Origin of the sequence: Plantactinospora sp. WMMB782 (assembly GCF_049179135.1) — a bacterium.
Taxonomy (GTDB): domain Bacteria; phylum Actinomycetota; class Actinomycetes; order Mycobacteriales; family Micromonosporaceae; genus Plantactinospora.
This window is the reverse complement of the sequence record NZ_JBMHMC010000007.1, coordinates 1990422-2048092: the sequence shown is the minus strand read 5'-3', so window position 1 is coordinate 2048092 and position 57671 is coordinate 1990422. Positions and strand designations below refer to the sequence as shown.

Below are 57671 nucleotides of genomic sequence, written 5' to 3'. Positions count from 1 at the left end.
GGTCAGGCGGTAGCGGCGCGGGCCCGGCGGTGCCGGCCGTACCAGGCGATGCCGATGGCGACGCCGACGCCGACCCCGATGGCCGCCGCCGCGACCGGCACGGCGGGACGCTCCCGGAGCCGGCGACCGAGCGGCACCGGGTGCCGGAACTCCAGCACCGGCCAGCCGTTCTCCATGGCGAGCTTGCGCAGCGCCCGGTCCGGGTTGACCACGCTCGGATGGCCGACACACTCCAGCAGCGGACGGTCGCTCACCGAGTCGGAGTAGGCGTACGAGGCGGAGAGGTCGTAGCCGCGCTCCTCGGCCAGCTCGCCGACGGCGTCGACCTTGCTCGGGCCGGCCGCGTAGAACTCCACCTCGCCGCTGTACCGCCCGTCCACCACCGTCATCCGGGTGGCGATCACGTCGGCGACGCCGAGAAGTTCGCCGATCGGCCGGACCATCTCCTCGCCGGAGGCGGAGACGAGTACGACGTCCCGGCCGGCCGCCTGGTGCTCCTCGATCAGGGCAGCCGCCTCGGCGTACACGTAGGGGTTGATCAGCTCGTGCAGCGTCTCGGCGACGATCTGCCGGACCTGCTCCACCGGCCAGCCCTTGCAGAGCGCCGCCAGGTAGTCCCGGGTACGCGCCATCGTCTGCTCGTCGGTCCCACCCAGCCGGAACATGAGCTGGGCGTACGCCGACTTGACCACGTCGCGGCGGGTGATCAGCCCGTCCCGGTAGAACGGACGACCGAACGCCAACGCACTCGACTTGGCGATGACGGTCTTGTCCAGATCGAAGAAAGCGGCGCTTCGGCCCACGGCGCGAAAGTCTAGCCGGATGGTCTATGGTCAGCGGGTGCCCGGGGTCGCCTTTGGCCCCTGCCGACCGGTTCTCCCCTGATCGGCCGATCAGCCCTAGGGTGATCACGGTCACACCTCATCGGCCGACTTTCGCAGGGAGTGGAAGTTAACGCCACTCGACGTATACGGGTCGACTCAGGCATGCTTGTAGTTACGACACACTTTCATATCCTCTGTGCTCGGTAGACCTCGGCGGTCGCACCCCCCGTGACCGCCGGGTGGGTTCGGCTCGACCCCCCCGGAGCCGAACCCCAGACGACCCCCGTCTCCCCCCGACGGGGGTCGTCGCTTTACCGGGTGAAGCGTATTCATGCTGTTCACAGGAGTATTGATGGCTGCCCAAGCTGGTCTTCCGGTGGCAGCGGGCTAGCCGAAATCGGCCGCGGTGATCCCGGCGGGATGCCCGGGAGGCCACTGCACCAGCTCGATCCGGTAGCCGTCCGGGTCAGTCAGCCAGGAGGTCTGCGGGCCGTACGGGCCGGCGGGCTGTTCCACCGGACCCGGCCAGAGCCCCGACTTGATCAGCCTGTCCACCGTCCCGGCGAGGTCGTCGACCTGTATCACGAGGTGGCTGAACCCGGTGCCGACGTCCACCGGCCCGTCGTCCGGCCGGTGCACAAGTTCCAGCGTGACGAACTCCTCCTCCGGGAACTTGAGGACGGTCAGACTGACGCCCTCCCCGACATCCACCCGGCCGACAACGGTGTACCCGAGCGTGGTGTAGAAGCGAAGCGAGGCGGCGACGTCCGAGACGCGGTACGCCGTGTGGAGGGTCTTCACCAGGTCACCATACGAGTGTGCCGCCCGTACGGCGCGCCGCTTCCCGTACCCGTTGATCCACGGCCCGGTGCCCGGCGGTGCGCGCGGCGGCGGATGGTCCCGTTTCGTTGCTACTCGTGGTGCAGGGCGCGGGCCAGGGTCGTCGCGGCCTGGGCGGTGACCGCCTGCGCGGCCTGGGTGGCGGCCAGTGTGTCGAGCATCGCCACGTCGTGGACGGTGCCCTGGTAGCGGACCTGGGTGACGGGTACGCCGGCCTGGCGCAGTTTCGCCGCGTACGCCTCGCCCTCGTCGCGCAGCACGTCCGCCTCGTTCGTGGTGACCAGGGTCGGCGGCATGTTCCGGAGCTGCTCCGGCCTGGCCCGCAGCGGCGAGGCCGTCGGGTCCGTGCGCTCGGCCCGGTCCGGCAGGTACTGGTCCCAGAACCACATCATCTGCTCCCTGCCCAGGTAGTAGCCGGTGCCGAACTCCCGATAGGACGCGGTGTCGAAGTCGGCGTCGGTCACCGGATAGAGCAGCACCTGCCGGGCGAACCGGGGGCCGTCGCGTTGCGCGGCCAGCATCGTCACGACCGTTGCCAGGTTGCCGCCGGACGAGTCGCCCGCGATGGCGAGCCGGGTCGGGTCGAGACCGTAGTCGTCGCCCTGGTCGAGCAGCCACTGCGCCACCGCGTAGCACTCCTCGACCGCGATCGGGAACCGCGCCTCCGGCGACCGGCTGTACTCCGGGAAGACGATCGCCGCGTTGGCCTGCACCGCGAGTTCGCGGATCAGCCGGTCGTGGGTGAGGGAGTCGCCGAAGACCCAGCCAGCGCCGTGGATGTAGAGCACCGCCGGCAGCATCCCGCCGATGCCGCGCGGCCGCATCATCTCCTGCGCGGCGGAGCGGAGTCGTTCCCCCAGCCCGGCGCCCGCGCCGCCGAACCGGCCGGCGCCGCGGGGTTTGACGATTCGGACCGGTACCTGTCCGGTCGGCCCGCCCGGCACCATGATGTCCTCGATGTCCACCTCCGGGCGGGGGATGCTGCCCGACTGCAGCTGGGCCAACTGCATCCGCCCCTGCTCCGGACCGAGCTGGAACGGGTACGGCGGAGTCGCCGTCTTGCGGGCCAGTTCCGCCGCGGCCGGTTCCAGCACCACCGAGGTCATCCGCACGGACTGCGCCATGACGGCTCCTTCCCCCGATCCTCTCCGATTTCGCCTCTCCGATTTTGGCCGCTGGGTGACGGTCGCGGCCTGCCCCGCTCGGGTACCCCTGTCGGTTCCGAATATTGCCTGGTCGGCGGCGTTCCCCCGGGAGGTCCGTCCCATCGCGTACCTACCAGATCAACTGACCTGACGGGCGTTATCCACAGCCGGTCCAGTTATCCACAGCGCGGACTTTCCGGGCTCGGGGCGAGGTTCGTCGACGCCAGGGTGTGCGGGTAGCCGGACCGCCCGTTGGAGCCGGATCTCAGCACAGGAGGACGTGATGCCACCGCGTACCCCGGTCCGTTCCGGACCGCGCCTGCCCCTGGTGGTCACCTCGGACAACGAGCTACTCGACGAACTGCTCCGGCTCGCGGCGGCGGGTGGCGGCGAGGTGGAGGTGGCCGCCGATCCGGCGTCGGCCCGGTCCCGCTGGGCCGCCGCGCCACTCGTGGTGGTCGGCACCGACCAGGCGCAGGCCTGCCTACGGGCGAGACTGCCCCGCCGGCCCCGGGTGGTGCTGGTCGGCCGCTCGGGAGAGGGTGACGGCGGCTGGGAGGTGGCCGAGCTGCTCGGCGCCGAACACGTCGCCGTGCTGCCGGCGGCCGAGCCCTGGCTGGTCGACCGGTTCGGCGAGAGCCTGACCGGGCGAGGGGCGGTGGGCGGACCGGCCCGGATCGTCGCGGTGATCGGCGGGCGAGGTGGGGCGGGCGCGAGCGTACTGGCCGGCGGGCTCGCCATCACCGCCGCCCGGTGCGGCCTGCGCACCCTGCTCGTCGACGCGGACCCGCTCGGCGGCGGCCTCGACCTGGTGCTCGGCTGGGAACAGTTGGAGGGCCTGCGCTGGCCCGCGCTGACCGAGGCGGACGGCCGGGTCGACGCTCCCGCACTGGTCCGGGCGCTGCCCAGCCGGGGCGACCTGGTGATGCTCTCCTGGGATCGCGGTGACCTGCTGGCGCTGCCCGCCGAGGCGATGGCGGCCACCATGGACGCCGGCCGGCGGGGCCGGGACATCGTCGTCGTCGACCTGCCCCGGCAACTCGACGACGCCGCGGTCATCGCCCTCCAGGCGGCCGACCAGACGTTCGTGCTGGTACCCGCCGAGTTGCGGGCCACCGCGGCGGCGGCCCGGGTGGTCGCGGCCGCCGGGCTGCACTGCGCCAACCTCTCGGTCATCGTGCGCGGCCCGGCACCGGGCCGGCTCAAGGCCCGGGAGGTCGCCAGGGCACTCGACCTGCCACTGGCCGGCACGCTGCGGCCCGAGCCGGCGCTCTGCCGGAACCTGGAACGCGGCGAGGCCCCGGCGGCGGCCGGACGAGGCCCACTGGCCGCGCTCTGCCAGCGCATCGTCACCGACCTGACCGGTGCGGCCGGTGTACCGGCCGAAGCACGATGACCGCCCGAGGCCACACGATGACCGTACGAGGCCGCACCGGGACGGTCGGGTCATGAGGCACGAACTCGCCGCCCGGGTCCGGCGCCGGTTCGCCGCCGAGGGCACGACGGTGACTCCGGCGGCCGTCGTCGCGGCGGTACGCGCCGAGCCCGATGCCGCCGTCCTCGGCGACACCACCGTGCTGCGGATGGCCACCCGGGTGCATCACGAGCTGGTCGGGGCCGGCCCGCTGACGCCACTGCTCGCCGACGACCGGGTCACCGACGTGTTGGTGAACGGCACCGAGGTCTGGGTCGACCGGGGCAACGGCCTGTCCCCGGTGTCCGTTCCGCTCGGCGGCCCCGAGGAGGTACGCCGACTCGCCCAGCGGCTCGCCGCCGCGTGTGGCCGACGGCTGGACGAGGGCAGCCCGTACGTCGACGCGCGACTGCCGGACGGCACCCGGCTGCACGCCGTACTGCCGCCGGTGGCGACCAGCGGGCCGTACCTGTCGTTGCGTACCTTCCGCCAGCACCCCTTCACCCTCGACGACCTGGTACGCCACGGCACCCTGTCCGGCAGCGCCGCCACGCTGCTGGCGGCGGTGGTCGCCGCCCGGCTCGCCTATCTGGTGGTCGGCGGCACGGGATCAGGCAAGACGACACTGCTGAACACGCTGCTCGGGCTGGTGCCGCCGACCGAACGGATCGTGCTGGTCGAGGACGCGGCCGAGCTTCGACCGGTGCATCCGCACGTCGTCGGCCTGCAGGCCAGGACGTCCAACGTGGAGGGTGCCGGCTCGGTCGGGCTGAGTGACCTGGTGCGGCAGGCCCTGCGGATGCGCCCCGACCGGCTGGTGGTTGGCGAGTGCCGGGGGGCCGAGGTGGTGGACCTGCTCTCCGCTCTGAACACCGGACACGACGGCGGGGCGGGCACCCTGCACGCCAACGCTCCGGCGGACGTACCGGCCCGGCTGGAGGCACTGGGTCTGCTCGGCGGGCTGCCCCGGCCGGCCCTGCACGCCCAGGTGGCCGCCGCGCTCCAGGTGCTGCTCCAGGTCCGCCGCGGCTCGACGGGACGCGTGCTGGAGGCGGTCTGCCTGTTGCTGCCGGCGGGACCGGAGCGACTGGTCACCGTCGTACCGGCCTGGCGTCGGGATCGCGGACTCGGGCCGGCCGCCCCGGCACTGGCGGCGCTTATCGCCGAGCGCGGGGTTCCGCTGCCACCCCTGCTGGAGGCCACATCCCGGCCCTGGCCGCACCCCTCGGCCGGCCAGCGGGAGCTGACCCGGGGTACGCCGTGACGACCTGGTGGTTGGTGCCTTTGTGCCTGGTCGGCGCCGTGATCCTGGTCGGCTGGCCGGCGCGGCGGATTCGCTCCCGCCGCCGAGCGGTGATCGGCGGACGCCATACCGCGACCCTTCGGCGCTCGATCTCGGCTGGCCAGCCGTGGCAGGCACCCGCGAACGGTACCGGGGTGTTCCGGCCGAGCACCCTGGATCGACTGCTGGGTGCCGTACCGCCGTGGGCAGCCGTCGTCGTCGGTGCTGTCCTGGGCGGTGCCGTCGGCGGCCTCGCCGGTGGTCCGGTCGCCGCGCTCGCCGTCGGCACCTACACCGGCCTGGCGGCACGCGGCCTGCTGCGCAGCCGGGCACTCCGGTCGGCTGAGCGACACCGTCGCCGCCAACTCGACGAACTCTGCGGACTCGCCGCCGACCTCCGCGCCGGCCTGCCGCCCTCGACCCTCACCGAACGGCCGCCCCGCACACCAACAGCCGCCGGGCCACCCGCTCGGACGATGGTGGCCCACGACTCCGGTCGGCTGTTCGATCTCGCCCGAGCGGCGGTACGCCTCGCCGAGCAGACCGGTGCACCCCTGGCCGATCTGTTGGATCGGATCGAGGCCGATGCGCGGGCGATGGATCGGGGACTGGCCGCAGCCGGGGCACAGGCGGCGGGCGCCCGGGCCACCGCGTGGTTGTTGGCCGGGCTGCCGGCCGGTGGGATCGCGTTGGGTTACGCCATCGGCGTCGACCCGCTGGCGGTCCTGCTGCACACACCGCTCGGCGCCGCCTGCGCGGTCGGCGCGATAGTCCTACAACTCGCCGGCCTGTCCTGGGCCGGCCGACTCAGCGGTGCCGGCCGCGCCGACCGGGTCGGCGGCGAGGTGGGGCAGCACGTTTCCGACCCGGCACACTGCCGGCATCCGGCGACGGCGCTCACCCGGCTCGTCGCCTCGGAGCGCTGACGATGGCGCGGATCCTGATCCCGGGAGTCCTGACCGGTCTCGCGCTGCTGCTGGCCCTTGCCGGGATGTCCGCCCGCGCCTCGGCCCGGCGGCGACTCGGCGCGATCGGCGCCGCTGGACCGCCCGTTCGGACAGCCGGGTGGGCGGGCGGCGAATCGCCGCGCGTCCGGATGCGCTGGACCGAGCCGGGCGGGAACGCACCGGGCTGGTCGGGCCGGATCGACCTCGTCCGGCTCGTGTCCGGACTGGCCGGTCTGGTGGTCGGCGTCCTGCTCGGCGGCTGGCTCGGCGTTCTACTCGGAGCCGCGACTGCTGTTGTCCTCGACCGGCTGCTCCGCCGGCTCGAACCAGCCACCGTCCGGCGCCGCCGGCTGCGCGAGTCGGCCGACCTGCCGCTCGCCGCCGACCTGCTGGCGGCGGCACTGCGGGCCGGCGCACCCGTCGACCGGGCCGTCTGTGCGGTCGCCGGAGCGCTCGGCGGACCGCTTGGCGAGCGCCTCGGCGAGGTGGGCCGGACGCTCCAACTCGGCGGTACGCCCGAGGAGGCGTGGACGCGACTCGGACCGGTGCCGGGTGCGGAGCGGCTCAGGTCGGCGGCGGTCCGTTCCTCGGCCAGCGGTGCGGCGCTGGCCGGGGCCCTGACCCGGCTCGCCGACGATCTCCGGGCCGACCGGGTGACCGGGGCCGAGGCAGCGGCCCGGCGCGCCGGTGTGCTGATCGTGCTGCCGCTCGGCCTGTGCTTCCTGCCCGCCTTCATCCTCGCCGGCCTGGTGCCGGTGATCGTCGCCGTGCTCGGCGACGTGCTGTGAACGATTCGAGAAGGGAAACCTGATGCTGCGCAAGTTGACCGCCCGGCTCCGTGGCGACGCCGGAATGAACACCGCCGAGTACGCCGTCGGCACCCTCGCCGCCGTCGCCTTCGCCGGAATCCTGTTGAAGGTACTCACCTCCGGGCGGGTGCAGGCTGCGCTGGCGAGCGTGATCGACCGGGCCCTGTCGTGAGGCGGCGCTGGCCGGTCGACCGCGATCGGGGCTCCTTCACCGCCGAACTGGCGGCCGGCCTGCCGGCGCTGCTGCTGTTGCTGCTTGCCGGGCTCACCGCAGTCAACGCGGTGACCACCAAAGGGCAGTGCGTGGACGCTGCGCGGGAGGCGGCCCTGGCGGCCTCCCGCGGTGCCGCTGGCGAACCGGCCGGGGTCCGGGCCGCACCGCCGGGTGCGACGGTGTCGGTGTCCGTGCGCGGTGATGAGGTGGTGGCCACCGTGCGGGCACCGGTGCGTGCGCTCGGGGCACGGTTGCCTCGGCTGACGGTGAGCGCGATCGCGGTGGCGGCGGTCGAGCCGGGTGCGGCGGAGCCGGCGCCATGACGACCCGGTTGGGTGCGTCGACGGGTCCCCGGGCGACCTGTCGGGGTGCCGGCCGGTCCGATCGGGGTAGCGCGACCGTGTGGCTGCTCGCCGTCGGGTTGGTCCTGGTGGCGTTCAGCCTCGCGGGTGCGGCGATCGGTGCTGCCCGGGTGGCCCGGCATCAGGCCCGGGTAGCGGCGGACCTCGGTGCGCTCGCCGGTGCGGCCCGCACGGTGGAAGGTCCCGACCGGGCATGTGCCAGGGCTGCGGCCGTCGCCGCCGCGAACAGCGCCCGGCTCACCCGCTGCATCGTGGACGGGTTCGACCTCCAGGTCACCGCCGAGGTGACGGTCGAACCGCTGCCCGGGATGACCAGAGTGGCCCGGGTGACGGCCCGAGCCGGCCCCATCCGAAACGAGGAAGCCCTCGTCCGGAACGAGGTGGCTTCTCCGAGCCCGGCTCGGCTATCGTCCGTCGACGTTCCAATGTGGCGGCAGTTCACCGTCGCAGCCGACGCAGGTGAAGTCGCCGTCGCGGACCACGTTGCGCAGGTCGCAGTCGGGGCAGCGGCGGAAGACCAACTCGGCGGTGAAGCCGCCCGGATGCGGCAGGCCGGCCCGGTCGAGCGCCGGGGCCACCGCCGCCCAGGAGTCGAGATCGGGGCAGTAGCCGGTCGACTGGTTGGAGACGTAACCGACGACCCACCGGCCGGAGGAGGCAGCGGACCGCCTGGTCGATTCGAGCTCGAAGGCAACCTCTCCGGCGGCGAGTACGTCCTGGCCCTCCGCACAGGAGACGTGCTCACTGCGCCGGGGCGCCAGCCGCAGCACGCCGGTCAGGTCCACCACGTAGGTGACCGGCTCCGCCCGCTCGGGTTCGGCCACCGACGATACCCAGCGCAGGAAGTCACCCGGGCAGGTGACCCGGTAACCGCCGGATTCCGGCCGGATCGCTGCCCGGATGTCGGCGGGGCCGACGTAGCGGTACCGGCGGGTGAGCGTGGCCATCCGCCGACGGTAGCCCGTCGACTACCACCACGCGAGCGCAGACCGGCGCGTCACAGCGACGTTGGCTCAGCCACGAAGCGGCATCCGACCACCGGTCGTCCGGCCGCCTCCAGTACGCCGGCCCTATCGGGTCACCGGGGGTGTGACAGGGGGCGTCGGGGGTGGGCCGAGAGGCACGCTGGCGCTGCTGCTGCTGTTCCACGAGGCGTCGTAGGCGACGATCCGGATCGTCTCGTAGCCGCCGCGTGGCATGAACACCGCGGAATTGGTGGTGACCTTGGCGGCGATCCGGACCTCGTCGATCGCGAACACGTGGTAGACGTGGTATTCGATCACCCCGATGTTGTCCGTCGCCGGTTCCCAGGTCACCTGGTATCCGTTCGGGGTGACGGCGGTGACCACAGGGTTTCCCGGCGGGCTGGGCGGGACGGTGTCGTTGCCGCTACGCGGGAAGCTCGGCGGCTGGGGGACGAGCGCCCGCGGCGAGAAGGCGGAAATGTTGCCGGCCGCGTCCCGGGCGGTGACCGAGAAATGCGTGGTCGCAGCCGTCGGGCCGAGTTGCAGGGTCAACGGCGTGTTGTCCGGTACGACCCGGGCCAGGTACTGCGAATAGAACTGGTCGCCCTGATAGACGTAGTACTGCGTCACCCCGACGTCGTCGGTCGACGCCGGCCAGGTGAGAGTGACCTGGCCTGGCTCCACCGAGAGCACCTGCGGCTGTCCGGGCGCACTCGGCGGCCGGATGTCCCGAGCCGACGGTTCGACGAGTACGTCGTCGAACCAACTGGTGGCGTAGCTGGTGGCAAGGCCGATCCGGCCCTGGCTGAGCTGGTTGTCGACGGCGGTGACCGAAGCGCTTCCGAGCTGCCCGACCAGCTGGTTGCCCCGGAGGGCGAGCCGCAGCGTCTGCCAGCCCCCGATCGCCGGTGTCGCCGGGGCGGTGCCGAGCACGGTGGTCCGGCCGGAGACGCGTTTGCCCAGTTCGAGCAGCCCGTTCCCACGGATGTTCAGGTAGTAGTGGGTGGTGGTGGACTGGACCCGGGCCAGCAGCCCGATCGAGGAGCGTGCGCTGTTCAACGCGATCGGCCTGACCTGGACGCTGAGCGTGTAGTCGGTCCAGCCGGAGTCGCCGGTCCGGGCGCTCGCGGCGGCGGTGCCGGAACTCTGCCGGTACACCCGTGTGGTGTCCGTGCCGACCGACCACCGTCCCCCGGTGGTCGACCAGCCGGCGGCGTCGCCGTCCTCGAAATCGTCAACGAAGAGTGGTGCTGCCTGTGCCACCACCGAGGGGGCCCGATCCGGCCGCGCGTCCAGGGCGCCGGCGCCCGGAACCTCGCTGCCGACAGCGGTCGACGGCAGGGCGACCGTGAGGGCGGCGCTGACGACCAGCGCCAGGCCGGCGGCGATCAGAGCACACCGGCGGCTGCCGGCTGCGCGTGCCTGGGCTGTGCTCTCGCCGGCTGCGCGGTGGCCGGGGCCGGGCCGACCGGCCACGGTGCTGACGGGGATGGACACGGCGACGACCTGCCTTCGGGACGGACCGGGCGGCGGCCGGCAGCGGCGACCTGACCCGGTCGGCGGGACGGAACGACTATGGCCACCGCCCCGACGGCTCACCGGTGGGATGCGCTCGGCCGCAGTTGGTCGAGACGCGCGGCCAGTGGACGGCGAACGGGGAGTGCAGCGGACGGCGAACGGGGAGTGCGGCGAATCAGGAGTGGACCAAGCGACCAAACCAGAGAGGTGGTGGCGTGGCGATAACGCGATGTGAGTAACAACTCAACTCTACGTATAGAAATTTGCGCCTGTCAATGCCGTGACCGAGCCTGCGACTTCACCCGAATGTGATCGGTGCGTATCTACTGGTCGGATCGTCCAGTGCCGGCCGATGACCCGCCGGCAGGGCTCCTTCGGATACCCCGGCCGATGCCGCCGGTCCCACGGCTTCGCAGCTTCACGCCCCAACGGAGGCCGTGGTTCTCAGCGGAGGCCGCCCTCGGACGCCCGGCGCACCACCCAGCTGTTCATCACCTGATGGATGCTGTGCAGCATCTGGTGGATCTGGTCCAGGCGCTCGGCCTGGGCCAGTGCCGCATACGCCTGCGAGAGCGCGATCTGCTGGTCGACGGTCAGATGTGACTGGTCGATCGTGTACAGCAGTTCGACGGTCTCGGCGATGGTGTCGGCCACGACGTCCTCCTCAGGCGGATCCGTGGAAGCGCTCCCAGCGTAACTTAACCAGATCCACATCGATCCATGCGTGCGAATACGGACTATCCGCGATCGGTCCTCGGACCGACCTCCTCCGGGTCCGCCGGAGCCGTCTTGGTCAGTTCGGCCGGGTCCGCCGGACCGACCTTGGCCAGGTTGGTCAGCACCACGTCGAGTACCCGGACCGCCTCCGGTTTGGCCAGCGGGTTGTTGCCGTTCCCGCACTTCGGCGACTGGACGCAGGACGGGCAGCCGGCCTCGCAGCCGCACTCGGCGATCGCGTCCCGGGTCGCGGTCAGCCACGCCGCCGCCGCCCGGTACGCCCGCTCGGCGAAACCGGCGCCGCCCGGGTGCCCGTCGTAGACGAAGACCGTCGGCGCCTCGGTGTCCGGATGGTTCGCCGTCGACAGTCCGCCGATGTCCCAGCGGTCGCAGGTGGCGACCAGCGGCAGCAGCCCGATCGCGGCGTGCTCGGCGGCGTGCAGCGCCCCCGGCATCTCGGCCGCCTCCACCCCGGCCGCCGCCAGCGACTCCGGTGAGACGGTGAACCAGACCGCGACGGTACGCAGTTCCCGGGCGGGCAGGTCCAGCGGCAGGGTGGCCAGTACCTCGCCGGAGGCGAGCCGGCGGCGCTGGTACGACACCACCTGGCTGGTCACGTCGACCTCGCCGAGGAACATCCCGACCGGTCCGGCGTCGAGATAGGAGCGGACCGAGACGACCGACAGCGAGGTGACGTCCCGGGGATGGGTGGACCAGTCCGGCTCCTCGGCGTGCACCAGCGCGCAGCCGCCGTCCAGGTCGAGGTCGTCCACCACGTACGAGACGCCCTGGTGCAGGTAGACCGCGCCGGGGTGGACCTGGAAGTGCGCCGACGCCGGGTCGACCGTGCCGAGCAACCGGCCGGTCGACGCCTCGACCACGTCCACCGGCGTACCGCCGGTGCCGCGCAGGTCCACCTCCGGCCGCCCGACGTGCCGCCAGTACCAGCCGGTCGGGCGGGAGCGGAGGGCACCGGCGGCCACCAGCGCCTCGACCGCCTCCTTCGCGCCTTCGCCGAAGAGTTCCAGGTCGGCCGGGGTGAGCGGGGACTCGGCCGCCGCGCAGGCCAGCTGTGGACCCAGCACGTAGGGGTTGGCCGGGTCGAGCACCGTCGCCTCGACCGGCCGGCCGAACAGCGCCTCCGGGTGGTGCACCAGGTAGGTGTCCAGCGGGTCGTCCCGGGCGACGAGCACGGCCAGCGCCTCCCGCCCGGAGCGCCCGGCCCGGCCGGCCTGCTGCCAGAGCGAGGCCCGGGTGCCCGGGTAGCCGCAGATCAGCACGGCGTCCAGCCCGACCAGGTCGACGCCGAGTTCCAGCGCGCTGGTCGAGGCGAGCCCGAGCAACTCGCCGCCGAGCAGTGCCTGTTCCAGCGAGCGGCGCTCCTCGCGCAGGTAGCCCGACCGGTAGGCGGCGACCCGGCTGCCCAGCCCGGGGACGGCCTCGTCCAGCGAGCGCCGGGCGGTGGTGGCGATCACCTCGGCCCCGCGCCGGGACTTGACGAAGGCCAGCGTCCGGACTCCGGCCGCGACCGTGTCGCTGAGCAGGTCGGCGGTCTCGCGCAACGCGGACCGGCGCACCGGGGCGGCGTCGAGTCCGGCATCCCTCCCGGGGCCTACCGGCACCGGCTTCGCGAAACCGACCGGAGCCTCCTCCTCCGACGACGACCGCGACGACGGCGGCGACTGGGACGACGGTGATTGGGACGACGCCTCGGACGACGACGGCGGCGACTGGGACGACGGCGGCGACTGGGACGACGACGGCGACTCGGACGACGACCGCAACGACTGGGAGGGCGACGACGATGGGGACGGGAGCAGTGGCGGCTCCCAGAGCGCGAAGGTCAGCCCGCCGCGTGGCGCGGTGTCCTCGGTGACGGCCGTGACCGGCAGCCCGGTCAGCCGCCCGGCCGCCGCCGCCGGGTCGCCCGAGGTCGCCGAGGCCAGCACGAAGACCGGTCCGGCCGGCGCCGCCCCGGCACCGCCCGTCCCGCTGCGCTGCCCCGGCACCGACCTCGGGGTACGCGGATAGCGTGCCGCCTGCCGCCGCAGCCGGCGCAGTACGTGTGCCACGTGCGACCCGAACACGCCCCGGTAGGTGTGGCACTCGTCGACCACCACGAACGCCAGCCGGCGCAGGAAGGCGGACCACTTCGCATGCCCAGGCAGGATGCCGTGGTGCAGCATGTCCGGGTTGGTCAGCACGAACCGGGAGTGCGCCCGGATCCAGTCCCGTTCGGCGCGCGGGGTGTCGCCGTCGTAGCAGGCCGGGCGTACCCCGTCGAGGTCGAGTGCGGCGACGGCCCGGAGCTGGTCGGCGGCGAGCGCCTTGGTCGGGGCCAGGTAGAGCACCGTGGCCCGGGGGTCGGCGAGCAGCGTGGCCAGCGCCGGAAGCTGGTACGCGAGGGACTTTCCGGAGGCGGTGCCGGTGGCGACCACCACGTGCCGGCCGGCGTACGCGTGTCCGGCGGCCTCGGCCTGGTGTCGCCACGGCGCGACCACGCCCTGCCCGGCGAGGGCCGCGCGCAGTTCCGCCGGCACCCAGTCCGGCCAGTCGACTGCCGTGCCGGTACGCGCCGGCAACCGCTCGACGTGCGTGACCGGGCCACCCAACGAGCCGACCGCACCGACCACCCCGGCCATACCGGTGCCGGCGTGGGCCCGGCCGCGCAGCAGGTCCAGCAGCTCGCCCGCGCCGGGGCCACCGGTCGGGCGGGCGTCCCCGCCACCGGCACCGGCCGATACTGTTGCTGGAAATGTCACGCCCTGCACTCTCGCACTCTCGTACGTGCGTCGGAAGGCCGGGTAGCGTCGGTCCGCCTTCGGTGCGCGGTCCGCTGGTCGATGGTTAGATGCCCAGGAGCGTTCCTGGCCGGTCAGAGGAGGACTGATGGATCTGTCGCTGACGACCCGCACCATCGGTGAGTACACGGTGTTGGAGGTCGGCGGCGAGGTCGACGTCTACACCGCACCGAGACTGCGCGAGCGGCTGGTCGAGTTGATCGACGGTGGGGCCCGGGCGATCGTCGTCGACCTGGGTCGGGTGGACTTCCTCGACTCGACCGGACTCGGCGTACTCGTGGGGGCACTGAAGCGGCTGCGTCCGGTCGGCGGGACCTTCGGACTGATCTGCGACAAGGAGCCGCTGCTCAAGATCTTCCGGATCACCGCGCTGGACCAGGTCTTCCCGATCTACCCGACGCTGGACGCCGCCACCGCGCCGGCCGACTCCTCCGGTGCCGATGCCTGATGTCGACGTGCCCAGGCCCGATCTCGACGGTCGACGCGTGATGTCGCAGGTCAGACTCTCCTTCACGCCCGCTCCGGTGCACGTGCGCACCGCCCGGCTGGTCGGCGTCGCCGTGGCCCGGCGGGCCGGCGTGGCCGAGGAACTGCTCGACGAGGTACGGCTGGCGATCGGCGAGGCGTGTGCCCGCGCGGTCGCCCTGCACCGGCAGTACGGGCTCGGCGATCTGGTCCTCGTCGAGATGTCCGACAGTCCCGCGTACACGGTGCGGGTGATCGACCGGGCGCCGATCGAGGCCGGACTGGGGCTGGCCGCGCTGCCGCCGGACGAGCTGGCCGACGAGTCCCTCACCGACGAGGCACTGACGGTGGGTGTCGGGTTCGCCCTGCTCGCGGGCTTTGTCGAGGATCTTCAGGTGCGTCCCGTGGAAGAGGGGATCGGCACCGAGGTGCGGATGGCCTGGCCGCTCGGGCGGTAGCACCACTGCGTGGTCGGGCCGCCCAGCGCAGGCAGGCGCCCGTGGCCGGGTCGCCCCATCCCAAGCATGGCCGGGGCGCCCATTACACCAGCCGCCGGGCTAACACAGCGACGAAGATCATCGTGACCGGGCGGGTCCTGGTTGTGACCTCCAACACGACGGACCGCTAGAGTACCCGGGGTTATCAGCAAGTGTGCTGGTCCCGCTCCTGTGGGTGGGGGAGCAACGCCGGTCGCGGGGATCGCCGGCCGGCGGAACGCTTGCGAAATTGTCGCTCCACGCGTGGAGACGTCGGGCCGGTTCGTCCGCCAGCCCGGCGCGAGTGTTCGGTACAGGAGGACATAGATGTCCCACTATTGGGCCGCTGACAGTGGCGGGCTGTCCCTCGGCGGCGAGAACCTCTCGTACGTCGTCGTCGCGGCAGTCATCGCCCTGGTCGCGCTCGGCTTCGCCGCTGCGCTGACCAAGGCCGTGCTGTCGACCGGCAAGGGCACCGAGAAGATGCAGGAGATCGCGGGGGCCGTCCAGGAGGGGGCCTCGGCCTACCTGCTCCGGCAGTTCCGCACCCTCGGCATATTCGTCGTGGTCGCGGTGATCCTGCTCTTCCTGCTGCCGGTGCACGACACCGACGGCAACGAGACGCTGGTGAAGATCGGCCGATCGGGCTTCTTCGTGGTCGGTGCCCTGTTCAGCGCGTTCATCGGCGGCGCCGGCATGGCCCTGGCCACCCGGGCCAACCTGCGGGTCGCGGCCGCCGCCCGCGAGCACCAGGGCGGCCGGGAAGCGGCGATGCAGATCGCGTTCCGCACCGGTGGCGTCGTCGGCTTCCTCACCGTTGGTCTCGGCCTGGTCGGGGCGGCGGCGGTCGTCCTGATCTACAAGGGCGACGCGCCGACCGTGCTGGAGGGCTTCGGCTTCGGTGCCGCGCTGCTCGCGATGTTCATGCGGGTCGGCGGCGGCATCTTCACCAAGGCCGCCGACGTCGGCGCCGACCTGGTCGGCAAGGTCGAGCAGGGCATCCCCGAGGACGACCCGCGCAACGCGGCGACAATCGCCGACAACGTGGGCGACAACGTCGGTGACTGTGCCGGCATGGCCGCCGACCTCTTCGAGTCGTACGCGGTGACCCTGGTCGCCGCGCTGATCCTCGGCCGGGCCGCCTTCGGCGAGCAGGGGCTGGTCTTCCCGCTGATCGTCTCCACGATCGGTGTGCTGATCGCCATCCTCGGCGTCTTCATCACCCGGCTGCGGGCCGGCGACCGGTCCGGGCTCACCGCGATCAACCGGGCGTTCTACGCCTCCGCGGTGGTCTCGGCGATCCTGGTCGCGGTGATGTCCTTCGTCTACCTGCCCGCCACCTGGTCCGAGTTGCTCGGTGCCGACTGGCGGACCAGGCTCGGCCTCGCCGAGGACGCCTCCGACCCGATCGATCCGCGGATCCTCGCCATCGGCGCCGTGGTGATCGGCATCGTGCTGGCCGCCGCCATCCAGGCGCTGACCGGCTACTTCACCGAGACCAACCGGCGCCCGGTGCAGGACATCGGCAAGTCGTCACTGACCGGCCCGGCCACTGTGGTACTGGCCGGGATCAGCGTCGGCCTGGAGTCGGCGGTCTACTCGGCGCTGCTGATCGGCGCCGGGGTCTTCGGGGCGTTCCTGCTCGGTGGCGGCTCGCTCACGCTCTCGCTCTTCGCGGTGGCGCTGGCCGGTACCGGCCTGCTCACCACGGTCGGCGTGATCGTCGCGATGGACACCTTCGGTCCGATCTCCGACAACGCGCAGGGCATCGCCGAGATGTCCGGCGACATCGACGAGGACGGCGCGCGTACCCTCACCGAACTGGACGCGGTCGGCAACACCACCAAGGCGATCACCAAGGGCATCGCGATCGCCACGGCGGTACTCGCCGCCACCGCGCTCTTCGGGTCGTATACGGACACGCTGGCCGTGGCCCTCCGGGACGCGGGTTCCGACCTGTCGATCGACGGGCTGCTCAACGTGGCCAACCCGCGCAACCTGGTGGGTCTGATCGTCGGTGCCGCGGTGGTCTTCCTCTTCTCCGGCCTGGCCATCAACGCGGTCTCCCGCTCGGCCGGTGCCGTGGTGATGGAGGTACGCCGGCAGTTCAAGGATCTGCCCGGGATCATGGACTACAGCCAGCGGCCGGAGTACGGCAAGGTGGTCGACATCTGCACCAGGGACGCCCAGCGCGAGCTGATGACCCCGGGGCTGCTCGCCATCCTGGCGCCGATCGCTGTCGGTTTCGGGCTCGGCCCGGGTGCGCTGGCCGCGTACCTGGCCGGCGCCATCGGGGCCGGCACCCTGATGGCGGTCTTCCTGGCCAACTCGGGTGGCGCCTGGGACAACAGCAAGAAGTTGGTCGAGGACGGCGCGTTCGGCGGCAAGGGCTCGGACGCGCACGCGGCGACCGTGATCGGCGACACCGTCGGTGACCCGTTCAAGGACACCGCCGGACCGGCGATCAACCCGCTGATCAAGGTGATGAACCTGGTCTCGCTGCTGATCGCTCCGGCCGTGGTGGCCTGGAGCGTCGGTGAGGACAAGAACACCGCGCTGCGGATCGGGGTCGCGGTCGTCGCGGCGCTGATCATCGTGGTGGCGGTGCTGTTCAGCAAGCGCAAGCCGGTGGCCATGTCGGACTCCGACTCGGACACCGGCGGCGCCGGCAGCGGCAGCTCCGACCAGCAGCCGCAGACCGTCAACGCCTGACCAGGGTGCCTGTCCGGTCCGGGCCCGTCGCGCACGCGACGGGCCCGGACCCGTTCTCCGGCAGCCCGTTCTCCGGCAGCCCGTTCTCCGGCAGCCCGTTCTCCGGCAGCCCGTTCTCCGGCAGCCCGTTCTCCGGCAGCCCGTTCTCCGGCAGCCCGTTCTCCGGCAGCCCGGCGGCCGGCTGCCGCAGCGGGGCGACCACGAACCCGTCGGGCGACTCCGCCGTTCGGCGTCGGGACCGGGGCGGCGGCACCGGGCGGCGCGGAGGTTCGGACCTCGGGTCCGGGGCGGCTCGGCCGATTACCCCCCTCGCGAAGCCGGCTCCAACCCGTACGCTGCAACGCATGCGTACCCCCCGCACGGCATCCGCCGGAAAATTCACGGCGGCCCTGTGCACGATCGCCCTGCTCCTCGGGGGCTGCGCCGGAGGACCCACCCCGCAGGCCTGGGCCGCCGCGGTCTGCGCGGCACTGGCCCCCTGGCGGGCCGAGATCGGGACGCTGACCCGGAGCACCCAGCAGCAGATGACCGCGCAGACAAGCCCGGCGCAGGCCAAGGAGAACCTGGTCCGACTGCTCCGGGGTGCCGAACAGGCCAGCGAGACCGCCCGGCGGAAGGTCGAGGCGGCCGGCGTGCCGGATGCCGAGAAGGGTGAGGCGGTCTCCAGGGGCTTCGTCACCTCGCTGACCGCCGTCCGGGACGCCTACGGCCGGGCCGGCGCGACGATCGAGGCACTCGGCACCGAGCAGGCCGGCGAGTTCTACGACGGCGTCAAGATCGCGGTCGACAACCTGAACAAGGAGTACGACGCCAGTTCGCTCGACACCAGCGAGCTGGATTCGGTGGAGTTGAAGCGGGCCTTCGACGAGGTTCCGGAGTGTCGCTGACCCCGCCCGTCCCGCCCGTACCGGCCGAGTCGCCCGACCCGGCCGGCCCACTCTCCGACCCGCCCGACCCGCCCGACCCGGTTCCCGACCCGGTTCCGGAGTCTGCCCTCGCGCCGGCCGAGCTGGCTCCCGCGCCGGCCGAGCTGGCTCCCGCGCCGGCCGAGCCTGCCCCCGCGCCGCCCGAGCTGGCTCCCGCGCCGGCCCCCGCGCCGGCCGAGCCTGCCCCGGCGCCGGCCGAGCCGGTTCCCGCGCCGCCCGAGCCGGTTCCGGCGCCGCGACCGGCGGCGGAGGCGGAGCCGCCAACTCCGGCCGGGCCGCCGGTACGGCAGCTCTCGCTGTTCGGGGTGGAGGCGGCCGATCCGTCCGTCGGTGACCTTGCCGGGCTGCTGGCCGGGCCCGGCGAGCTGGTCCGGATGGGTGGCACCGCCCGGGTCACGATCGTGGTGGACGCCGCCTGGCGGGTGCACGTGCTCGTCGCCGAGCTGGCCCGGCGGGGGCTGACCGCGAGCTGGCTCGGCCGGGTGGCGGAGCAGCACGGGGTGCAGACCTCCTACAGCACCCTGCTCGCCCCGCTGGCGGCGAGCTGGTTGCGTGGCACCGCCAAGCGCCCGCCGGCCAACTTCTTCCTGACCGGTCCCCGGCTGCGGCTCTGGGCGGCGGCGGCCGGTACCCCCGAGCCGCTCGGCTTCGTCCTCCGGCTCGGTGCCGCCGACGAGGCGTGCTGGGAGCCGGTCGGCGCGGCGCTGGCCGCGATCGGCCTGCCGGCGGTGCTGCTGGACGCCGGGGCGGGCGGTCCGGCGTACCGGATCACCGGCCGGCGCCGGCTCGCCCGGCTGGCGGAACTGGTCGGTGACCGGCCGCCGACCGCGCCGCCGAGCCGGTGGCCCGGCGGGTCCTGAGTACCCTGCGTCGGTGACCGCCGGTGGTGGCCCGCCAGGGATCGACCGCTGTCGTATCCCGGACAGCCGGAAGTCAGATTTGTTCGATTGATCCGGTTAACGCGCCCCTGAGCCGGGCGTGATCCGTCCGGTTGGTCCCGCACGGATAGGCGGTGGGTGTACCGTGTCGCCGTCCGGCATGACCGCCCGTCCCGCGTTGTTGCACCCGGTGTCACCGCAGCGTAGCGGTGCTCTTCTCGGGCCGCGCAACTGCGCGGTCGGGGCGCGCGTTACGTTGGACGTCTGGCCACCGGGCGGCCGGTGAGGCCCCGGCGGCGAGCGCGGACAGGGCGGTCCGCAGGGGGAAAGATCGTGAGTGAGGTCAGGAGAGCCGTGCCGAGCAACGCCAGGAGCACCCGTCTGGTCATCGTCGAGTCACCGGCGAAGGCCAAGACGATCTCGGGCTATCTCGGCCCGGGGTACGTCGTCGAGGCCAGCCTTGGCCACGTCCGTGACCTGCCGCGCAACGCCGACGACGTGCCCGCGAAATACAAGGGCGAGCCGTGGGCCCGGCTCGGCGTCGACGTCGACAACGGGTTCGCCGCCCTCTACGTCGTCTCCCCGGACCGCAAGCAGCAGATCACCAAGCTGACCCGGCTGGCCAAGGAGGTCGACGAGGTCCTCCTCGCCACCGACGAGGACCGCGAGGGCGAGGCCATCGCCTGGCACCTGGTCGAGACGCTCAAGCCCAAGGTGCCGGTCAAGCGGATGGTCTTCCACGAGATCACCCGGCAGGCCATCCAGGCGGCGGTGGCGAACCCGCGCGAGATCGACCGCGACCTGGTCGACGCCCAGGAGGCCCGGCGGATCCTGGACCGGCTCTACGGCTACGAGGTCTCCCCGGTGCTGTGGCGCAAGGTCCGCTCCGGACTCTCCGCCGGCCGGGTCCAGTCGGTCGCCACCCGGATCGTCGTCGAACGCGAGCGGCAGCGGATGGCGTTCCGCAGCGCGGAGTACTGGGACATCCTGGCCACCCTCGGCGTGCAGGGTGCCGCCGACGGGCCGCGCAGCTTCTCCGCCACCCTTGTCGCGCTGGACGGCGACCGGATCGCCACCGGCAAGGACTTCGAGCCGACCACCGGCCAGGTGAAGCCGGGTGCCGGGGTGACCCACCTCGACGAGGCGGGTGCCCGTGGCCTGGCCGCCCGCCTCGACGGGCGCCCGTTCACGGTGACCCGGGTCGACGAGAAGCCCTACCGGCGCCGCCCGTACGCGCCGTTCATCACTTCGACGCTCCAGCAGGAGGCGGCCCGGAAGCTGCGCTTCTCCTCGCAGCAGACGATGCGCACCGCCCAGCGGCTCTACGAGAACGGCTACATCACCTACATGCGTACCGACTCGGTGAACCTGTCGGAGACGGCCATCGCGGCCGCCCGCCGGCAGATCGCCGAGCTGTACGGTGAGCGGAACGTGCCGCCGGAGCCGCGCCGCTACACCGGCAAGGTGAAGAACGCCCAGGAGGCGCACGAGGCGATCCGCCCCGCCGGGGACAACTTCCGCACCCCGGGTGAGCTGGCCAACGAACTCTCTGCCGAGGAGTTCCGGCTCTACGAGCTGATCTGGCGGCGGACCATCGCCTCCCAGATGACCGACGCGGTCGGCTCCAGCGTCTCGGTGCGGATCCGGGCGGTCTCCAGCGCCGGCGAGGAGGCCGACTTCGGCGCCACCGGCAAGACCATCACCGAGCCGGGCTTCCTGCGGGCGTACGTGGAGTCGTCCGACGACGAGAACGCCGAGGCCGAGGACGCCGAGCGGCGGTTGCCGAACCTGGTCCGGGACCAGCCGCTGACCGCCGAGGAACTCGCCCCGACCGGCCACCACACCCAGCCGCCGTCCCGGTACACCGAGGCGTCGCTGGTGAAGTCGCTCGAGGAGCTGGGCATCGGCCGGCCCTCCACCTACGCCTCGATCATGGCGACGATCCAGGACCGGGGGTACGTCTTCAAGCGCGGCCAGGCGCTGATCCCGTCCTTCCTGGCCTTCGCCGTGGTCGGCCTGCTGGAGCGGCACTACCCCCGGCTCGTCGACTACAACTTCACCGCCGCGATGGAGAACGAGCTGGACGAGATCGCCGGTGGTGACCACGCGGCGGTGGACTTCCTGACCTCGTTCTACTTCGGCAGCGAGATGGGCGGGGACCAGTCGGTGGCCCGGTCCGGCGGGCTGAAGAAGATGGTCACCGAGAACCTGAGCGAGATCGACGCGCGCAGTGTCAACTCGATCCCGCTGTTCCGGGACGACGAGGGGCGCGACGTCGTCGTCCGGGTCGGCCGCTACGGGCCGTACCTGCAACGCAGCCTGCCCGGCGCGGAGTCGGCCGCCCCCGCGGCCCGGGACACCGGCGACGGCGGCCCGCCCGAGGACACCACGCCGGCCGGCGACCGGGCGCCGATCCCGGAGGGCGTGGCGCCGGACGAGCTGACCCCGGAGAAGGTGCACGAGCTGTTCCTCGGCGGTGGCGGCGAGCGCAAGCTCGGCGAGCACCCGGAGACCGGCGAGCCGATCGTGCTCAAGTCCGGCCGGTTCGGGCCGTACGTTTCGAGCGGCGAGCGCAAGGCGTCGCTGCTGCGCACCCAGTCCCCGGATTCGCTGACCATGTCGGAGGCGCTGCGCCTGCTCACCCTGCCCCGGGTGGTCGGGGTCGGGCCGGACGGTGCCGAGGTGCTGGCCGCGAACGGCCGCTACGGCCCGTACGTCAAGCGCGGTGACGAGTTCCGCTCGCTGGAGTCGGAGGAGCAGCTCTTCACCGTCACCCTGGACGAGGCGCTGGCCCTGCTGGCGGCGCCGAAGACCCGGCAGCGCCGGGCGGCGGCCCCGCCGCTGCGGGAGATGGGTGCCGATCCGCTGACCGAGAAGCCGCTGGTGATCAAGGACGGCCGGTTCGGGCCGTACGTCACCGACGGCGAGACCAACGCGTCGCTGCGGCGCGGCCAGACTCCGGAGGCGCTGACCCTGGAGGAGGCGTCGGAGATGCTGGCCGAGAAGCGGGCCAAGGGTCCGGCACCGCGCAAGCGGGCGGCGAAGAAGACGACAGCCAAGAAGACGGCGGCCAAGGCGACCGGCGACGGCTCGGCGGCGAAGAAGACGGCGGCGGCGAAGAAGACGACCGCGAAGAAGACGACCGCCAAGAAGACCGCCGCCAAGAAGGCGACTGCGACGAAGGCGACGGCCGCGAAGAAGGCTCCGGCGAAGAAGGCCGCCCCGAGCAGGGCGGCGGCAGCCACCACCGCCGACCCAACCGAGTAACGGCCACCCCCCACCTCCGGCAGTGCGACCGGCCCGGCGGGGCCGCCCTCACCGCACCGCCCCCGCCGGGTGCGGTGGGTCGCCAAGATTCTTGTTGAACTGTGGTTCACCGGAGACCACCAGGCAACAAGAATCTTGGCCCGACCTGAGCGGCAGTCGGGTCAGGTGGGGCGGGGGCGGCGGAAGCCGTACGTCCGGTGTTCGCGGCGGAAGCCGAGCGAGGCGTAGAGCCTGGCGGCCGGCAGGTTGTCGGCGTTGTAGTTGACCGTCACCGTGGTCATCCCGGCCGCCCGCATCCGGTGCATCGCGGCCAGCATCACCGCCCGGGCCAGTCCGCGGCGGTGGAAGTCCCGGTGCGTGCCGACCGGCTCGAAGTGCCCGACCCGGTTGCGCCCGTCCAGCCAGCAGACGGCGAAGGCGGCGATCCGGCCGTCCGGCGCCTCGGCGACGAACTCCCACTCGGCGGCGTAGCCGGGTCGGGTCATCACCGCCGACCGGTAGAGCTGCCCGGTCCAGTCCGCCTCGAAGGCCGAGTTGCGGGCCGCCGCGAGCTGGTCGGCGTCGCCCGGCCGGGCGGTACGCAGTACGAAGCCCTCCGGCGGGGCCGGGACGCCGACCGGGTCGGTGAGGTCCCGGACGGTCACGTCGTCCCAGGTGCGGAACCGGGTGAAACCGAGCCCGGTGAGCAACTGGATCCGGGTGCTGTCGCAGTCGAAGACGTCGGTCAGCACGTACGGCTCGGCGGTCCGGTCGGCGGTCATCGTCCGGGCGGTGGTCTGGTACGCCGTGCGCAGCATCGCCAGCTCGGCCCCGCCGCCGCGCAGCGCGGGTGCGCAGAAGACGTCGAAGGCGGCACCGAACCGCAGGTTGACCGCCAGCCCGACGATCTCGCCCCCGGTCTCCCAGAGCTGGACCAGTTCCCCGATCGGCTTCCCGCGCAGGTTCTCGTAGATCCGGTGCGGCACCTCGCCGACGTGGTCGTACCCGCATCTGCCGGCCTCGGCGATCCAGCCGGCGAAGGTCTCCGCGAGCCGGGGCAGGTCGCCGTCGGTGTACGGCCGCATCCGGGGCAGGCTGCTGCTGGTCACCGGGCCTGTATACGGCATACCCAGCGGCCGGCTCGACCGAATTCCGCCGGCCGGGCCCCGGTGGGCCTCAGGCGCCGAGCACCTGCTCGGTGTAGGAGTTCGCGAAGATCCGGTCCGGGTCGAGCCGGTCGCGTACCGCCAGGAAGTCGTCGAACCGGGGGTACGCCGGCCGCAGCGACCCGGCGTCCCGGTAGTGCAGCTTGCCCCAGTGCGGCCGGCCGCCCAGCCCGGCGGCGACCTGCTCGAAGGCCCGGAAGTACGGCTCGGCCGGCATCCCGGCGTACTGGTGGATCGCCACGTACGCCGACTCGCGCCCGTGGCCGTGCGAGAGCCAGATGTCGTCCGGGGCGGTGAACCGGACCTCGACCGGGAAGAGCACCCGGAACGGCAGCTCGTCGATCACCCGGCGCAGCCCGGCCAGCGCCTCGGGCAGGGCGGCCCGGGGCAGCGCGTACTCCATCTCCTCGAACCGGACCCGGCGCGGGGTGCAGAAGACCCGGTCGGAGCGGGCGGTGTAGCGGCGTGCGGTGAGCGCCCGGGCGGAGACGGCGGAGATGGTCGGCACCAGTGCCGGGGCGGCCCGGCCGAGCCGGCAGGCTCCGGCGAAGACGCTGTTGGCCAGGAAGTCGTCGTCCAGCCAGCTGCGGAACCGGCGCAACGGCTGGTCGTCGACGGGTACCCGGTTGTTCACCTTCACCTGCACCCGGTCGGTGTACGGGAACCAGTAGAACTCGAAGTGGTCGTTCCCGGCGACCAGCTCGGGGAGCCCGGCGAGTACCTCGGCGAGCGGGGCGGGGCGTTCGTCGGCGCGCAGCACGAAGGCGTCGACGCAGTTCAGGGTGACCTCGACGATCACGCCGAGGGCACCGAGCCCGACCCGGGCCGCCGCGAAGACGTCCGGGTGCTGCTCGGCGGAGCACTCCAGCAGCTCGCCGGTGCCGGTCACCAGGGTCAGTCCGGCGACGAATGTGGAGAGGCAGCCGAAGCCGGCGCCGGTGCCGTGGGTGCCGGTGGAGATCGCCCCGGCGATGGTCTGCGCGTCGATGTCGCCGAGGTTGGCCAGGGCCAGGCCGTGCGCGGCGAGCGCCTCGTTGAGCGCGTGCAGGGTGATCCCGCCGGGTACCGTGATCAGCCGACGCCCGGGATCGACCCGGACGGGTCCGGCCAGCGCGGTGAGATCGACCCGCTGGTCCTCGGCCCGGGCGATCGCGGTGAACGAGTGGCCGCTGCCGACCGGCTTGACCCGCCGGCCGGCGGCCCGGACCGCCCGGACCGTGGCGACGACCTCGTCCACGGTCGACGGTCGCAGCGCGTCGCCGATGGCATGCTGATTGCCGGCCCAGTTGGACCACGAGGAGGTGACTCCGGGTGGCGCGGTACGCCCGCTCATCTGACCTCCCCTGGCTCTGACCAGGTCACCGATCCGAAAACACGAATTAGACTCGCGTCAAGGTGTGCCAGGGCGAGTAAATCAGGATCGTCACGCCGAGTAAATACCGATATCCGCTCGGCTCGTTAGTCCGGATAGCGTTTCGAAACCGTGACGCCTAGTAACCTTCACCCCGTCGAAAGGGAGTGGCGACGAGTGTCCACGTCAACCGCCACATCCGGTCCACTGCGCCGCGTACCGGTGCAGGGCCGCAGCGTCGCCCGGGTCCAGCGCATGCTCGACGCCTGTGCCGAGATAGTCGACGAGGTCGGCTACGAGGGGCTGACCACCACCCTGCTCGCCGAGCGTGCCGGAGTGGCCATCGGGTCGGTGTACCAGTTCTTCCCGGACAAGCGAGCGATCGTGCAGGCGCTGACCCTGCGCAACATGGAGGCGTACCTGGAGCGGCTCAGCGACCGCTTCTCCCGGGGCGACCTGACCCACTGGTGGGACGGCGTCGACGCCGCGATCGACGAGTACATCACCATGCACCGGAGGGTGCCGGGCTTCCGCACCCTGCACTTCGGCGACGTCGTCGACGTGCACCTGCTCGACGAGGACCGGGACAACAACGGCGTGATCGCCGAGCAGTTGGCCCGGGTGCTCGTCGAGCAGTTCGGCACCACCGACGCGCCCCGGCTGCGCTTCGCGCTGGAGATCGCCGTCGAGGCGGCCGACGCGCTGATCAAGCTGGCGTTCCGGCGTGATCCGGAGGGCGACGAGAAGGTACTGGTCGAGGCGACCGCGCTGATCCGCGAGTACCTGCACCGGCACGTCGACGCCGCCTCCTCCTCGGCCGGCTAGCGCCGGCAGCCCTCCTCGGCCGGTCAGCCGGCAGCCCGGGGCAGAGGTCAGAGGAAGGCCCGTCCCTCGCCGCGGTAGGTCGGGACGGTGTCCACCACCCGATCCGACTCCAACAGGTGCAGTTCTCCGACATGTTCGGCCAGCTCGCCGGCCTTGGCGTGCCGGAACCAGACCCGGTCGCCGACCCGCAGCGACTCGGCGGGGCTGCCGGTCACCGGGGTCTGCACCTCCCCGGCGCCCTCGGTGCCGGTCAACCGCAGACCCGGCGGCAGCCACGGGGTGGGCAGCCGGGTCGGGTCGGCCGGCCCGGACGCCACCCAGCCGCCGCCGAGCAGGGTCACCACCCCGGGGGCGGGACGGCGGACCACCGGCAGGGCGAAGAACGCCGCCGGCCGGGGCCGCCAGCTCCGGTATGCGTCGAAGAGTGTCGGCCCGTAGAGGCCCGACCCGGCGGTGATCTCGGTTACCGCCGGGTCCGCCGCGGTCAGCGCGATGCTGCCGGTACCGCCGCCGTTGACGAACTCCAGGTCGGCGTGTTCGCGTACCGCCGCGACCGCCGCCGCGCGCCGGTGCAGGAGTTCCCGGTACGACCGCCGTTGCAGCAGCCGGATCGTGGCGGCCCGTACCGCCTGCCGGGGCGGTGCGTCACCGAGCCCGGCGATCTGCGCCTCGTACGCCATCAGTCCGACCAGCCGGAAGCCCGGCCGTTGCCCGATCGCGGCGGCCAGCGCGCCGGCCTCGGCGGCCGAGCGTACCGGTGAGCGGCGGACGCCGATGTGCAGCCGGCCGCCGAGCGAGTCGGCCAGCGGGCGCCAGGAGGCGTCCAGTTCGAGGCAGGTCCGGAGCTCGGCGCGGGAGTCCGGCGCGGCGACCGCGTCGACCAGGTCGAGCTGGGCGGGACTGTCCACCATCAGGCAGATCCGGCCGGCCAGTTCCGGATCGGCGGCGAGCTGCGCCAGGGCCTGCCGGTCGGCGCTGGGATAGCCGACCAGCACGTCGTCGGTCACTCCGGACCGGACCAGCCAGATCGCCTCGGCCAGGGTGTACGCCAGCGCGCCGTGCCAGCCGGGCCCGGCCAGGGCGCGGCGGAGCAGGGCGCGGCAGCGCAGCGACTTGCTGGCGATCCGCAGCGGGCGGCCGCCGGAGCGGTCGACCATGGCCCGGGCGTTGGCGCCGAACGCGTCGAGGTCGACCACGGCGAAGGGTGGTTCGAGGTGTGCGGTCGCCTCGTCGAGGCGGTTGCGCAGCAGGTCGCGTTCGGTGGCCATTCGAGCACGCTAACGCCCGGGACGATAATGCGAAACTGTCTCGCGTATCCCGGCGTGGCGTCGGACCGGCCGACCCCTAGGCTCGGGTTCCGGGGAATGTCGGGGTCGGGACGGTTCCGTACCGCGATTAGAGTGTGTGACCGGGGGAGCCCAGCCATGGGCCGGGGCGTGGAGGGGTACGGCCATCGACGACAACGACAGCAGCGCGGAGCGCGCGGCACCGCCGCCGCCGTCCGGGGCTGGCACGCCCTCCTCCGCCGGCGGCCCGGTCGACCGGACCGGCTACCAGGCACTCCGCTCGGTGCTGCGGATCCGCCCGTTCCGCCGGCTCTGGCTGGTGCTCGGTGCCGCCTCGTTCGGCGACTGGCTCGGCCTGCTGGCCACCTCGGTCTTCGCCTCCAGCCAGGTCACCGGGGACACGGCCAAGGGCCTGGCGTTCGGCGCCGTGATCGCGGTACGCCTGCTGCCGGCCCTGGTCCTCGGCCCGGTCGCCGGAGTGCTCGCCGACCGGTTCGACAGGCGCTACACGATGGTCATCTGCGACCTGCTCAGGTTCGTGCTCTTCGCCTCCATCCCGCTGGCCGCCCTGCTGGACGTCGGCGGCGGCCTGGTGGTCGGCTGGGCGGCGGTCGCCACCTTCCTGATCGAGGCGATCACGCTGATCTGGATCCCGGCCAAGGAGGCCGCGGTCCCGAACCTGATCCCCCGGTCCCGGCTGGAGATGGCTAACCAGCTCACTCTGATCACCACGTACGGGCTGACCCCGGTGCTCGCCGCCGTCAGCATCGCCGTGCTGGACCGGAGCATCCGGGCGGCCGCCGGCGGTCCGCCGCCCGGCTGGGCCGACCCGACCCAGTTGGCGCTCTACTTCAACTCGCTGAGCCGGCTGGCCACCGCGCTGGTGGTGTTCTTCGGCATCCGGGAGATCAGCGGACGCAGCGGTCGCCGGGACAGCGCCGGGCGGGCCGAGCAGAGCGTGCTGCGCCAGTTCGTCGACGGCTGGCGGTTCATCGGCAAGACCCCGTTGGTCCGCGGGCTGGTGCTGGGCATCTTCGGCGCCTTCGCCGGTGGCGGCGTGGTGATCGGTACGGCGAACTTCTTCACCAAGTCGCTGGCCGCCGGTGACGCCGCCTTCTACCTGCTCTTCGGAGCGATCTTCCTCGGCCTGTCGCTCGGCATCGGGCTGGGGCCGATGATCGTCCGGGAGATGTCCCGGCGCCGCTGGTTCGGGGTGAGCATCGTGCTGGCCAGCGCCTCGGTGTTGATGCTGGCCGGCTCCATCCACCTCTCCATGGCGATCCTCGGCGCGGTACTCGTCGGCGCGGGCGCCGGGATGGCCTTCCTGGCCGGCATCACCCTGCTCGGCGGCGAGATCGCCGACGAGGTACGCGGCCGGGTCTTCGCGGTGGTGCAGACCGGGACCCGGCTGGTGCTGATCCTGGCGATCTCGGTCAGCAGCCTGCTGGTCGGCGTCGGCGGCTCCTGGCAGCTGCGCGTCGCCGACCTCGGCATCTCGGTCTCCTCGACCCGCCTGTTGCTGCTGGCCGCCGGGCTGGTCGGCATCTACACCGGGTTCAAGGCGTTCCGCCAGATGGACGACAAGCCGGGCGTACCGGTGCTCTCCGACCTCTGGGGCTCGATCCGGGGCCGTCCGCTCTTCCCGGCCGAGCCGTTCGCCTCGACCGGCGCCTTCGTGGTCTTCGAGGGTGGCGAGGGCGCGGGCAAGTCGACCCAGGTGAACCGGCTGGCCGAGGAGTTGCGCCGGCAGCGGCACGAGGTGGTGGTGACCCGGGAGCCGGGCGCGACCGGGGTCGGGGAGCAGATCCGCAGCCTGGTGCTCGGCCGGACCGGCGGCCCGGACACCATCGCCCCCCGGGCGGAGGCGCTGCTCTACGCCGCCGACCGGGCACACCACGTCGCCACGGTGGTCCGCCCGGCGTTGGCCCGGGGCGCGGTGGTGATCAGCGACCGGTACGTCGACTCGTCGCTGGCCTACCAGGGCGCCGGCCGGACCCTGCCGGTCGAGGAGATCTCCTGGCTCTCCTCCTGGGCCACCGGGGGCCTCAAGCCCGACCTGGTGGTACTGCTCGACATCGAGCCCCGGGCCGGCCTTGGCCGGGTCACCGCCCGGGGTGGTGAGAAGGACGTGGTGGAGACCGAGTCGTTCGACTTCCACGACCGGGTCCGGTACGCCTTCCTCGACCTGGCCGCCGCCGACCCCAAGCGATACCTGGTGCTGGACGCCTCCCGGCCGGTCGACGAACTCGCGGCGGCGGTGGCCGAGCGGGTCGCCGGGATGCTCGCCGACCCGGACCCGGACGGCCGACCCGAGCCGGCCGACCCGCCGGACACCTCGACCCGGCCGGAGTTATCCGAAGCCGAGCGCCAGGCAGCACAGGCGGCACAGCCGGACCCATCCGACGCCGTGGATTCGCGTGCGGCGGGTGGCTTCGAACTCGAACGGCGCCCCTGATGGCCGACGTCTTCGCCGACCTGGTGGGCCAGCCGGAGGCGGTGGACCTGCTCCGCCGGGCCGCCGCCGCGGCGGAGACGATCCGGGCCGCCGCTGTCGAGGGCGCTGCCGCCGGCGACGTTGCCGGCGCCGAAGCGGCTGCCGCCGACAACATTGCCGCTGCTGACACCGCTGCCGCTGCCGGCAGCGCTATGACACACGCCTGGATCTTCACCGGGCCGCCCGGCTCCGGCCGGTCGGTCGCGGCCCGGGCGTTCGCGGCGGCCCTGCAATGCCACCGGGGTACCGGCTGCGGCGAGTGCGCCGGCTGCCACACCACGCTGGCCGGGACGCACGCCGACGTACGGTTCGTGGTGCCGGAGGGGCTCTCCATCGGAGTCGGCGAGATGCGGGCCCTGGTGCTGCGGGCGGCCAGCACGCCGAGCGGGGGGCGCTGGCAGGTACTGGTGATCGAGGACGCGGACCGGCTCACCGAGGCGGCCGGCAACGCGCTGTTGAAGGCGATCGAGGAGCCGCCGCCGCGTACCGTCTTCCTGCTCTGCACCCCCTCGACGCACCCGGACGACATCTCGGTGACCATCCGCTCCCGGTGCCGGGTGGTGGCGCTGCGGCAGCCGCCGGCCGAGGCGGTGGCGACCGTACTCCGGGACCGGGACGGGATCACGCCCGACGTGGCCGCCTGGGCGGCGGCGGCGGCCCAGGGGCACGTCGGCCGGGCCCGCCGGCTGGCCCGGGACCCGGAGGCGCGCAAGCGGCGGGAGGCGGTGCTGGCCCTGCCGCGCAGACTGAGCGGCGTCGGCGCCTGCTTCGACGCCGCCTCCACGCTGATCGAGGCGGCCGAGGCGGAGGCGGCGGCAGCGGTCGCCGAGGCCGACGCCAGCGAACGGGCCGCGCTGGAGACCGCGCTCGGTGCCGGCGGCACCGGGCGCGGTGCGGCCGGCGCGATCCGGGGCGCCGCCGGACAGCTCAAGGACCTCGAACGCCGGCAGAAGTCCCGGGCCACCCGGGCCCAGCGGGACGCGCTGGACCGGGCGCTCGTCGACCTGGCCGGCTTCTACCGGGACGTGCTCACCGTCTCGCTGCGTGCCCCGGTCGAGCCGGTGCACACCGACGTGGCCGGGTTGGCCAGCTCGGCCGCCGGAAAGTGGACCCCCGAGGGCACCCTGCGGAGGCTGGAGGCGGTGCTCGGCTGCCGCACGGCGATCGAGACGAACGTCAAGCCACGGATCGCGGTGGAGGCGATGATGCTCGCCCTCTGGCGGGGCTGACCGCCGGGACGGCTGACACGCGGCCGGCGGGGGAGTTCCGTCCTGATCAGGGAGATCTTGGGGTGAAGGGTTCCCTTCGGGCGGGTCGCCCGGTACGGTTCGGTGCCGTAACGCAGCGAAGGCGGCACATTCGGTGAGCCGACGCGCCGACAGGAGGACCGGCCGGTGACGCGGGAGATCGACCAGTCGTGGGTCGAGGAGGCGATCGAGCGGTACCGGCGCATCGAGGCGCTGCGGGCCGAGTTCGACGAGGCGATCCGGCGCGTCCAGGTCACCGTCCGGTCACCGGACGGCCTGGTCGAGCTGGTCGTCACCGCCGACGGGTCGGTGAGCGACCTACGCTTCGTCGGCGCCCCGCAGGTGCGTACCGGGCCGGACCTGGCCCGCTCGATCCGGGCCGCCATCACCGCCGCCGACGACGCCGCCCGGTGGGCCCGGGAGAAGCTGCACACCGAGACGTTCGGCGGGTACCGCCGGCTGGCGGAGGACTGAGTGGACGGTCTCCGGGACCTCGCCGTCCGGCTGGAGAGCGCGGCCGGCCTCCTCGCCGACCTCGCCCGCCGGCTGCCCTACGCCGGGCCGTCCGGCAGCTCCTTCGGCGCCGACGGGCCGGGACGGCTCGGCGAGGTCGGCGCGACACTGCACCGGCAGTGGACGGCTGCGCTCGACGACCGGTCCCGGGAACTGCTGGCCACGGCGGAGCGGCTGACCGACACCGCCGCCGCGCTGCGGACCGCCGCCATCGGGTACGCCGACGGCGACGTCGAGGCGTACCGGCGGGTGGTCCGGTCGGGTCGTCCGGAGGAGGCGTGATGGACGTACTCGACCAGCTCGCCGAGCCCGCCGTCGCGTTGACCGGGCGGGTCGACGACCTCCTCGCCGCCGCCGGTGCGCCGGACGGGCACCGGATCTGGCCACTGCTGCGCCGGCTCCGGGTGCTGCCCGGGGACGCGGTCCGGGCCGTACTGGAGCTGCGTTCCGAGGCGCTTGCCGGTGCGGGCGAGGTGGGCGGGGAGCTGCGCCGGGCCTACCACGAGACCGGGGCGGTGCTCGCCGACGGCGGTTCGTGGCAGGGCCCGGCCGCCGAGGTCTACGCGGCCCACCGCAGTGGCCTGGCGGAGCACGTCACCGGGCTGACCGGCCGGGTCGACGCCACGACCGGGTACGCCGAGGCGGTCGCCGGTTGGATCGACGAGACCCGGTACGCGCTGGCGCGTACCCTGGCCGACGTCCTCGGTTCGGCGGAGGCCGTCGCCGTGCTGACCGCCCCGCCCTACGCAGCCGGCGTCGAGCCTGGCGGGTTGCCGTCCGCTGGCGGGGTGCCGCCCGGTCCGGCCGCCGCCGAGATCGGCGCCCGGATCCTGGCCACGGTCGACGAGGCGTACGACCGGGCGGAGGCGCTGCCCCGGCGCTGGGCGGCGGAGCTGGACCTCCTCGACCACCGCCTCGCCGACATCCCGACCGTCCGCCCCGACGGCGGACGCCTGGTCCTCTGACGGCGGCCTGCACGGAGCTGACCACCGACCGGTGAGCCTGGCCGGCCGGTCGACGTCGCGGGTTGCATCCGGTACCCAGGTACAGGGTTACCGTCGGAACATGACGGAGAAATCGCTCGTCGAGGAGTCGTGGGTGCCGCGGGCGTGCACCCTGCCGACGGCGGAGCAGCCGGTGCGGCTGGCCGAGTTCGACGACCTGTTCGACTCGGCGGTGCTCGGGGTGCGTCGGGTCGACGGGCTGCGGGTACGGCTCGAACTGCGGCCGGAGCCGGGAACGGCCGGGCGGGTGGCGGAGCTGATGGTCCGGGAGACCGGCTGCTGCTCGTTCTTCACCTTCACCCTCGCCGCGACCAGCGGGCAGCTCGCCCTGGAGGTGGCGGTGCCGGCCGGGCAGGTCGAGGTGTTGGACGCGCTCGCCGCGCGTGCCGGGGCGGGTGGCCGACCGTGAGGTCCGGGCTGCGATCGGGGCAGCTGGCCGAGGCGGCCGGGGTGCACCAGCAGACGCTGCGCTACTACGAGCGGCGGGGCCTGCTGGCCGAGCCGGACCGGACGCTGGGCGGGCACCGGCTCTATCCGCCGGAGACGGTCACCATCGTCCGGGTGATCAAGACGGCTCAGCGGCTCGGGTTCACCCTGGACGAGGTGGCCGAGTTGCTGAGCGTCGACGTCCACCGGCACGGCCGGCGGCCCGAGGCGGGGTTGCGGGCCCGCGCCCAGGCCAAGCTTGCCGAGGTCGAGCGGAAGATCGCCGACCTGTCGGTGATCCGGGAGACGCTGCGCGAGGCGGTCGCCGCCGGCTGCGACGACCTGGTCACCTGCGCGGAGAGCCCGCGCTGCCCGCTGCCGTTCGTCGAGCTGACCAGTCAGGCCGGTTGCTAGTGCTGTGACCGGAAACGTTGGCCGGGTTGGGTGACACGCCGGTCGATGGTCGTGGTGGTGGCTGGTGGAGGGTTCAGGCTGTCGGGATGGCAGAACCTGTCCGGGCTCGTCGGCTCAGTGATGATGAGGGCCGGCGACTACAGCAGATCGTGCGGCGTGGGACCGGGTCTGCGATCCGGTTGCGTCGGGCGATGGTGATCATGGCTTCGGCCAGCGGGAACACCGTCCCGGCAATCGCCCGCTTGGTCCAGGGGGACGAGGACGCGGTCCGTGAGGTGATCCACCGGTTCAACGAAATGGGCCTGGCCTGCCTGGACCCTCGGTGGGCGGGTGGCCGTCCCCGCCGAATCAGTGAGGACGACGAAGCGTTCATCGTCGCGACGGCCAAGACCAGACCGCAAGGGCTCGGCCAGCCGTTCACCCGGTGGAGCCTGCGCAAACTCGCGGACTACCTGGCTCACAACCACGGCCAGCGCCGGGTGCTCGTGGGCCGGGAACGGCTGCGGGAGTTCCTGCACCGCCACGACATCACCTTCCAGCGGACGAAGACGTGGAAGGAGACCAACGACCCGAACGCTGAGGCGAAACTCGCCCGGATCGAGGCGGTGACCACGGCGTTCCCGGACCGGGTCTTCGCCTTCGACGAGTTCGGGCCGTTGACGATCCGGCCACACGCTGGCGCGTCCTGGACCCAGGCCGGGCATCCGGACCGGCTCCCCGGCAACTACCACAAGCTGCACGGGGTCCGGCAGTTCCACGCCTGCTACAGCGTCGGCGACGACACCCTCTGGGGTGTCGTGCGCCGGCGGAAGTCCGCAGCGAACACCCTGGCAGCGCTCAAGAGCATCCGGGCCGCCCGCCCTGACGGCGCGCCGGTCTACGTCATCCTGGACAACCTCTCCGCACATCGCGGCGTCAAGATCCGGCAGTGGGCGGCCCGCAACCGGGTCGAGTTGTGCTTCACCCCGACGTACTCGTCGTGGGCGAACCCGATCGAGGCGCACTTCGGACCGCTGCGGATGTTCGTCGTGGCCGGGTCGAACCACCCCAACCATCCCGTCGCGACCCAAGCCCTGCACAACTACCTGCGCTGGCGCAACGCCAACGCCCGCCACCCCGACGTCCTCGCCGCCCAACGCCGCGAACGAGCCCGGATCCGCTCCGAACGACAACGCCGCTGGGGTCAGACCCCCGCCAAGGCGGCGGCCTGAAACCGGCCAACGTTTCCGGTCACAGCACTAGGGTCCCGGTGGTGACTGTCGCGCGTTCCCTGGTCCTGTTCGTGCTCGCCGCACTTGCCGAGATCGGCGGTGCCTGGCTGATCTGGCAGGGCTGGCGGGAGCACCGTGGCGTGCTCTGGATCGCCGCCGGGATCGTGGCACTGGGCGCGTACGGGTTCGCGGCCTCGTTGCAGCCGGACCCGAACTTCGGCCGGATCCTGGCCGCGTACGGCGGGATCTTCGTCGCCGGTTCCCTGGCCTGGGGCATCGCGGTCGACGGGTTCCGCCCGGACCGCTGGGACGTCACCGGCGCGGTGATCTGCCTGGTCGGCGTCGCCGTGATCATGTACGCGCCGCGCGGCTGACGCCCCTGAGATCGGTGCCGTCGCGGACGAACATGCCCGACGAGCGTGATACCACCCTGCCATCATGATGACCTGGTGGTATCAGCGCGGAAGCGGATGTCCCTCGGCGGCGGTGACTGCCGAGACTTGATCACTCAGCGGAGCTTGTCGTACACCCCTCGTATTCTGCCGCGATGCCGAGTGGAGAGCACGAGTCGCCGATCGCGTTGGCCAGGCTGGACCCGGATCTGGTGACCTGGCTGCTGACGAACCTGTTCGACGTCAAGGTGCCCGACTATCACCACGCCCGAGCGCAGCCCACCGACGTGCGGGTGCTCGTTCCGCGTACCTACCACGCCGACGGAATGCTGCTGTTCTGCGACGCGGCCGACAAACCGGTACTCGCGGTGGTGCTGGAGGTCCAGCGCGGCTGGGACACCGGCAAGCGGTGGACATGGAAGCTCTACGTGGCCCAGCTGGAAGCCGAGCTGACGGTCAACGCCGCGCTGGTGGTCTACTGCCCCGACGCCGCGATCGCCCGGCGCTACCGGGGGATGTTCGAGTTCGAAGGGCTGAGCCTGCCGCTGCGGCCGTTCATCTTCACACCGCGTGACGTGCCGCTGGTAATCGACGTGGACCTGGCCCGAGCCAACCCGGCGCTCGCGGTGTTCTCGACGATCTGCCACGGCGCGGCCGCAGACGTGGACGCCGTGTTCCCGGCCCTGGCGGAGGCGCTGCGAGCGCTCGGTCCCAAGCGGGCGATCTCGTACTATGACATTGTCTTGGCCGGGTTGCCGCAGGCGCCCCGTGCACGCTGGGAGGCTTACATGAGCACCACCGTCGGCTCGGAGTTCCGTAGCGAGCTGCTGCGCGAGGTCGACGCCCACGGCGAGGCCCGGGGCGAGGCCCAAGCAGTGCTGGCCGTCCTGGAGACCCGGGGCGTGCCCGTCCCGGAGGCCGTCCGCGAGCAGGTTCTCGGCTGCACGGATCTCGCGCAACTCGACATCTGGCTGCGCCGCGCCGTCACCGCCGGTACCGCCGAGGAAGTCGTCAGCGCCTGACGATCATGATTTGGCACAGCCTGGGCGGTCCTCGGCCGGCGGTCGGATGGGGCCACCAGGTTCGCGGGGCGTCGGATCCGTCGTAGGGTGGGCGGCATGGGGATGCTGTGCGCGGTCAGTTTCAACCGGTACGGCCGTCTCTACTACCTCGATCCGGGCGACCTGCGGCCGGCGGTCGGCGACCGGGTACTGGTCCCCACCGACGAGGGGACAGAGGTGGCCGAGTGCGTCTGGGCTCCGCAGTGGGTGTCCGAGGACACCAGCGGCTTTCCCCGGCTGGCCGGGCTGGCCGGCGAGGAGGACCTGCGGCGTGACGAGATGCTGCGCAGGCGCAAGGCCGAGGCGAAGGTGGCCGCGAAGCGGCTGATCCGGGAGCACAAGCTGCCGATGAAGGTGGTCGCCGTCGACCACGTCGTCGAGTCGACGGGGAACGGGGGCTCGAACGGGTCCCGCACCACGATCTACTTCACCGCGCCGCACCGGGTCGACTTCCGGTCCCTGGTGCGCGACCTGGGCGCCACCCTGCACTGCCGGGTCGAGCTGCGCCAGCTCTCCGCCCGGGACTCGGCCCGGGTGCAGGGCGGCATCGGGTCCTGCGGGCGGGACCTCTGCTGCGCCACCTTCCTCACCGACTTCGAGCCGGTGACCATCCGGATGGCCAAGGACCAGGAGTTGCCGCTCAACCCGCTGCGCATCTCCGGCGCCTGCGGCCGGCTGATGTGCTGCCTGAAGTACGAGCATCCGCTGTACGCCGAAAGCAGCAACTACCCGAGCCCTGGTCAGCGGGTCGAGACGCCGGACGGCACGGCGAAGGTCGTCTCCCGGCATCCGCCGAGCGAGACGGTGACGGTCCGGCAGCTCTCCGACGGCTCCGTCAACCGCTGTGCCCTGGCCGACGTCTGCGGACCCCGCCGGGCCTACGACTCGCGTCCCGCCACCACCACGGCCGAATAGTGCCGCAGACGCGGTGACCCCCGGGCCGGGGGGAAGGCCGGGGGTCAGCGCGGGCGGTCTCCGCTGCAACGGTTTCCGCCGCCCCGGCACGGCTGGGCCGGCGTGCCGGGGCTGGGTGGGTGATGAGGAGATAGGTCGTCAGCGGCGCCGGGGGACCCAGCAGAGGATCTGGCCGGCGATCAGCGCGGGGTGCGTGTCGGGCATCGCCTGCATGGCCCGGGTGAGGTGCGCGCCGAGGTACATCATCAGTCCCACCCGGTTTCCTCTGAAGCCGATCAGCAGGGCGAGCCGGGCCGGCGCGCAGGGCCAGGGGTCGTCGCAGGTGAGGCAGCGGTACGTCGGCGCGGGGTTGTGCCGGCCGGCCGGGTGGCGGCGTTGGGCGAGCCGGCACATGTGCCGGTACCAGCGCTCCTGCGGCCCGATCACGGCTATCTCCGGCCGGCTCGCTGAGGCTGGCGCGGCCGCTCCCCGTAGCGGCCCCGGTAGGTCTGGGCGGGCGTGAGCGCACCGACCCGACCGATCTGGTGCCGGCCGGACGACGAGTTCCAGAACGGGTCGTTTGTGGCCCGGCTCGGGGCACCGGCAGGCGAGGGCGGGGCGACGGGCGCCGAGCGCACCACCTCGGGTACCGGGGACGAGGCGCGCCCGCCGGCCCTGTCGTCGTGGTCGGTAGTCGCCGGCCGGAGATACGGCGGATGTGGCTCCGGGAGCCGCGTGCGGGTGAGTGATTCCGGGCAGCGCCAGCGGTGGCCGCATCGGCAGTACAGCCAGAGCCGCCGCCAGTCCCGTCGGTGTCGCCTTCGCTTTACCGGTCGCATTTCTGATCACCTCTCGGGCTTTCGTGGAATGACCATTTCTGCCTGTCGTCCACTCTGTACTGCCGGCGCCGGATGCCGGAAGATGCCTGGTGGTAGTGGTGGGCGAGAGATGAGTGGCGAACCCCAGTAGGCCGTAGCTGTGGAGTAATCGGAATGGATGATCTTCGGAAGACAATCCGTCGGGAGCGCAACAGGAAAGGGCTGACGCAGGATCAGGCGGGTGCGGCTGTCAGCGTCTCGGCCTCGTCGATCGGGGCGTTCGAGACCGGTCGCATGGTGCCGATGCCGGACACGGCCAGGGCGCTGGATGCGCTCTTCGAGACCGGCACCGAGATCCAGGAAATGTCCGCCAAGGCCCGGGTCGACGGGGTGGCTCCGTGGCTGCGGCCGTGGACGGACAACGAGCGGCAGGCAACCCTGCTCCGCTGGTTCGAGCACTCGCTGATTCCCGGACTGTTGCAGACCGAGGCGTATGCCCGGATGATCCTCGCCGCCGGGCCGCACCGGCGGGACAAGCTCGACGAGCTGACCGCCGCGCGGATGGCCCGGCAGACGGCCGCGCTCGACCGCGACGATCCGCCGACACTTGTGGCGATCATCGGCGAGGCGGCCCTGCGGCTCGGCGACGGGGCGTTGATGAAGGACCAACTGGAGCACCTGGTCGACGTCGGCCACCGGCCGAACGTGCACATCCGGGTGCTGCCGATGTCGGCCGGCCTGCACGCCGGTCTGGCCGGGGCCTTCGTCATCGCCAGCCTGCCCGGGGCCAACAGTCCCCGGCTCGCCTATCTGGACGACCAGCTACGCGGGCGGACGGTCGCGGACACCGAGGAGGTAGGCGAACTCGACCGGACGTGGGAGAGTTTGAGTGCGCTGGCGCTGCCGTGCGGCCAGTCCCGAGACCTGATCCTGAGGATTGTCGATGAGTACAACTGAGCCGACCTGGCGGAAGTCCAGTCGCAGTAGCTCCAACGGCGGCGCCTGTGTCGAGGTGGCCGAGAACCTGCCGGGCCGCGTACTGGTGCGGGACAGCAAGGACCCCGACGGGCCGGTGCTGACCTTCGGCCCCGGGCAGTGGCGCGGCTTCGTAAACCTGGCGAAGTCCGCCGGCTGACCGGCGGTCGGCCCGCCGAGCGGCTGACCGGCTGCTGTCCCTCCGAGCGGCTGACCGGCTGCTGGCCCGCCGGGCAACCGGCTGTCAGCGGAGTCTGAACGGGGCTTCGGCGAGCCGGTATGTCAGTGGTTGGTCCGGTGCCAGCCAGGCGTCGTCCGGAGCGCCGCCCGGGTCGGCCCGCCAGCGCCGGCAGATCCGGTCGATCGCCACGGGATAGCCGGTGAGGGTGCCGTCGGCGGCGATGTGCAGCCGGAGGAAGCACTTGGCGTCCTCGATGCCCTGGCCGGCGAAGAGTTCGTTGAGGTTCACCCCGAACGAGCCTGCGACAAGCAGATAGAGCGCGGTGAGCTGGCTCGCCACCAGGCCGGCGATCGGCCCGTAGACCACCGCCGCAGCCACCACCGACATCGGCCACGGCCAGGCGTGGAAGAAGAGCTGGAGCCAGAGCCAGGTGCCGGCGGCGGCCAACCCGACGTGCGCGAAGCCGTGGCAGAGCCCGAGAATCCAGTGCCGGGCGTGCCGCTTGCCGGTGGCGCTCGGCGGCTTGGCGAAGAAGACCGCACCGAGCACCGTGACGAGCAGCATCACGGCGAGCGGGATGCTGAACAGCCGTTGCGCCGTCGCCTCGGAGCGCGGGGCGACCACGCCGGCCATCGCCAGCATCAGCAGGATGTGCAGCCCGCCGAGCAGGGTCGAGAAACCCGGGTTGCGCAGCGGCAGCCGACCGAAGATCCCCCAGCCGTACCGCCGGGAACGGGCCGCGTCCGGATAGCGGCCGGCCAGCTCGTACGCCTGGCTGGTGCTGGCCCGGCGGACCAGGGTGTCCTTCGGTGGCACCTCGATCCGGTCCGGCAGCTTGTGGGTGGGGTAGAGGTAGGCACCCCCGCCGCCGCAGGTGACCAGGTCGCGGTCGGGGCCGGTGTAGCGGGCGTAGTGGTGCAGGTCGCCGGAGAGCAGCAGCCGGACCTGGGCGCCGGTCGGCGCGACGATGGTACGGATGAAATAGTCGATCGTGTCGTACTCGTGGGGCTTGTCGACGGCCTTGACCCAGGACGGTTCCGGCACCGCGATGATCACCCGCGACTCGGCGGTGAGCGCCTGCGCCGCCTCCTCGAAATAGCGGAGCTGCGGGTCGTCGAGGTACGCCCCGGACTGGCCGTCGAGCCCGAAGAGCCACCAGCCGGCCGGCAGTTCGACGGCGAAGTAGGAGCGGCTCTGCGGGGTACGCCAGCCGCCGACGTTGTCGTCCCGGGAGCGGACGAAGAGCCGGAGGAATGCGGTGAGGCCGTCGTACCAGTCGTGGTTGCCGGGGACGGCGTAGAGCGCCGGGGGCGGGCCGTCGGTCGGCGGCTGCGGCAGGGCGGCCTGGTAGGGGCCCTTGCACCTGTTCTCGTACGCCTCGCCGCTGGCGGTCGGATAGACCTGGTCGCCGCCCATCAGCAGCATCTGGCCGCGCGGCAGCCGGTGCCCGTCCACCTCCAGGTCACGGCGGCTGAGCAGGTAGGCGACCGAGTAGGTGGCGTTGAACCCGTCCCCGAGGTCGGCCACGAAGTCGAGCCAGAGGTCGCCGTCCGGCCCGACCTGCCGGCTGACGGTGCCGGGCAGCGAGCCCTGCAACTCCCGCTTGTCCAGGTAGGCCCCGAAGAGCAGCGCCAGCAGGGTACGCAGCCCGGTGCTGATCAACAGCAGCGGCGCCAGCCAGGGCACCGGGCGCTGCGGGGTGAAGCCGAGTTCGCGCGGATCGAGGCTGCCGGGGCGGGGAGGGGCCGCCGGCTGCGCCGGAACCGGCGGAGCCTGGTGATCGGTCATCGATGGCAGCCTACTGGGGTACCCTGACGGACCACTGTCCGCCTGCCGACCGTTCCAGCCGCCGCTGTCGCCGCTGGCGCCGCCGGCGGACCGTGCCGGGGTGGGACCGGACGGGGTACCGGGTGATCTTCCTGGGTCGGCCGTCGGGAAACCCCTGCGCCGGGCCGGCGGCCGGTGTCGTACACTTGCCGACATTGCCGCCTTAGCTCAGTCGGTCAGAGCGACGCACTCGTAATGCGTAGGTCGACGGTTCGATTCCGTCAGGCGGCTCAGGGAGAGGCCCTGACCAGCAGAAATGCCGGTCAGGGCCTCATGTTTATCTATGTGGTTTTGAATCGGCCCCCGAACCCCCCAGAAACGCCTGTCGGCGATCAGGTTCGACATGTCGGCGGGACGGCGCCGCTGTCCGTGCAGGGCTAGGTGTACTGCCCAGGGACGTTGGTCAACCTGGTGATGGGTGACCGGTCGCCGATGGCGGTGTGGGGTCGGTGGTGATTGTAGTGGTGTAGCCACGCGGGTAGAGCGTTCCTGCGGGCGTGCTCTGAGGTGTAGAGGCGGGCGAGTGCCCAGCCGTGGGTCATGGTGCGGTGGAAGCGTTCGACCTCGCAGTTTGTTTGTGGCCGGTAGGGGCGGGTCTTCTTCGGGGTGATGCCGAGGTCGGTGCAGGCGTCGCGCCAGGCGTGGGATTTGTGGGCCGAGCCGTTGTTGGACAGGACCCGTTCGACGGTGACACCCCGGGCGGTGAACCAGGCGACGGCGTTGCGGAGCACGTCGACCGCGGTGGGGGCTTTCTCGTCGTCGCGGATCTCGGCGTAGGCGATCCGGGTGTGGTCGTCGACGACGGTGTGCACGAACGCGGTGCCGATGCGGGGTTCGTAGTTGGGGCTGCGGGCTCCGGTGCGGCGGGCGGTGGCCTGGCGGTTGCGGTCGCCCTGGGCGCGGCCGAGGTAGCGCCAGCCGCCGCCGTCGGGGATGTTGCCGTACTTCTTGACGTCGACGTGCACGCCACTGGCGGCGCACGTTCTGCGGGACAGCCAGGTGCCCCGCCGGGAGGCGAAGATCGCGTCGTGCGGGTTGTCGGCGGCGGTGATCTTGCGGGCCATCAGCATCCCGACCGCGAACCGAGGCAGAACAACTGCCCGGTGGCCGGCGTCGGACTTCGTCCACTCCTGCCGGAAGAACCCCTTGCCTTTGACGTAGACGATCGTGCCGCAGATCGTCAGGATCGGGTGTTCGGCGGCGAGGTCCACGTCTTCCCAGCGCAGTGCCAGGATCTCGCCGATGCGGGCGCCGGTGGCGAGCATGAGGTCGACGATGTCGGCCAGATCAGTGGTTGGCCGGGGTCGAGACCGCCGCCGCCGAACTGGCGCCTGAGCAGGTGTGGCCTGGCCAGGCGGCTGATGCGTTGTTGGCCCTCAAGACCGCCGTGGACACCGCCCGTGCTCAGGCGGCTTCCGGGATCGACCTGGATCTGCTGGTCGAGCAGACCGGCTTGTTCCGCCAGGCTGCCCTGGTCGCGGTCAAGGATCACGGGCAGCAGACATCGAAGACCGGCCGGAAACTGACCGCGCTGGGCCGCCGGATGCGCGACCGCATCGACGACTACCTGCGGTTCGCGGTCGACCTGCGGTCCCCGTTCGACAACAACACCGCCGAGCGGCAGATCCGCATGGTCAAGATCCGGCAGAAAGTATCCGGGAGCTTACGCACCCTCGACGGAGCACAGCAATTCGCGCTGATCCGTTCCTACCTCGCCACCGCCACCGCACACGGCCGCAACATCATGCACACCCTCACCGAACTCGCCGCCGGCCGTCCTTGGTTACCCGCCGCCGTAGCCACCACCTGATCAGTCACCAGCGGTTAGCGTTGTGAATTTTCACCGGTTCGGAGTTGGGCCGTCGACATCGGCGTCGATGATGGACTTTCACAGGTCCTGCAGGTACTGGGTCAGCTCCCTGTTGACTGACGCGGTGGCGAGGGGGGATGAAGCCGGGCGTAGAGGAACGGCCCACCGATGCCCTGGGCCGCCGCAGCGGGGAAGTCCACACGATTCGGGGTTACATCAACCCCCAGGGTGTCGGTCGCGTGGAGGCCCTGCTGACGAGACTCTGAAACGAAGTGCGGCTGTGGTATGACATTGCCATGACCAGAGGCCGGCCAGGTGCGTTCGACCTGCCACCTGGGCCAGCTAGGGACCTGATGCTCTTGTTCCGTCGGCTGGCCAGGACCGGCGGGTTCTCCAACACGGCAATCGCTGCCAAGATCGCAATGTCGGCCAGCTATATCGGTGAGGTGCTAAACGGGCGCAAGTGTCCGGCGCCGGGGACTGCGGCCGCGTTGGCCGCTGCCCTGGGCGGGACGCCAACGGATACGACGATCGCCCGACGGTTGGCCGAAAAAGCCCGGGAGTTGCAGCGGTACCAACGGAAGCGGCAGCCTGACGGACCCGAACCGCCACCGGTGGAGGATCTGTGGGACATCTGCGTCGCGTTCGTGCTTGCCCTGGACGAAGCTCACAAGGGACTGCGCGACTGCGCCCGTGAGCCCGGCGCCGGAGATCCGGACCTCGCGGTTCATAAATCCGGACTGTACGCACATCGGGAGAGTCTGCTGATCGCCGGTACTCCCGGCCTGGTCACGGCTGGCGAGGCGGTCTTCCGCGCCCTCGTCGAGATCCGCACGGCGGTCCGGCGGGGGGCCGGTCTCGAGACCGACGCGTACCGCGAGGTCTATGCGCTATTCGCCGATGCGATGTGGAACTTCCGGGCGGCGGTCCGTGCCGCGTTCGGGCAGAAGCCACTGCCCCCGGAGGTGTTCCCGGTTCGCTGACGTTCACTGGGCGAACCTGTGAAGACAATCCTTTCCGCAGCTCCCGGCCCGATCGATCGGCGCGGGTTCGTGTACGGACGCTGACGGTTGCCACCTAACCGGCCATCGGGCTTGGATACCGGTACCCGCGGGCAAGTCGATCGTCCGATTAGGAAGACCGGTCGGCGCGTCATCGGGCGCGCCTCGGCTGTAATCGGTGTTCGGTACTGGTCCCGGCCGAGCGGCAATGACAGTCTCACAAGTCATAGCGAAGGGGGGTGCAGTCGTTGGACGAACTCATCGCAAAGATGGAGAGGTTCGGGCGGTACACGTTCAAACCTTTGGGGCAGCAGGATGATCCGAATGAGATATGGCGTGACCTGATCGGTCCGCTCTTTCCGATCGCTCAGGCGGATCCGGACGCATTCGTCACCCGGCTTACACGGGCCGTCTCCTCGGCTGAGGGCTGGGCCGTCTACGGAGCGACACACGCAGTCATCGAGCTCCTTGGCGGCGATTTCCGGCACCCGGCAGCCGACGAGCTGATGCACCGGTCATTGCAGTTCCTGCGCTCCCGGGGCGTACCTGAACTGCACCTCAACGGGTACGAGCGCGAATTCTGGGCCCGGCATCACGGCCGTACCGAGCCGTGGCTGGTCGGTCGGCCGCGGCCGACGCTGCAGCAGGCGCCGATCACCGAACCGAGAGTGGGTGAACATCGTCTATTGGCGCACATTGTCCCGGAGCCCGACTCTAATCTGGTCGTGCTGTGCCGCGGCGGTGATGGTTACTTGGCGGTGATCGACGCGAAGTACAGCGACGACGACCCTAGCCGCGCGTGTCGCGATTGGAAGACGGCGCGAAGGCTCGACGATCTCTACTGGGACATCGGTACCGCTTTTCAAATTCCGACATTTTGGTGCGACACTGAGCTCGCGCCTTACTTTCCGTTGCCTCCGTCGCGGCTCTACTGAACAAACCGTGTCTCCGATCCTCAAAATTTGCAGCATCAGGCATGCCATCCTTGTTGATCAATTGATCGGGCGAAAGCGACGGTCGCGGGTCGCCTGTCGCCGGGTCTGCGGATAGTTGGGAGTAGAAGGTGGGCGAGAAGATAGCACGCATCAGTACCAGCTTGACGATCAAACAATGCGCAGGAGTTTTTGAGTCTGCACCGCGAGCACTGATGAGCGGAGCGGCGAAGTTGCAGGGAATCATTGCGCGTGTATCCGGTGGGGTATATACCGCAGACTTTTTCACGCCTAGGGATGAAGGTCCTTTTTCGGCGCTCGACGAAGATCCGCCAGCGTTCACCGTGGGGACATTCATACGGAACGGCGCAAGCGCACCGAACCCCACCGCAGTGCATATGTACGTATGGGATCGAGGTGCACGGCGCGAGGTCGTCGTGGTGGCGATGCATGGTTTCGTGACCGGCGCCGTCCATGCCCGCAAGATCGTGGCGGGGGTGGCTGACATGTTGAAGCAGCAGGATTCTCAAGCCCGGGTCGTCTTCGACGCCTGAGGGGGCGTCGACACTGATCGCGGACCCGATGAAATCAGGAGGAAATCGTGGCGTGTGCCTGCGAAAAAGACCGTGGCAAGGGTAACAAGTGTGCGCATTGCAAGGAGGCGATCTTCCACAGGATTCCGCCGGAGCGTCACCGGTGCTCCTCATTCGGTAAGTGCTCCTGAGCCACCGTCGATCTGCCGGGCGTGACCAGTGACCTGCTCAGCTCGCCATGGCGCGCGAGATGGCGGTCATCCGGCGCGCAACGACCGTGGGAAGGGCCCAGGGCTGCGGGGTACGGGGTACGGGGGGGATCCCGTTCCCCGCAACGTCATCGCGGATCCGTAGCCGGTTCTGCCGTCTGGATGCTCGGGTGGCAGGTGTGGCGAGTGCTCCGCGGCCGAGGCCCTAGTCGGGATGCGGGAGTTGATGCTTACCACCTGGGCGGTGTACCGCGCGCTGTCGGCCCCGGCCGACCCTGCCGAGGCGCTCCTGCGGCTGGAGTCGCTGCACCCAGACGACGGCTGCGCTGGTCACCCGAGTGAACCGGGTGACCAGCGCAGCAAGCCGTCAGGCCGTCAGGCCGGCGGCCGCTTCGACGATCGCCGCGGCGGTGCGCTGCCAGGTCAGCTCGGGGGCGAGCCGGTGCCGGACCTCATCGGCGTGCCGCAGCGCGGCCTCCGGATCGGCCACGACCCGCGCGATGGCCGCGCTCCAGACCCGTACATCGGTGTGCGGCTCATCGACGATCTCGACAACCATCGGCTCGGCGAGCCGGCCCAGCCGCTCCCGCAGCAGCTCTGCGGCACCGCTCTTCGAACTGACCAGCACCGGCGTACCGGCCGCGATGGCATCCAAGCAGACGAGCCCGAACCCTTCGACCCGTGATGGCATGACGCAGACCAACGACCGCAGGAGATCCCGGCGCACCTCGTCTGGGTCGACCGTGAACGGCCGCACATCGATCCGCTCCCGGGCCATCCCGGAAAGCACGACCAGGGTGTGGTGCAGGGAGTCGCACTCGCCGGGTGGGGCTCCGCGCACCAGCAGCCCGAGCGTTCCGGCGTCGGCGCCGGGCACGGCCGCAATCGACCGGGCTGCGATGTCGAGTCCCTTCAGCTCAAGATCGCTGGTGCGGCCCAGCATGAGAACCTGCTTCTTCGCCGGCGCGCGACGGGTGCCCGGCCACAGCGGCCCGAGTCCGGGGTCGAGGCGCACCACCCGGCTCGGACCGGACCCGTCCTCGAGCAGGTCCTCGGTGTATCGCTGGAGGCGGGGACCGACCGCGCCGACCACGTTCGCGCCGGCTGTGACCCGCCTGGTGATCCGTTCTCGCTGCTCGGCCCGCTCTGTGGCGGCTAGGGCGCCCTTGAACCGCTCGATCTCGGCGGGGGCCGTGTGCACGATGTGGACCAGCGATGCACTTGGGTGGTACAGGTGCTTGTGCACCCAGGCGGACGGCCCGGTGAAGCGGTCGTGCCCCAGTAGGATTCCCGGTCGGAACAGGCGCGCCGCCGGCGAGTCGAGCACCATGGAGGGACCGGCCGGGGTGCGCTCTGCGGCGTACAGCTCCACGCCGTGCGCCGCGGCGTCCTCGACGTCCTCGCTCGTGGGGGCCTCGACCAGGCACGCGACGCGGTACCCGTCGGCTGCGAACGCGGCGAGCAGGTGCCGGTTCATGGCCGGGATACCGCCTTTCGAGGCCGGCCAGGCGCAGTTCAACGCCAGGACGGCAGGCTTTTCAACAGAGGTCTTCACGTTCGCTCCTCGTTACGGTGTTGGCCTCACGCACGAGAAGCTTCGGACCGATCGGGCCGGGTTTGGACAAACTCTAAAACGGAAGCCCTGCCGCAGGGCGTTTACGCAGTTCACGAGCTTGTCGTCGGTTGGGCGACGCTGAATTGGAGGACTAACAGTGGCGGAAGCCGAACGCCAGGAGCTGGGTCGTCGCCTCGCCGGCCTCCGCGGCCCGGCCGCTCTGCAACAGAAGGATGTCGCCGCAGCGGTTGGCCGGAGCGTGGCGTGGGTGTCCACCGTCGAGGCGGGCAAGTGGAAACGGATCATCGATCGCGACCTGATCGAGCTCTGGCTCGATCGCTGTCTGGAAGACCGTCCTCAGGCGATCCGGGACGCGACCAGGACCGAGATCCTGGCGTTGTACTCAGCGCTGGCCAAGATCAGCGAGATCATCCCGGTCCCGCACGAGCCTCCGCCGGTGAACCGGTTACGCCGTGACCTGCCCACCTTCACTGGAAGGGCCGACGAGCTGGCCCACGTTCGGGACGCGGTCGAGCAGGCCAGGGCGGCGGGCACGGTCATCGCCGTGCACGCCGTCGACGGCAAGCCGGGCGTCGGCAAGACCACCTTCGCAAACCACGCGGCACGCCGACTGTTGCCCCGCTTCCCCGGCAGTCAGCTCTTCATCGATCTGCACGGCCACACGCGGGACCATCCGCCGCTCAGTTCCTTCGACGCTCTGGCCGATCTGCTCAACGCGGTCGGTGTCCCGGCCAAGCTGGTGCCAGCGACACTGGACGGCCGGTCCGCGCTGTGGCGGCAGCGCATGGCCGACCAGCGGGCACTGCTCGTCCTCGATAACGCGGCCGACGCCGACCAGGTCAAGCCCTTGTTGCCGGGATCACCCCAGTCCCTGGTCCTGGTCACGAGCCGCCGCCGGCTGGTCGATCTCGACGCCACCACGATCGCTCTGGACGTCCTGTCGCCCGAGGAGGCGGCCGCGCTGTTCCATAAGGTGGTCGAGCGGGCCCTGCCGACCGGCAGTCCGGTTGACGAGGTGGTCCAGCTCTGCGGTTACCTGCCGATGGCGATCGCTCTGGCCGGCGCGAAGATGCGCAACCGGCGCGCGCTCATGGTCGAGGAGCTGGCGAGACAGCTGCGCGAGAAACGGCAACGATTATCGGTCCTCAAAGTCCGCAACCAGGAGGTCGCGGCTGCCTTCAGTCTCTCGTACGAGACGCTGGAGGCCCCCGACCAGCGATTTTTTCGCACCTTGGGCCTGCACCCGGGGCTGGACATCGACGGGTACGCCGCAGCCGCGCTCAGCGGCGACGACCTGAAGGCCAGCGTCACGCGCCTCGAGTCACTCCTGCACGACAACCTCGTGGACGAGTACGTGTACGGCCGGTTCGAACTGCACGACCTGATCCGCGACTTTCTCCACGAGCTACGTCAGGACGACACGAGGCGAGATCGGGAGGCCGCCCTGAACCGGCTCTTCGACTATTACCAGGACGTCGCTGATGCGGCCGACCGGCGTCTGGCCGGGGCGTCCGCATCGGTCGGCGCACCGGTCTTTCCCGGGGCCAAGCCACCGATAGAAGACCGCCGCGCGGCCATCGCCTGGTTCGCCGCCGATCGCGCAAACATCATCGCCTGCCTGGACGAGCTGGCGGAGCAGGCGGCCCGGCTGGTGCGCCTCACCGGGACGCTGTCCCGCCACCTGAGGCGTACGGGGCCATGGGATCTCGCCATCCGGCTGCAGCAGCGAGCCCTCATGGCGGCCCGGAAGCTGGGTGACACCTCAGCCGCCGAACGAGCCGCGCTCGAGCTGGCTAACGCGCAGCGCAACCACGGCGACTACAGGTCCGCGACGGCCATCCTGGAGACGTTGCCGGAGACCCCGGCCACCTTGCTCGAGCGAGGCACCGTACGCATGCTGACCGGCGACTACACCGGGTCGGCCGAGAGCTTCCGTGCCGCACTGAGCTGCAGTGAGGCCACGGGTGATCTGCGCGGCGTTGCCGCGGCGCTGCTCGACCTGGGCACGCTGTACTACGTCGTGGACGAGTACGACGACGCGGTTGAGCTGCTGGCTCAAGCGCGGGCGCAATACGAGCAGCTGAACGACGACTTCGGGCTGGCCCAGTCGCTCAAGAACCTCGGCAACACCTTCTACTTCCTGGACCGGTACCCGGAGGCGACAGAGACGCTCGGCCAAGCGGTGCAACTCGCCGAGGAGCTGGATCTGCCGCTGCTCCGGGCCCAGGCGACGACGAAGCTCGGCAGTGTGCTTCGGCTCCAGGGCGACCACGTCGCCGCCATCGAAAAGCTGGACGCCGCGCGCGAGCTGGCGCGGCAGCTGGCCGATCGTTCGATGGAGGCCGAGAACCTCATCGACACCGGAGCGGCCCATCGTGAGCTCGGCCGACACGACGAGGCTGAGGCGGCGTTCACCCGATCCGTCGGGCTGTACGAGGAGATCGGCGAGGACCTCGGGAAGGCATGCGTACTGAAAGAGTTCAGCGACCTGCTCGTGGCGACCGGCCGGCTGCGGGACGCGCGTAGCCGTCTCGCCGAGGCACGCGACGTCTATGCGGCGTTGCCGGACCGCCTGGGCCTGTCCGCGGTCGATAACTCCCTCGGCCGCCTAGAGCTGGCCGTCGGCGACGCGGCAGCTTCGGCGGCAGCACACCGGTCAGCGCTCGCATTTGCTCGCGAGATCGGCAACCCGCTGGAAGAAGCTGAAGCGCTCCTCGGCCTGGCCCACGCCCTCGCTACGGCCGGCGACTCCGGGCCAGCCCGCGCCGCCGCGGAGCAGGCCCGCACGATCCTGACGCGCATCGGCGCGGCCGGCGTGGACCGGGTGGCGGCTGTGTTGGAAAACCTCTGATCGCGACTGCGACTCCCAGCCGGCAGGGGCTCACGCATCACAGTCGGCTCCGGACGCGTCTGCGTCCGGGGCCGACTGTGATGGTCAGAGGCTGAACACTGCCTCAACGACCAGGCGTCGATCAGCGACGTTGCGTTGTTGCAGTTCTGTGACGCGCCCCGGCGGGGTGCCAACCCGCGCCAGCCCGGCGATAGCGATGCGCCGCGCCTGGTGTCGGCCCCCCGTTTACCCCGCAAACCCCTGCCAACGGTTGACCAGTGGCGACAAGTGATGATCACCTTGCCTGGTCGTTTGCGCAGCTCAGCGTCAAGTACTGACAGTCGATGACGACGCCAAGATCACAGAGTTCGAGGAGCGTAGGTCGACGGTTCGATTCCGTCAGGCGGCTCCAAGGAAGGCCCTGACCGGCAGATTCGCTGGTCGGGGCCCTATTTCTATCGATGTAGTTTTGAATCGCCCCCCGAAGACCACCAGCACGGAGGCTTTGCGGGGCTGCACGAGCTGAGCGTCGGTGGCGGGGCTGATCCGGCGCCGAAGCCGTCGCGGCGGGTCTTCGGCCAGGAGCGCGAACGCGCTTGACATGGCGTCGGTGCGCCAGTCTCCTAGATATGATTGATTGCAGTCGATAAATGGTCGTGTCAATGGAGGGACAGCCGTGCGTACCCCATCCCACTGGCGCGGCGCCGCCGTGCGGACCAGCGCCGCACTCATCGCCGTCATTCTGCTCGGCGCATCCCCCGCCGCCGCGCGGCACGGCGGACCGACCGACCCAACGACCCCGACCGCGCTCTGGGCCAGCACCAACGGCACCGCGATCAGCCTGACCTGGCAGCAACCGCCCACCGGGCCACGGGTCCACTCCTTCCGGGTGTACGAGGGCGGAGAAGTGGTCGCCCGCACCACCACCACGTCGGCGACGATGAACGTGCTCTTCGGTTCGTCGCACGCGTACACCGTCACCGCTGTCGACCGACACTGGCGGGAGTCGGCGCCGACCGAGCCGGTGACCGGCCGGTCCTGGCTCTCCGGGGTCAACCCGGAGTGCCTGCCGACCCCGACCCTGCCGATCACCGTCACCGCCGTCACCGCGTCGGCGGTCTCGCTCTCCTGGCCCCGGCACCCGCTCGGCGGTGAGTTGGAACTGCGGGTGGACGGCGTCAGCCTGGGCTGGACATCGCTGACCAGCGCCCGGGTGGGCGGTCTGGCGCCCGCCACCGATCACCAGATCCGGCTCTACCGACTCAACCAATGCGGTCCCGGATCGACCGAACCGGTCGGCTCGACCAGCGCCACGACCGCCGCCGGTGATCCCGCGCGGCCCGCCCCGCCTGCCGGGCTCACCGTCACCGGGCGCACCGACACCACAATCAGCCTGGCCTGGACCGCGCCGGCCGGACCGCCACCGGACCGGTACGCGGTCTACGAGGGCGGCACCCGGGTCGCCGTCACAGTCGGCACCACGGCCACCGTCCAACGGCTCTTTCACGCCACCTGGCACCGCTTCACCATCGCCGCGCTCGATTCCGCCGGCAACGAGTCGACGCACAGCCCAGCGGTGTCGGCCAGTACCGAGACCTGCCTGAGCAGCCCGCCCCGGCCGGTCGGGCTGACGGCGACCGCGCTCTCCCCGTCGTCGGTGCGGCTCGGCTGGACCTTCGACGCCACCGCCACCTCGTACACCATCTGGGACGGTGACACGGCTGTCGCCACCTCCCGCTACCCGGAGACGGTCGTCTCCGGTCTGCCGTCCGAGTCCCGACACGTCTATCGGGTCAGCGCGACCCTTCCCCAGTCCTGCGGCGAGACCCCACGCTCCGCCCAGGCGCGGGTCACCACCACACCCGGTCCCGCCGCCCGGCCAGCGGCACCGGCGTCGCTCGAGGTCACCGGCAACGCCCCCGGCAACTGGCCCACCGACGCTCGGCTCACCCTGGCGTGGTCTGCCTCCACCGGAGGCGAGCCCGCTGTCAGCTACCGGGTGTACGAGGGCGCGACCGTCGCCGGAGCGGCCGACGGGACCCAGCTGACGTTGGCGGTGGGCGGGGCGACTTGGCACACGTACACGGTGGTCGCCGTCGATGCCGCCGGCAACGAGTCGGCGGCCAGTCCGCCGGTGACCGCGCAGGGCATGTTCTTTCCGCCGCCGTAGGGCAGGCGACGCCTGCTGCTCGTGCCGGTCGTCCGGCACGAGCAGCAAGCGGATTGGGGCATATGTCGACATCGCTACCCGATCTCGAACCGGATCTACATCAGGATCAGGGCGATGGTGCCCAGCGTGGCCATGAGTAGGCACGTGCCGGGGTGCATGCCGATCGACACCCGGAGGTCCTGCTTGCGCCAGACGAGCCAGACGGCCGGGAACAGGAAGACGATCTTTGACAGTACGGTCCACGGGGCCCAGAAGTGGTACACGGAGAACAGGACGGTGTTGAGCACGGGCGCCCCCCAGCCCAGGTGGGCGATGCGGGGCAGCAGGAAGCCGCGGAAGTAGTACTCCTCGATCAGCGGCAGGGTGAACCCGGTCAGTGGCAGGCAGATCAGCATGGTGGTGACCAGCAGCGAGCGGTCGTACCCGTCGATATAGGTGGTGGCGCTGCCGCCCGCACCCTCGAAGGGGATCCAGGTGAAGAAGTTGTCGAAGACGAAGTTGTCCAGCGGGGTGAGCGACAGGGACACCACCGTCATCCAGACGATCAGCCCGGCGATGAGGGCAATGATCTTGCCCCGGGAGATCGGCCTGTCCCGGTAGGCCAGGACTCCGCGCAGTGACAGGCGGCCGGTGCGCCGTCGGCCCAGCCACAGCAGGCCGATCTGTATCGGCACGAGTACGACGACCAGGGCGATCGCCCAGGCCAGGAAGATCGGGTAGCCGATCGCCTTGACGAACGGTTCGGCCAGGAGCAGGTACGCCCCGACGACAAGTGCTCCGGGCACGAGGTGCAGCGCGACGGACAGCGGAAGCGAGTGACGGTCGGCAACCAGGAGTTCGACGAGGCGGTTGGGTCGGACACGTTCCGGCGCGGCGGTGAGGGTCGATGTTCTCTGCATGGGTAGAAGAATTGCCTCGCCTCCTGTCACAGCCCTGTCCTGCCGCTGACACGGCGACGCGACGATCCTGCCGGGTGTCCCGGCGCAGGTGAGGGCCGTGGATCGTCCGTGGCAGGATCTACCAGGTGCAGATCAGGATGTTGGGGCCGTTCGAGGTACGCGTGAACGGTGACGTCCCGGTCAGCGTGCCGGGCGCGCGGTTGCGTGGACTCCTGGTCGCGCTCGCGCTCAGCCCTGGTCGCGGGGTTTCCAAGGCGGCGCTCGTCGACTGGGTCTGGGGTGAACAGCCACCTGCTGACGCGGCGAACGCCCTGCAACGTCTGGTTTCCCGGCTGCGGAAGGTACTGCCGGAGGGCTTGATCGAGGGGCAGCCGGACGGCTACCGGTTGATGGTCGAGCCGGACGCGGTCGACGCCGTACGGTTCGAACGTCTCGTCACCCGGGTCCGTGACGGCGAGGATCCGCAGTCGGTGGGACGGCTGCGTGAGGCGCTCGCCCTGTGGCGCGGCGCGGCCATGCAGGACGTCGGGTTGACCGACAGCGCGGCGTTCGACGCGGCGGTCACCCGGCTCGACCGGCTACGCCTGGCCGCCCTGGAGGACCGGTTCGACCTGGAGGTCGGCCTCGGTCACGGCGCGGAGGTGGTCACCGAGCTGACCGACCTGGTGGCCGCGCACCCGGTACGGGAACGTCTGGTCGCCGCACTGATGCGTGCCCTCGCCGGAACGGATCGTGCCACCGAGGCGCTGCTGGTCTTCGAGCGCGCGAGGGAGGCACTGGCGGACGCCCTGGGCGTCGATCCCTCACCGGAACTCTCGACACTGCACGTCGCGCTGCTCCGGGGCGAGGTGGGTCGGCGGGATGATCGGAAGACCAACCTGCGGGCCGAGCTGAGCAGCTTCATCGGCCGGGACGAGGCTGTCGTCGCGGTCGGCGCACTCGCCGGCGAACACCGGCTCACCACCCTGATCGGCCCGGGCGGATCGGGGAAGACCAGGCTGGCCACGGAAACCGCGCGCCGGCTGCTGGACGACCTGCCGGACGGCGCCTGGCTGGTGGACCTCGCCGCCGCCGGCGCCGACGGTGACGTGGCCCAGGCGACCCTTGCGGCGCTCGGCCTCCGGGACGCCCTGCTCGGCGAGGCGCCGAACACGGAACTGACCGACCGGCTCGTCGCGGCGATCCGGACCCGGGCGATGTTGCTGATCCTGGACAACTGCGAGCACATGATCGAGTCGGCGGCGACGTTCGCCCACCGGCTGCTCGGAGACTGTCGGCGGTTGCGGATCCTGGCGACGAGCAGGGAACCGCTCGGCATCATCGGCGAGGCGCTGTGGCCGGTCGCGCCGCTGGCCCTGCCGGACGGGAAGGCCGGCCCCGCCGAGATGGAGTCCTCTCCCGCCGTCCGGTTGCTGCGCGACCGGGCGAACGCGGTGCGCAGAGATCTCGCGGTCGACGCCCACACGTCATCGACGCTGGCGCGCGTCTGCCGCGCGTTGGACGGGATGCCGCTGGCGATCGAGTTGGCCGCGGCCAGACTGCGCACCATGTCCGTCGACCAGTTGGCCAGCCGGCTCGACGACCGGTTCCGGTTGCTGACCGGCGGCAGCCGTACGGCGCTGCCCCGGCACCGGACGCTGCGCGCGATGGTCGACTGGAGCTGGGAACTACTGACCGACGCCGAACGGACGGTCCTGCGCAGGCTGTCGGTGTTCGCCGGCGGGGCGAGCCTGGAAGCCGCCGAACGGGTCTGCGCGGATGCCACCATCGAACAGGAGGAGGTGCTCGAGGTACTCACGGCGTTGACCGAGAAGTCACTGCTGATCGTCGACGGCGACCCCACCTTGCGCTACCGCATGCTCGCCACGATCAGGGATTACGCCCTGTACCGCCTCGCCGAGGCGGGGGAAGCGGAGCTGGCGCGTCACGCGCATCTGGCCTACTTCACCGACCTCGCCGAGACTGCCGAGCCGCAGCTTCGCCGAGCCGACCAGTTGGCATGGCTCGCCACGCTCGACGCCGAGCACGACAACATCGCCGCCGCGATGCGCGGCGCGCTCGCGGCGGGTGAAGCGCAGGCGGCGATGCGGCTGGCCGCCGGCGCCGGCTGGTACTGGTGGCTCGGCGGCTACCGGACCGAGGGCATGGAGCTGATCACGGCGGCCACCGAAACGCCGGGCGAGGTGCCCGACGGCATCCGGGCCACGGTGTACGCGCTCGTGGTGCTGTTCGTGAACTCCGGGCCGGGCGACGAACACCACGCCGCCGAGTGGATCCACAAGGCGTACCGGTTCAGCCGGCACAGTCCGCGCGGCCACCCGGGCCTGTCGCTCGTCGTCCCGCTGGAACGAATGTTGCGGGCACCCGACGCGATCCTGGCGGCGTGGGAACCGCTGCTGGACGACGAGGACCCCTGGGTACGCGCGTTGGCCCGCCTCCAGTTGGGCAAGATGCGGGTCATGCTCGGCCAGGACGGGCCGGATGCGGTCGGGTATCTCGAGCAGGCGCTCGCCGAGTTCCGGGCCCTCGGTGAACGGTTCGGCATCTCGTTCGCGCTGACCGAGCTGGCGGAGTTGCTCGCCGTGCGCGGCGACGTCGCCGAGGCGTGCGCGCACTACGAACAGGCGATCGCGGTCGTCACCGAGGTCGGCACCGCCGAGGAGATCATCCGGATCCGGTCCCGACAGGCCCGGCTCTACTGGCTGCTGGGCGACGAGGATTCCAGCGCGGCCGCGATAGCCGAGTCGCAACGGCTCGCGCAACGGGTCACGTGGCCGGGCGCGCTCGCCGAACTGGCGCTGTCGAAGGCGGAGCTGGCGCGCTGGGGCGGCCACGTCGAAGCGGCGTACGAACAGCTCGAAGTCATGACGGCGCTGCTGGGCGACGAGGCGCAGCAGGCGGGTGTCCGGGCGGGAACCCACGACCTGCTGGGCTACCTGGCCGTCGACGTCGACGAGGCCCGTAGGCATCGCGCGGCGGCGTGTCAGGCGGCGCTCGAGGTTGGCTACGCGCCGGTGATCGCGCAGGTGCTGGTCGGGGTCGCGGATCTGGCGCTGCGTCGCGACCAGCCCGAGCAGGCCGCGCGGCTGCTGGGGGCGAGTGCCGCCGTGCGTGGTCTGCCGGATCGTTCCCACCCCGACGCGGCCCGGATCGAGCGGACGGTGTGCAGCCTCCTCGGCGAAGCGACGTTCGCCGAGGAGGCTCGAAAGGGCGCTGAGACGGATTGGAGTCAGTTGGTCGCGGTCACGCTCGCTTCGTGAACGTGGACCGCGCCCACAGGTATCCGACCAGGGCGATGCCGACACACCAGGCGATGGCGGTGATCGTCGTGCCGGTGGACGGTGCGCCGTCGAGGAGGCCGCGCAGGGTCTCGATGATCGGCGTGAAGGGCTGGTACTCCGCGAACTCCCGGAGCCCGGGCCCCATCTTGTCCGCCGGCACGATCGCACTGCTGAAGAACGGCAGCATGACCAGCGGCACGGAGGCCAGTCCCGCCGTTTCCGGAGACTTCGCCGACAGTCCCAGGGCGACGGTGAGCCAACTGGCCGCGAAACCGAGCAGCACGATGATGCCGATCGCGCCGAGCCAGTCGAGGAAACTCGCCGACGGGCTGAACCCCAGCAGGAAGGCCACCCCGATGAGGGCCGCGATGGCGACCAGGTTGGTCAGCACGGTGGCGATCACGTGGCCGGTCAACACCGCACCGCGGGAGACGTGCATGACCTTGAACCGGTTGATGATGCCCTTCGTCATGTCGGAGTTCACCGCCGTCGCGGTGGACCCCAGCCCGTAACAGACGGCCAGCAGCATCAGACCCGGCGTCGCGTAGTCGATGTAGTCGACACCGACGTTGAAGGCGTCCCCGAACATGTACACGAACATCAACATGATCACGATCGGCATCAGGACCGCGTTGAACACCGAGGTCGGATTCCGGGCGATGTGCTTGAAGTTGCGACGCAACATGACCATCGAGTGGGACTGGGTGCTCATTTCGCGGCCACCTCCGTGGTACGGCCCGTCAGGGCAAGGAAGACGTCATCGAGGTCCGGCGTTTGCACGGACAGTTCTTCGGCGCTGATCGCGTACTCGTCGAGCCGGTCCAGCAGAGCCCGTAGCGACTTCGTCCCGCCGTCGCCGGGAACCCGCAGGGCCAGTGCCTCGTCGTCCCGCGTGGAGTCGTTGAGAACCCGCGCGGCCGCGTCGAGTTCGGCGACGGTGGCGAACCGGAGCCGGACGTGCGTCCCCGGGATCTGGCGCTTGAGCTCGTCGGGGGTTCCCTGGGCGACGAGACGCCCCTGGTCGAGTACCGCGATCCGGTCGGCGAGTTGGTCGGCTTCCTCGAGGTACTGGGTGGTGAGGAAGATGGTCGTCCCGCCGGCCACCAGGTCGCGGATGATCGACCACATCGTGCGGCGGCTGCGTGGGTCCAGCCCCGTCGTCGGCTCGTCGAGGAAGATGATGTGCGGGTCGCCGACGAGCGTCATCGCCAGGTCCAGCTTCCGGCGCATGCCTCCCGAGTAGGTCGACGCCGGCTTGTCCGCCGACCCGGTCAGTTCGAACCGCTCCAGCAGTTGACCGATGAGCTGTTTGCCGTCCTTGGTGCGCAGGTCGCCGAGGTCCACCATCAGCTGCAGGTTCTCCCGCCCGGTGAGCAGCTCGTCCACCGCCGCGAACTGGCCGGTGACGCCGATCGCCGACCGCACCGCCTTCGCCTCGGTCGCGACGTCGTGCCCGGCGACCCGCACCGAGCCGCCGTCGGCCCGCACCAACGTGGTCAACACGTTCACCGTCGTCGTCTTGCCCGCCCCGTTCGGACCCAGCAGGGAGAAGATGGTGCCCGCCTGGACGTCCAGGTCGATGCCGTCGAGCACGACCTTGTCCTTGTACGCCTTCCGCAGTCCACGGACCGCGATCGCTGAACTTGTCATGCAACCACCGTGTACGGCTGCTCTGTCACCCCCCTGACACCGCCCTGACACGGCGACCGACACGGCCAGTACCCGGTACTACCGCCTAGCGGTACTCGGTGGTACGTTATACCGGTACTTGGTCGTACCAGGTACCGGATGGGGAGTTGTGGTG

General features: G+C 71.4%; 50 protein-coding genes, 1 tRNA gene and 4 pseudogenes (1 of these 55 only partly in view). 36 read left to right on the top strand and 19 right to left on the bottom strand.

Annotated elements, in window-relative coordinates:
* Positions 1–2 precede the first annotated feature (2 nt).
* The 3 genes from ACN28A_RS11420 to ACN28A_RS11410 all read right to left on the bottom strand — a co-directional run bounded on the left by ACN28A_RS11420 (position 3) and on the right by ACN28A_RS11410 (position 2788).
* The gene (locus ACN28A_RS11420) at positions 3–803 is read right to left on the bottom strand and encodes an HAD family hydrolase (protein WP_421394845.1); all 801 of its coding nucleotides are present in this window, start codon (positions 801–803) and stop codon (positions 3–5) included.
* Positions 804–1211: 408 nt separating this feature from the next.
* Positions 1212–1625: a VOC family protein gene (locus ACN28A_RS11415; protein ID WP_421394844.1), complete on the bottom strand. Its 414-nt coding sequence runs from the start codon at positions 1623–1625 to the stop codon at positions 1212–1214.
* A gap of 110 nt (positions 1626–1735) precedes the next feature.
* Positions 1736–2788 carry an alpha/beta hydrolase gene (locus tag ACN28A_RS11410; RefSeq protein ID WP_421394842.1) on the bottom strand — a complete coding sequence of 351 codons (1053 nt, stop codon included), beginning with the start codon at positions 2786–2788 and terminating at the stop codon, positions 1736–1738.
* A gap of 304 nt (positions 2789–3092) precedes the next feature.
* Between ACN28A_RS11410 and ssd the strand changes: the two genes are divergently transcribed.
* The 7 genes and pseudogenes from ssd to ACN28A_RS11375 form a co-directional block, all read left to right on the top strand.
* Complete coding sequence (ssd, locus tag ACN28A_RS11405) at positions 3093–4205, top strand: septum site-determining protein Ssd (RefSeq protein ID WP_421394840.1); 1113 nt, start codon at positions 3093–3095, stop codon at positions 4203–4205.
* Between the two features lie 52 nt (positions 4206–4257).
* Positions 4258–5487 (top strand): TadA family conjugal transfer-associated ATPase, encoded by a 1230-nt coding sequence (locus ACN28A_RS11400; RefSeq protein WP_421394837.1) that lies wholly within the window; start codon positions 4258–4260, stop codon positions 5485–5487.
* 287 nt (positions 5488–5774) lie between these two features.
* Positions 5775–6317 (top strand): annotated as a pseudogene (locus ACN28A_RS11395) (type II secretion system F family protein); the annotation flags it as partial.
* Positions 6318–6433: 116 nt separating this feature from the next.
* The gene (locus tag ACN28A_RS11390) at positions 6434–7240 is read left to right on the top strand and encodes a type II secretion system F family protein (protein WP_421394835.1); all 807 of its coding nucleotides are present in this window, start codon (positions 6434–6436) and stop codon (positions 7238–7240) included.
* A 22-nt stretch (positions 7241–7262) separates the two neighbouring features.
* Positions 7263–7433 carry a DUF4244 domain-containing protein gene (locus ACN28A_RS11385; protein WP_203869302.1) on the top strand — a complete coding sequence of 57 codons (171 nt, stop codon included), beginning with the start codon at positions 7263–7265 and terminating at the stop codon, positions 7431–7433.
* On the top strand, positions 7430–7798 hold the full coding sequence (locus ACN28A_RS11380; protein WP_421394833.1) for a TadE family type IV pilus minor pilin: 369 nt from the start codon (positions 7430–7432) through the stop codon (positions 7796–7798). The genes ACN28A_RS11385 and ACN28A_RS11380 overlap by 4 nt, the downstream gene beginning before the upstream one ends.
* Positions 7795–8190 (top strand): annotated as a pseudogene (locus ACN28A_RS11375) (Rv3654c family TadE-like protein); the annotation flags it as partial. The gene ACN28A_RS11380 and the pseudogene ACN28A_RS11375, both read left to right, overlap by 4 nt.
* A 51-nt stretch (positions 8191–8241) precedes the next feature.
* On the opposite strand, the gene ACN28A_RS11370 reads toward ACN28A_RS11375, so the two are convergent.
* From ACN28A_RS11370 to ACN28A_RS11355, 4 genes are all read right to left on the bottom strand, one after another.
* Entirely contained in the window at positions 8242–8784 is a 543-nt protein-coding gene (locus ACN28A_RS11370) for a hypothetical protein (RefSeq protein ID WP_421394831.1), read from the bottom strand.
* A 123-nt stretch (positions 8785–8907) separates the two neighbouring features.
* The gene (locus ACN28A_RS11365) at positions 8908–10299 is read right to left on the bottom strand and encodes a hypothetical protein (RefSeq protein ID WP_421394830.1); all 1392 of its coding nucleotides are present in this window, start codon (positions 10297–10299) and stop codon (positions 8908–8910) included.
* A 465-nt stretch (positions 10300–10764) separates the two neighbouring features.
* Positions 10765–10974: a hypothetical protein gene (locus ACN28A_RS11360; protein ID WP_421394828.1), complete on the bottom strand. Its 210-nt coding sequence runs from the start codon at positions 10972–10974 to the stop codon at positions 10765–10767.
* A gap of 83 nt (positions 10975–11057) precedes the next feature.
* A complete protein-coding gene (locus ACN28A_RS11355; RefSeq protein ID WP_421394825.1) occupies positions 11058–13799 on the bottom strand; it encodes a DEAD/DEAH box helicase in 2742 nt (913 codons plus the stop codon).
* Positions 13800–13926: 127 nt separating this feature from the next.
* On the opposite strand from ACN28A_RS11355, the gene ACN28A_RS11350 reads away from it, so the two are divergent.
* From ACN28A_RS11350 to ACN28A_RS11340, 3 genes are all read left to right on the top strand, one after another.
* Positions 13927–14286: an STAS domain-containing protein gene (locus ACN28A_RS11350; protein WP_278064731.1), complete on the top strand. Its 360-nt coding sequence runs from the start codon at positions 13927–13929 to the stop codon at positions 14284–14286.
* A 37-nt stretch (positions 14287–14323) separates the two neighbouring features.
* Positions 14324–14761, top strand: a complete 438-nt coding sequence (locus tag ACN28A_RS11345) for an ATP-binding protein (protein ID WP_278064730.1) — start codon at positions 14324–14326, stop codon at positions 14759–14761.
* A 345-nt stretch (positions 14762–15106) separates the two neighbouring features.
* Positions 15107–17491, top strand: coding sequence for a sodium-translocating pyrophosphatase (locus ACN28A_RS11340; protein WP_421394822.1), 2385 nt, complete (start codon positions 15107–15109; stop codon positions 17489–17491).
* Here ACN28A_RS11340 and ACN28A_RS11335 read toward each other — a convergent pair.
* Positions 17481–17744, bottom strand: coding sequence for a hypothetical protein (locus ACN28A_RS11335; protein WP_421394820.1), 264 nt, complete (start codon positions 17742–17744; stop codon positions 17481–17483). The genes ACN28A_RS11340 and ACN28A_RS11335 overlap by 11 nt on opposite strands.
* 91 nt (positions 17745–17835) lie before the next feature.
* Between ACN28A_RS11335 and ACN28A_RS11330 the strand changes: the two genes are divergently transcribed.
* The 3 genes from ACN28A_RS11330 (at position 17836) to topA (ending at position 22562) form a co-directional block, all read left to right on the top strand.
* On the top strand, positions 17836–18378 hold the full coding sequence (locus tag ACN28A_RS11330) for a hypothetical protein (protein WP_421394818.1): 543 nt from the start codon (positions 17836–17838) through the stop codon (positions 18376–18378).
* 185 nt (positions 18379–18563) lie between these two features.
* Positions 18564–19277 carry a hypothetical protein gene (locus ACN28A_RS11325; RefSeq protein ID WP_421404304.1) on the top strand — a complete coding sequence of 238 codons (714 nt, stop codon included), beginning with the start codon at positions 18564–18566 and terminating at the stop codon, positions 19275–19277.
* A 372-nt stretch (positions 19278–19649) separates the two neighbouring features.
* On the top strand, positions 19650–22562 hold the full coding sequence (topA, locus tag ACN28A_RS11320; protein ID WP_421404302.1) for a type I DNA topoisomerase: 2913 nt from the start codon (positions 19650–19652) through the stop codon (positions 22560–22562).
* A gap of 161 nt (positions 22563–22723) precedes the next feature.
* Here the strand turns inward: topA and ACN28A_RS11315 are convergent, their stop codons facing one another.
* Complete coding sequence (locus ACN28A_RS11315; RefSeq protein ID WP_421394816.1) at positions 22724–23650, bottom strand: GNAT family N-acetyltransferase; 927 nt, start codon at positions 23648–23650, stop codon at positions 22724–22726.
* A 67-nt stretch (positions 23651–23717) separates the two neighbouring features.
* Positions 23718–25040 (bottom strand): D-arabinono-1,4-lactone oxidase, encoded by a 1323-nt coding sequence (locus ACN28A_RS11310; protein ID WP_421394814.1) that lies wholly within the window; start codon positions 25038–25040, stop codon positions 23718–23720.
* A 195-nt stretch (positions 25041–25235) separates the two neighbouring features.
* Between ACN28A_RS11310 and ACN28A_RS11305 the strand changes: the two genes are divergently transcribed.
* Positions 25236–25883: a TetR/AcrR family transcriptional regulator gene (locus tag ACN28A_RS11305; RefSeq protein ID WP_421394812.1), complete on the top strand. Its 648-nt coding sequence runs from the start codon at positions 25236–25238 to the stop codon at positions 25881–25883.
* Positions 25884–25930: 47 nt separating this feature from the next.
* On the opposite strand, the gene ACN28A_RS11300 is transcribed toward ACN28A_RS11305, so the two are convergent.
* The gene (locus ACN28A_RS11300; protein WP_421394810.1) at positions 25931–27151 is read right to left on the bottom strand and encodes an amino acid deaminase/aldolase; all 1221 of its coding nucleotides are present in this window, start codon (positions 27149–27151) and stop codon (positions 25931–25933) included.
* A gap of 337 nt (positions 27152–27488) precedes the next feature.
* On the opposite strand from ACN28A_RS11300, the gene tmk reads away from it, so the two are divergent.
* The 11 genes from tmk (at position 27489) to ACN28A_RS11245 (ending at position 36846) form a co-directional block, all read left to right on the top strand.
* A complete protein-coding gene (gene tmk, locus ACN28A_RS11295) occupies positions 27489–29624 on the top strand; it encodes a dTMP kinase (protein WP_421404300.1) in 2136 nt (711 codons plus the stop codon).
* Positions 29624–30892 carry a DNA polymerase III subunit delta' gene (locus tag ACN28A_RS11290; protein WP_421394807.1) on the top strand — a complete coding sequence of 423 codons (1269 nt, stop codon included), beginning with the start codon at positions 29624–29626 and terminating at the stop codon, positions 30890–30892. Before tmk ends, ACN28A_RS11290 begins: the two co-directional genes overlap by 1 nt.
* Positions 30893–31057: 165 nt before the next feature.
* A complete protein-coding gene (locus ACN28A_RS11285) occupies positions 31058–31384 on the top strand; it encodes a YbaB/EbfC family nucleoid-associated protein (protein ID WP_421394805.1) in 327 nt (108 codons plus the stop codon).
* Complete coding sequence (locus ACN28A_RS11280) at positions 31385–31705, top strand: hypothetical protein (RefSeq protein WP_421394802.1); 321 nt, start codon at positions 31385–31387, stop codon at positions 31703–31705.
* Complete coding sequence (locus ACN28A_RS11275; RefSeq protein WP_421394800.1) at positions 31705–32388, top strand: hypothetical protein; 684 nt, start codon at positions 31705–31707, stop codon at positions 32386–32388. Before ACN28A_RS11280 ends, ACN28A_RS11275 begins: the two co-directional genes overlap by 1 nt.
* 100 nt (positions 32389–32488) lie before the next feature.
* Complete coding sequence (locus tag ACN28A_RS11270) at positions 32489–32836, top strand: hypothetical protein (RefSeq protein WP_421394798.1); 348 nt, start codon at positions 32489–32491, stop codon at positions 32834–32836.
* Positions 32833–33267, top strand: coding sequence for a MerR family transcriptional regulator (locus tag ACN28A_RS11265; RefSeq protein ID WP_421394797.1), 435 nt, complete (start codon positions 32833–32835; stop codon positions 33265–33267). The genes ACN28A_RS11270 and ACN28A_RS11265 overlap by 4 nt, the downstream gene beginning before the upstream one ends.
* Before the next feature lie 86 nt (positions 33268–33353).
* Complete coding sequence (locus tag ACN28A_RS11260; RefSeq protein WP_421393574.1) at positions 33354–34478, top strand: IS630 family transposase; 1125 nt, start codon at positions 33354–33356, stop codon at positions 34476–34478.
* A 41-nt stretch (positions 34479–34519) separates the two neighbouring features.
* A complete protein-coding gene (locus ACN28A_RS11255) occupies positions 34520–34852 on the top strand; it encodes a YnfA family protein (protein ID WP_421394796.1) in 333 nt (110 codons plus the stop codon).
* 173 nt (positions 34853–35025) lie between these two features.
* The gene (locus ACN28A_RS11250) at positions 35026–35892 is read left to right on the top strand and encodes a hypothetical protein (RefSeq protein ID WP_421394795.1); all 867 of its coding nucleotides are present in this window, start codon (positions 35026–35028) and stop codon (positions 35890–35892) included.
* Positions 35893–35988: 96 nt separating this feature from the next.
* Entirely contained in the window at positions 35989–36846 is an 858-nt protein-coding gene (locus ACN28A_RS11245; protein ID WP_421394794.1) for a PSP1 domain-containing protein, read from the top strand.
* A gap of 138 nt (positions 36847–36984) precedes the next feature.
* On the opposite strand, the gene ACN28A_RS11240 is transcribed toward ACN28A_RS11245, so the two are convergent.
* Entirely contained in the window at positions 36985–37272 is a 288-nt protein-coding gene (locus ACN28A_RS11240) for a hypothetical protein (protein ID WP_421394793.1), read from the bottom strand.
* A gap of 545 nt (positions 37273–37817) precedes the next feature.
* On the opposite strand from ACN28A_RS11240, the gene ACN28A_RS11235 reads away from it, so the two are divergent.
* On the top strand, positions 37818–38600 hold the full coding sequence (locus tag ACN28A_RS11235) for a helix-turn-helix domain-containing protein (RefSeq protein WP_421394791.1): 783 nt from the start codon (positions 37818–37820) through the stop codon (positions 38598–38600).
* Positions 38587–38778, top strand: coding sequence for a DUF397 domain-containing protein (locus tag ACN28A_RS11230; RefSeq protein ID WP_421394789.1), 192 nt, complete (start codon positions 38587–38589; stop codon positions 38776–38778). The genes ACN28A_RS11235 and ACN28A_RS11230 overlap by 14 nt, the downstream gene beginning before the upstream one ends.
* A gap of 84 nt (positions 38779–38862) precedes the next feature.
* Here the strand turns inward: ACN28A_RS11230 and ACN28A_RS11225 are convergent, their stop codons facing one another.
* Positions 38863–40587, bottom strand: a complete 1725-nt coding sequence (locus ACN28A_RS11225; RefSeq protein WP_421394787.1) for a metallophosphoesterase family protein — start codon at positions 40585–40587, stop codon at positions 38863–38865.
* 196 nt (positions 40588–40783) lie between these two features.
* On the opposite strand from ACN28A_RS11225, the gene ACN28A_RS11220 reads away from it, so the two are divergent.
* Positions 40784–40857, top strand: a tRNA-Thr gene (locus ACN28A_RS11220).
* A gap of 146 nt (positions 40858–41003) precedes the next feature.
* Here the strand turns inward: ACN28A_RS11220 and ACN28A_RS11215 are convergent.
* Positions 41004–41591, bottom strand: a pseudogene (locus ACN28A_RS11215) (integrase core domain-containing protein); the annotation flags it as partial.
* Positions 41581–41930 (bottom strand): annotated as a pseudogene (locus ACN28A_RS11210) (tyrosine-type recombinase/integrase); the annotation flags it as partial. The pseudogenes ACN28A_RS11210 and ACN28A_RS11215, both read right to left, overlap by 11 nt.
* 35 nt (positions 41931–41965) lie before the next feature.
* Between ACN28A_RS11210 and ACN28A_RS11205 the strand changes: the two are divergent.
* From ACN28A_RS11205 to ACN28A_RS11190, 4 genes are all read left to right on the top strand, one after another.
* Positions 41966–42436: an IS66 family transposase gene (locus tag ACN28A_RS11205; protein ID WP_421404298.1), complete on the top strand. Its 471-nt coding sequence runs from the start codon at positions 41966–41968 to the stop codon at positions 42434–42436.
* A gap of 353 nt (positions 42437–42789) precedes the next feature.
* Complete coding sequence (locus ACN28A_RS11200) at positions 42790–43419, top strand: helix-turn-helix domain-containing protein (RefSeq protein WP_421394785.1); 630 nt, start codon at positions 42790–42792, stop codon at positions 43417–43419.
* Between the two features lie 266 nt (positions 43420–43685).
* Positions 43686–44372 (top strand): hypothetical protein, encoded by a 687-nt coding sequence (locus ACN28A_RS11195; RefSeq protein WP_421394782.1) that lies wholly within the window; start codon positions 43686–43688, stop codon positions 44370–44372.
* 128 nt (positions 44373–44500) lie between these two features.
* Complete coding sequence (locus ACN28A_RS11190; protein ID WP_421394781.1) at positions 44501–44923, top strand: hypothetical protein; 423 nt, start codon at positions 44501–44503, stop codon at positions 44921–44923.
* Between the two features lie 555 nt (positions 44924–45478).
* Here the strand turns inward: ACN28A_RS11190 and ACN28A_RS11185 are convergent.
* Positions 45479–46666: a glycosyltransferase family 4 protein gene (locus ACN28A_RS11185; protein ID WP_421394780.1), complete on the bottom strand. Its 1188-nt coding sequence runs from the start codon at positions 46664–46666 to the stop codon at positions 45479–45481.
* A gap of 157 nt (positions 46667–46823) precedes the next feature.
* On the opposite strand from ACN28A_RS11185, the gene ACN28A_RS11180 reads away from it, so the two are divergent.
* Positions 46824–49538, top strand: coding sequence for an ATP-binding protein (locus tag ACN28A_RS11180; protein WP_421394779.1), 2715 nt, complete (start codon positions 46824–46826; stop codon positions 49536–49538).
* Between the two features lie 655 nt (positions 49539–50193).
* On the top strand, positions 50194–51687 hold the full coding sequence (locus ACN28A_RS11175) for a fibronectin type III domain-containing protein (RefSeq protein WP_421394777.1): 1494 nt from the start codon (positions 50194–50196) through the stop codon (positions 51685–51687).
* A 95-nt stretch (positions 51688–51782) separates the two neighbouring features.
* On the opposite strand, the gene ACN28A_RS11170 is transcribed toward ACN28A_RS11175, so the two are convergent.
* Positions 51783–52586 (bottom strand): CPBP family intramembrane glutamic endopeptidase, encoded by an 804-nt coding sequence (locus tag ACN28A_RS11170; RefSeq protein ID WP_421394775.1) that lies wholly within the window; start codon positions 52584–52586, stop codon positions 51783–51785.
* A gap of 125 nt (positions 52587–52711) precedes the next feature.
* Here ACN28A_RS11170 and ACN28A_RS11165 point away from each other — a divergent pair, with 125 nt between their 5' ends.
* The gene (locus ACN28A_RS11165) at positions 52712–55846 is read left to right on the top strand and encodes a BTAD domain-containing putative transcriptional regulator (RefSeq protein ID WP_421394774.1); all 3135 of its coding nucleotides are present in this window, start codon (positions 52712–52714) and stop codon (positions 55844–55846) included.
* Here ACN28A_RS11165 and ACN28A_RS11160 read toward each other — a convergent pair.
* The gene (locus tag ACN28A_RS11160; protein WP_421394771.1) at positions 55830–56579 is read right to left on the bottom strand and encodes an ABC transporter permease; all 750 of its coding nucleotides are present in this window, start codon (positions 56577–56579) and stop codon (positions 55830–55832) included. The genes ACN28A_RS11165 and ACN28A_RS11160 overlap by 17 nt on opposite strands.
* Complete coding sequence (locus tag ACN28A_RS11155; RefSeq protein ID WP_421394769.1) at positions 56576–57517, bottom strand: ATP-binding cassette domain-containing protein; 942 nt, start codon at positions 57515–57517, stop codon at positions 56576–56578. Before ACN28A_RS11155 ends, ACN28A_RS11160 begins: the two co-directional genes overlap by 4 nt.
* Before the next feature lie 151 nt (positions 57518–57668).
* Here ACN28A_RS11155 and ACN28A_RS11150 point away from each other — a divergent pair, with 151 nt between their 5' ends.
* Positions 57669–57671, top strand: the beginning of a protein-coding gene (locus ACN28A_RS11150; protein WP_421394768.1) for a PadR family transcriptional regulator. 324 nt of this gene lie beyond the right edge of the window; the window shows 3 of its 327 coding nt (coding positions 1–3); the start codon lies at positions 57669–57671; its stop codon lies off the right edge, out of view.

Excerpts from the sequence above, each read along its gene's own strand:
- ACN28A_RS11200 (WP_421394785.1), top strand. The coding sequence starts at position 42,790 with ATGCTCTTGTTCCGTCGGCTGGCCAGGACCGGCGGGTTCTCCAACACG.
- ACN28A_RS11310 (WP_421394814.1), bottom strand. The coding sequence starts at position 25,040 with ATGAGCGGGCGTACCGCGCCACCCGGAGTCACCTCCTCGTGGTCCAAC.
- ACN28A_RS11330 (WP_421394818.1), top strand. The coding sequence starts at position 17,836 with ATGCGTACCCCCCGCACGGCATCCGCCGGAAAATTCACGGCGGCCCTG.
- ACN28A_RS11155 (WP_421394769.1), bottom strand. The coding sequence starts at position 57,517 with ATGACAAGTTCAGCGATCGCGGTCCGTGGACTGCGGAAGGCGTACAAG.
- ACN28A_RS11390 (WP_421394835.1), top strand. The coding sequence starts at position 6,434 with ATGGCGCGGATCCTGATCCCGGGAGTCCTGACCGGTCTCGCGCTGCTG.
- ACN28A_RS11270 (WP_421394798.1), top strand. The coding sequence starts at position 32,489 with ATGACGGAGAAATCGCTCGTCGAGGAGTCGTGGGTGCCGCGGGCGTGC.
- ACN28A_RS11340 (WP_421394822.1), top strand. The coding sequence starts at position 15,107 with ATGTCCCACTATTGGGCCGCTGACAGTGGCGGGCTGTCCCTCGGCGGC.
- ACN28A_RS11290 (WP_421394807.1), top strand. The coding sequence starts at position 29,624 with ATGGCCGACGTCTTCGCCGACCTGGTGGGCCAGCCGGAGGCGGTGGAC.
- ACN28A_RS11260 (WP_421393574.1), top strand. The coding sequence starts at position 33,354 with ATGGCAGAACCTGTCCGGGCTCGTCGGCTCAGTGATGATGAGGGCCGG.
- ssd (WP_421394840.1), top strand. The coding sequence starts at position 3,093 with ATGCCACCGCGTACCCCGGTCCGTTCCGGACCGCGCCTGCCCCTGGTG.
- ACN28A_RS11160 (WP_421394771.1), bottom strand. The coding sequence starts at position 56,579 with ATGAGCACCCAGTCCCACTCGATGGTCATGTTGCGTCGCAACTTCAAG.
- ACN28A_RS11350 (WP_278064731.1), top strand. The coding sequence starts at position 13,927 with ATGGATCTGTCGCTGACGACCCGCACCATCGGTGAGTACACGGTGTTG.
- ACN28A_RS11225 (WP_421394787.1), bottom strand. The coding sequence starts at position 40,587 with ATGACCGATCACCAGGCTCCGCCGGTTCCGGCGCAGCCGGCGGCCCCT.
- ACN28A_RS11170 (WP_421394775.1), bottom strand. The coding sequence starts at position 52,586 with ATGCAGAGAACATCGACCCTCACCGCCGCGCCGGAACGTGTCCGACCC.
- ACN28A_RS11275 (WP_421394800.1), top strand. The coding sequence starts at position 31,705 with ATGGACGTACTCGACCAGCTCGCCGAGCCCGCCGTCGCGTTGACCGGG.
- ACN28A_RS11385 (WP_203869302.1), top strand. The coding sequence starts at position 7,263 with ATGCTGCGCAAGTTGACCGCCCGGCTCCGTGGCGACGCCGGAATGAAC.
- ACN28A_RS11250 (WP_421394795.1), top strand. The coding sequence starts at position 35,026 with ATGCCGAGTGGAGAGCACGAGTCGCCGATCGCGTTGGCCAGGCTGGAC.
- ACN28A_RS11235 (WP_421394791.1), top strand. The coding sequence starts at position 37,818 with ATGGATGATCTTCGGAAGACAATCCGTCGGGAGCGCAACAGGAAAGGG.
- ACN28A_RS11230 (WP_421394789.1), top strand. The coding sequence starts at position 38,587 with ATGAGTACAACTGAGCCGACCTGGCGGAAGTCCAGTCGCAGTAGCTCC.
- ACN28A_RS11410 (WP_421394842.1), bottom strand. The coding sequence starts at position 2,788 with ATGGCGCAGTCCGTGCGGATGACCTCGGTGGTGCTGGAACCGGCCGCG.
- ACN28A_RS11300 (WP_421394810.1), bottom strand. The coding sequence starts at position 27,151 with ATGGCCACCGAACGCGACCTGCTGCGCAACCGCCTCGACGAGGCGACC.
- ACN28A_RS11400 (WP_421394837.1), top strand. The coding sequence starts at position 4,258 with ATGAGGCACGAACTCGCCGCCCGGGTCCGGCGCCGGTTCGCCGCCGAG.
- ACN28A_RS11370 (WP_421394831.1), bottom strand. The coding sequence starts at position 8,784 with ATGGCCACGCTCACCCGCCGGTACCGCTACGTCGGCCCCGCCGACATC.
- ACN28A_RS11245 (WP_421394794.1), top strand. The coding sequence starts at position 35,989 with ATGGGGATGCTGTGCGCGGTCAGTTTCAACCGGTACGGCCGTCTCTAC.